Here is a 57,671-nt window from a genome sequence, read left to right as displayed (position 1 = left end):
CGCGCCGACGAGGGCGGCGACCTCCCGCTGGCGGCTCGTCAGGCCGAGCGCGTCGCGCACCGGCGCGCGCAGCCCGAGGAAACGGCGGATCGGCGCGAGCAGCGCAGCGGTGTCGCCGACGAAGGGCAGGTGCGAGCGGCCGGGCAGGACGACGAGCTCGGCGTCCAGGATGCCCGCGGCGAGCGCGACGCCCCCGGAGAGCGGCGCCGCGCGGTCGTGCTCGCGGTGCACGACGAGCGTCGGAGCCCGCACCCGGCCGAGGACGTCGGACACGTCGAGGCGGTAGCCGAGCGCGAGGAGCCCGACCGCGGTGTCGGCATCCGAACTGTCGCGCTGGTAGCGGCCGACCCGCGCGCGCAGCGCGGCGGAGGCATCCGGGGCGAAGACGTCGGTGAGCACGTCGGCGCCGAGCCCCCAGTGCGCCCCGACGAGCCCGAGGAGGTGCTCGCGGACGTCGGGCGGCGCGAGGTCGCCGCCGCGGACCCAGCCGCCGGAGAGGACGAGCCGGCGGACCCGCTCCGGATGCTCCGCCGCCCACGCGACCGCGACCGGCGCCCCGAGCGAGGAGCCGAAGAGATCGAACGGCTCGGGCCCGAGCAGCCCGGCGAGCGCGTCGAGCTGGCGCAGCTCTCCGTCAATCGACGGCGGATCGGGCAACGGGTCGGAGAGCCCGCAACCGGCGCGGTCGTAGCGCACCGAGCGGCATCCCTCGCCGAGCGCGAGCTGGAACGCGCGCTCCTCGGGGATCGACCAACCGGTTTCCAGGTGGCTGAGCCATCCGGACACGGACAAGAGCGCCCGCCCCCGCCCGACCTCCGCGTAGGCGAGGCCGACGCCATCCTCGGTGCGTACGCGCCCGAGCCGCTGACGCGTGGTGCCACGCGGCAGCGGCCCCGGCAGCGCGCTACTCGTCGGCGTCGGTGTACTCCCCTTGCGGCGCCCGCGAATCGACCTGCTCGCCCGTGTACGAGCCCTCGACGGCCTCGTCGGGGCCGACGCCCTCGGTCTCGGTGTACTGGCCCTCGACGCCGCGGAGCACGCCGGCCTCGTCGCCGGTCTGCGTGTACTCCCCCTCGATCTCGTCGGCATCCACGACGACCTCTTCGATCGTGAAATCGATCTCCTCGTCCGAGTCGCCCATGACCGTCCCCCTTCGTTCGCTTCCTGCACCCATGCTCGCACTGCGCGCCCACGGCCGGAAGAGGGCGGGCGCCCGCCGTGTCGGACGCGCTGGCTACGCTGTGCCCATGGCCCTGCTCGACCACCTCGGCATCACCGTCGACGACCTTCCCCGCGGCATCGCGCAGTTCGATCCCGTGCTCAGCGCGCTCGGCTACACCCGCGAGGACGCGGAGAACTCGGTCGCCTGGGATGCGGGCGACGAATCGCAGCTCATCCTCTTCCCGGCGCGCGAGGCCGGCACCGCACCGCACCGCCACGGTCGGGTCGGCTGGCAGCACCTCGCGTTCGCGGTCGGCTCCCGCGCCGACGTCGACCCCCTCCACGGCATCGCGATCGCCGCCGGCTGGTCGGCCGTGCGCGAGCCGAAGGTCTACCCGCGGTTCAACGAGCGCTACTACGCCTCGTTCGTCGAGGACGACAACGGCATCCGGCTCGAGTTCATGCACAACCCGCCGCGCGAGTCCGACTGAGCTCCGTCGTGGAGGTCGACGAGGGAGACGAGCCCCGCTTCCGCAGCCCGGACCCGTGTCCGAGGTGCGGCGACGTGCTCGACGGCGGGGTGCTCGTGGCCGACGGCAACGACCTCACGCTCACCCTCACGTGCCTGACGTGCGGCTACACGGCCCTCGTCGACCCGTTCGTCTGAGCCGGCTCAGGCGCCCTGCTCCGCTTTGGCCGCCCGCGCGGCCCGGGCCGCCTTCGTCGCCCGGATCACCGCGAGGACGATGCCGGCGAGGATGCCCGCCACGACGAGCCACGGCAGCATCGCGCCGAACGCCACGGCGAGCGCGCCGCCGAACGCGAGCAGTGCGGCCCACCCGCCCGCGAGCCCGTCGAGGAAGGTGGCGGCGGCTGCGACGGGGGCCGCCTCGACCGTCACGAGTTCGAGGGCGAGCGAGGAGTACTCGACCTGGTCGACGAGCACGTCGCGCTGCCGCGCGAGGCTGTCGAGCTCGGCCTGGCGCGTCGTGATCTCGGCTTCGATCTCGATGAGGTCGCGCGTCGTGCCGGCCTGGCCGAGCAGCGCGGTGAGCCGGTCGACGGACGCCTGGAGCGCGTCGACTCGGGCGCCGAGGTCGGCGCGCTGCGCGGTGACGTCGGCGGCGTCCAGCGAGAGGTCGTTCACCGACCCGAGCGCTCGGAGCTCGGTCAGCGTCGCCTCGAACGCGTCGGCCGGGATGCGGAGCACGAGTTCGGCGTACGCGTCGCGCGAGTCCGTGCCGGGCGTCTCCCGGCGGGACTCGACGCGCCCGCCGGCTTCCGTCACGATCCCGACCGCGGTCTCCGCGCCCGCGATCGGATCCTCGACCGTCACCGAGGCCCGGCCCGTGGTGACGACGCTGCGGTCGGCGACGGGGGCGCCCTCGGACTCGTCGGAGCCGACGGCCTCGGCGGGAAGGCCGGCGGAGCCCGCGGAGGCACCGGACTCGGCGTATCCGCCGGCCTCCGGCCCCACCGCATCCGAGGCGCCGCTCGCCGAGCAGCCGCTCAGGAGTCCGAGGAGGAGCACTGCGGCGACGGCCGTGGGAACGATGCGCGAGGTCATGCGGTCAGGCTAGGGCTGGCCCGTGCGGCCCGGAATACCGCGGGAGTCGCGGTCCCGTCACGATCGCATGCCGGTTCGGTTCCGATCCGCGGACGGCCTGCAAGATGCGGCGGCGTGCGCACACACGGGGCGTCGGCGACGCCTGGCCGCCGCCGCCCGCAGCGGCCATCGGCGGGCTAGGACGCCAGGCTCGACGCCGCCGTGCGGGCGGCCTCCTGCACCGACGCGCCCCAGCCGAGGCGCGCGGCACGCAGTGCCGCGTAGAGCTCCGCCGCGTCGGAGTGCCGGGCCACCGAACGGCCCGTGAGCTCCTCGATGCGGTGGAGCCGGTGGCCGACGGTGTTGCGGTGGCAGTGCAGCACGAGTGCCGCTTCGGAGGTCGAGCCGTTCGCCTGGAACCACACCTCGAGCGTGTCGAGCAGCAGGGCGGCATCCGGGGATGCGTCGAGGCCGCCGAGCACACGGCTCCGCAGTTCGTCGGCGCGGCGGGGGTCGGCGACGAGCAGGGCGTCCAGGGGCGCCGAGCCGTAGCGGTGGGCGCCGGCGGCCCCGCGCGGCAGGCACTCGAGCGCGAGACGGGCTTCGCCGAGCGCCGCGGCTGCCCCGGCGATCGCCGGAACGGCGGTCGAGACGCCGGCACGGGTCGTCGCGACGGCCGAGACCGCCTCGAACACGGCGGCGGCCTCGGCGGCGGTGCGGCACGCGACGACCCCGACCTCTTCGGCGCTCCACGTCGACCACGACGAGCCGAGGCCGCGCCGCCGCAGCTTCTCCTCGATGCCGGGCAGCGGGTCGGCGCCGGACCCGTCGAGCTCGGCGGTCACGACGACGAAGAGGCCGCGCTCGGCGAGGCCGAGGGTGCGCAGGATGCCCGCCGCCTCGCGGGTCGGGGTGTCGGCGTCGAGCAGCGCGAGCAGCAGGATGCTCCTCGAGTGCTGATCGCGGCGAGCGCGCTCGTCGGTGACCTCGCGGTACGCATCGGCGGCGACGCCGGAGAAGCGGTCGATGATGCCCCACACGTCGGAGGAGGCGCGGAGCAGTTCCTCGGAGCGGTGCTCGGCGGCGGCGCTCGCGACCATCTCGTCCCAGAGCGCGAGGCCCGCGAGCCGGTAGGCGTGCAGCAGGCTCGCCAGCGGGATGCCGTACTCGGCTTTGAGGCGGCCGGCGTCGCGAGCGGGTTCGAGTGCGACGCCGTCGCCGCTCATGCTGCGCAGCAGCGCCGCGATGTTGACGGCGACGATGCGGCGCAGGGCGCCCTCGGGGATGGCGGCCTCGACGTAGGCGTGCTCGCCGGCGAGGATCTGCGCGACCACGCGGTCGGCGAGCCGGTCGACCGAGACCAGCAGTCCGCGGAAGAGGCCGGCGGTGGACGGACGCGGCTCGGTCGGCGCCGCGACCACGTCGTCGTGGATCGTCATGCGGGGAAGGCTACACGAGTGCTCCCCGGCCGCATTGTGCGCCAGCACAATCTCGCCGGGCGAATCCGGGGCGCCCGCCCATAGGGGCGCGATCGACGATCACGCAGACTCCTTGCACGATCAAAGGAGATCCATGACCCTCGTCACCGCCGACTCGCCGTCCGCCGCCGCGGACCGGGCAGAGTTCCCCCGCTCCGAGCAGGTCGCCCTCGACGGCTGCCTCGACGCCCTCGCAGCCGGCGAGCGCCGCTGGGCCGCGATGCCGCTGCACGCCCGCGCCGCCCTCCTCGCGCGCACGCACGCGACGATCGCGGCGAATGCGACCGAATGGGCCGAGACCGCCGCCGATCTCAAGGGACTCGCCCCGGACTCCCCGCTCGTCGGCGAGGAGTGGATCTCGGGACCGTACCCGGCGCTGACCGGCTTCGGCCAGCTCGCGCACTCGCTCGACGCGCTCGCGAAGGGCGCCAGCCCGCTCGATGGCGCGAAGTTCGGCACCGCGCCGGGGCGCCGCACGACGGTGCAGGTGCTCCCGCACAACGCGTACGAGTCGATCCTGCTGCACGGCTTCGGCGCCGAGGTGTGGCTGACGCCCGGCACGGCCGCGTCCACCGCCCGCTCGCGGGCCGGGCTCGCGCAGCACCACCCGAGCCGCACCGGCGGCATCGCCCTCGTGCTCGGCGCGGGCAACATCACCTCGATCGCGCCGCTCGACGTCGCATACGAACTCGTCGCCCGCAACCGGGTCGTGCTGCTGAAGCTCAACCCGACGATGGACGGGATGGCCGGGGTCTTCACGAAGGCCCTCGCGCCGCTCATCGACGCCGGCGTGCTGCGCATCGTGCGCGGCGGCGCCGAGGCCGGCGCCTACCTCGTGCAGCACCCGCGGGTCGCCCACGTGCACATCACCGGCAGCGCGATCACCCACGACGCCATCGTCTACGGCTCCGGCGCCGAGGGTCGCGCCCGGAAGGCGGCGAACGCGCCGGTGCTCGACAAGCCGATCACGAGCGAGCTCGGCGGGGTCTCCCCCATCATCGTGGTGCCGGGCGACTGGTCGGCGGCGGACCTGCGATTCCAGGCCGAGCACGTCGCGACGATGCGCCTGCACAACGGCGGCTACAACTGCATCGCCGGGCAGGTCGTCATCCTCAGCTCCGACTGGAAGCTCAAGGACGCGTTCCTCGCCGAGCTGCGCTCCGCCGTCGACCGGGCGCCTGCCCGACCGGCGTGGTACCCCGGCAGCAACGCGCGGGCCGCGTCGGCCCTCGTCGCCTACCCGGATGCCGCCCGCCTCGGCCCGGACGGCTGCCGCGTGCTCGTCGAGGTCGGCGCCGGCGGTGATGCCGCACCGCTGCAGCGCACCGAGTACTTCGCTCCCGTGCTCGGCGTCGTCGAACTGCCCGGCACGGGCCGGACGTTCCTCGACACCGCGATCGAGGCATCCAATCGCGACCTCGTCGGCACCCTCGGCGCCAACGTCGTCATCGACCCGCGCACGAAGCGGTCGATGGGCCCGGGGTTCCGGGAGGCGATCGCCGAACTGCGCTACGGCACGATCGGCATCAACGCCTGGACGGGCGTCGGCTATCTCACGGCGACGGCGCCGTGGGGGGCATTCCCGGGGCACACCCTCGACGACATCCAGAGCGGCCGCGGCGTCGTGCACAACGCGCTGCTGCTCGACGCCACCGAACGCACCGTCGTGACCGGCCCGTTCCGTCCGTTCCCGCGCTCCTTCGCCGGCGGCGAGTTCGCCCTGTTCCCGAAGCCGCCGTGGTTCGTCACGGCGCGCAGCGCGGCCACGACCGGCCGCCGCCTCGCCGGCTTCGCCGCGAAGCCCGGCTGGCTGAAGATGCCCGCGGTGTTCGCCGCGGCGTTCCGCGCCTGATCCCTGCAGTCCGAGAGTCCCAACGAACACCCGTCAAAGGAGACGACCCATGCCCTTCACGAGCCCCCTTCCCGACGTCGAGATCCCCGACGTCAGCCTCTACGACCTCCTCTTCGCCGGCCTCGCCGACGACGACCTCGAGCGCACCGCCGTCGTCGACGGCGCGTCCGGCGCCGCGACGACCTACGGCGCGCTGCGCGCCCAGATCGACCTGGTCGCCGGCGCCCTCGCCGCCCGAGGCATCCGCCCCGGCGACGTCGTCGCCCTGCACTCGCCCAACGTGCCGGCCTTCGTGGCGGTCTTCCACGGCATCCTCCGTGCCGGCGCGACCGTCACGACTGTCGCCGCGCTCGCCACCGGTTCGGACATCGCCCGCCAGCTCCAGGACGCCGATGCCCGCTTCCTGTTCACCGTCTCGCCGCTGCTGCCGGCCGCCCTCGAGGGCGCGAGCGGCGTCGGCCTCGACGGCGAGCAGATCGTCGTCCTCGACGGCGCCGACGGCTACGCCTCGCTCCGCGACCTGCTCGGCGAGTCGCATCCGGCTCCCACGGTCGAGATCGACCCGTCGACGCACCTCGCGGTGCTGCCCTACTCGTCGGGGACGACCGGCCGGCCCAAGGGCGTCATGCTCACGCACCGCAACCTCGTCGCGAACGTCGTGCAGGTCGTCGACCACCTCGACGTCCAGCGCGAGGACAAGCTGCTCGCCGTGCTGCCCTTCTTCCACATCTACGGGATGACGGTGCTGCTGAACCTCGCGATGCTGCGCCGCGCGACCCTCGTCACGATGCCGCGCTTCGACCTGACCGAGTTCCTCCGCATCACGCAGGACGAGCGCTGCACGTACCTCTTCATCGCGCCGCCCATCGCGGTCGCGCTCGCGAAGCATCCGCTCGTCGACCAGTACGACCTCTCGAGCGTCCGGGCGATCCTCTCGGGCGCGGCGCCGCTCGACGGCGAGCTCGGCGCCGCCGTCGGCCGCCGCCTCGACTGCGTCATGCTGCAGGGCTACGGGATGACCGAGCTCAGCCCCGTCGCGCAGATCATCCCGTTCGCCGCGACCGGCATCCCGCTCTCGAGCGTCGGCGTGACCATCCCGAACGTCGTCTGCAAACTCGTCGACCCCGAGACCGGCGCGGAGATCGACTACCCGGACTCCGGCGTGAGCGCCCCCGGCGAACTGCTCGTCATGGGGCCGAACGTCATGGTCGGCTACCTCGGCAACCCGGGGGCCACTGCCGAGACGATCGACGCCGACGGCTGGCTGCACACGGGCGACATCGCCACGGTGAGCGCCGAGGGCTACGTCACCGTCATCGACCGGCTCAAGGAGCTCATCAAGTACAAGGGCTACCAGGTCGCGCCGGCCGAGCTCGAGGCGCTGCTGCTCACCCACCCCGGCATCGCGGACGCCGCCGTCATCGCCGGACGCGACGCCGAGGGCGAGGAAGTGCCGAAGGCCTTCGTCGTGCTGCAGGCGGGCGCCGAGCTCTCGGAAGCCGACGTCATGGCCTTCGTCGCCGAGCACGTCGCTCCGTACAAGAAGGTCCGACAGGTCGCGTTCCTCGACGTCGTCCCGAAGTCCGCGAGCGGCAAGATCCTCCGCAAGGACCTCCGCGCCGCCGAGGCGGTCAGCGCGTGAGCCGCGCGGATCGGGCGCTGGCGCCCCACGACTACGTCATCGTCGGCGCCGGCTCGGCGGGCGCTGCGCTCGCGGGCCGGCTGAGCGCCGACCCGTCCGTCAGCGTGCTGCTGCTCGAGGCCGGCCCCAAGGACTCCAAGACGGAGATCCGCATCCCGGCCGCGTTCTCGAAGCTCTTCCGCTCCGAGGTCGACTGGGACTACGACACCGAACCGCAGGAGCACCTCGGCGGACGTCGCGTCTTCTGGCCCCGCGGCAAGGTGCTCGGCGGCAGCTCGTCGATCAACGCGATGATGTGGGTGCGCGGCTTCCCCGAGGACTACGACGCCTGGGGCGAGGCGGCCGGTGCGGACTGGTCGTGGGCGGGACTGCGCCCCTACTTCCAGCGCGTCGAGCACGTCGCCGCCGACGTCGTGCGCGACAACGAGGACGAGACCGGCCGCGGCGGCGCGGTGCACGTCAACGAACCGCGCAGCCCCCGCTCGCACACCGCGACGTACCTGCAGGCGGCCGCGGAGGCCGGCCAGCGCGTCGTCCCGGCGAACGGGCGGGACCAGCGCGGCTTCAGCCGCACGACGCTCAGCCAGGAGAACGGCTCGCGCTTCAGCGCCGCCGACGCCTACCTCAAGCCGGCGCGGAAGCGGCCGAACCTCACGGTCGTCACGGGAGCCCAGGCGACCCGGGTGCGCTTCCAGGGCACTCAGGCCGTCGGCGTGGAGTACGTGCAGGGCGGGGTGACGAAGACCGCCCGCGCCCGGCGCGAGGTCGTGCTCTCCGGCGGCGCCGTGAACACGCCGCAGCTCCTCCTGCTCTCCGGCATCGGCGACCGCGAAAAGCTCGACGCCCTCGGCATCCCCGTGGTCGCCCACAGCCCCGAGGTCGGCAAGAACCTGCGCGACCACCTCATGGCGGTGCTCGCCGTCGAAGCGAAGGACGACACCCTCTTCGTCGCGGAGAAGCCGGGCGAGCTCGTGCAGTACCTCGCGCGCAAGCGCGGGATGCTGACCTCCAACGTCGGCGAGGCCTACGGGTTCATCTCGTCCGACCCCTCGATCGACGTGCCGGACGTCGAGCTCATCTTCGCGCCGGTCGCCTTCATCGGCGAAGGGCTCATCGCGCACGACGGGCACGCGCTGACCCTCGGTGCGATCCTGGTGCAGCCCGAGAGCACCGGCTCGATCTCGCTCGCGAGCGCCGATCCGCTCGAGAAGCCGATCATCGACCCGCGCTACCTGAGCGACCCCGAGGGCAAGGACCGCGCCGCACTCCTCGCCGGGCTCGGACTGTGCGAGGAGCTGCTCGTCACGCCTTCGCTCCGTGCCGCGACGACGGGTGCGTTCGTGCAGCCGGCCGGCGGCGAGGCGCTGACGCGCGCGGAGCGCGACGAGCGTGCGCTCGTCGACCACGCGCACACGCTCTACCACCCGGTCGGCACGGCCCGCATGGGCTCGGACGCCGGGTCCGTGGTCGACGAAGCGCTGCGGGTGCGTGGCGTGACCGGGCTCCGCGTCGCCGACGCGTCGATCATGCCGACGATCATCCGCGGGCACACGAACGCCCCCGCGATCGTCATCGGCGAGAAGGCCGCCGACCTGCTGCTCGGCGTCGGCGCGAAGCGGACCGCCGCGGTCGAGGCCCGGTGACCCGGTGCGGGCCGGCCATGCGCCGGCCCGCACCGGATCACGGCGAGGCGGACCGCGTCCTCGCCGATCGCGGCGGCGCCATGGCGTACGGTCGGAGCACGATGAGACGCGGTTCCAACCTGCCCGCGGTCGGCACGTACAACCAGACGCTCGTGCTCGACCTGATCCGGCGATCCTCCGCTGGCCTCAGCCGGAGCGAACTGGCCGAGCGCACGGGCCTGTCCGCCCAGACGCTCAGCAACGTCGCCCGCAAGCTCGTCGACGAGGGCATGGTCGTCGAGGGGGCGCCGGTCGTCTCCGGCAAAGGCAAACCGCCCACGCCGCTCCAGCTGAACCCGCAAGCGCGCTACGCCGTCGGCATCCACCTCGACCCGGCCGTCGACACCGTCGTGCTCGTGGACATGGGCGGGTCGGTCGTCGCGCACGCGGAGCACGCCCCGCGACCGGGCGCCGCCCCCGATCGGATGCTCGCGGAACTCGCGGCGCGGGTGAACGAATTGCTCGACCGCGCCGGCGTGCGTCGGGATCTGGTGCTCGGCATCGGCGTCGCGGTGCCGGGGCCGATCGACGCGGAGCGCGGCGCGATGCTCGAGCCGCCCCTGCTGCCCGCGTGGCACAACGTGCCGCTGCGCGACGGTCTCCAGGAGGCGACGTCGCTCGCCGTGATGGTCGAGAAGGACGTCGTCGCGGCCATGGTGGGCGAACTCTGGGTCGATGGGTCGCAGCAGCTCAGCGAAGCGATGTTCTTCTACTACGGCGCCGGCGTCGGCGTCGGTCTCGCCGTGGACGCGACCCCGGTGCGCGGTCGCACCGGCAACGCGGGCGACGTCGCCCACCTCGTCGTCGAACCCGGCGGACCGCTGTGCCACTGCGGCCAGCACGGCTGCCTCGGCGTCGCGGTCGCGCCCGAGCGCATCATGGCGGACGCCGGTCTGCCCGGCGCGACGAATCCGGCCGAGTGGCGGAGCGCGCTGGGCCGCCTCGCCCAGTCGGCGGTCGCCGGGGACACGGCGATCGCGGCCGTCTTCGAGCGCACCGCGGCCGCCCTCGCGCGGGCGATGGTGCTGATGAACAACCTCCTCGACGCGGACGTCGTCGTCATCGGCGGCCCCATGTGGAGCCGGATCGCACCGGCCCTCGAGCCGCACCTCGTGCGATCCCTAGCGGACAGCACGGAACTCACGACGACGCGCGGGATCACCCTGCTCGACACGCGGCTGCACACCGACGTGACCGCGATGGGCGCGGCCTGCCTGGTGCTCGACAGCGCCTTCACGGCGCGTCCGGCCGGCCTGATGATCACGCCTCGCTGATCCCGTTCGGATCGTTTCGAGCCAATCTCTTGACCTTTAAATCCATTTGATTTAGAAAAGGGGAGGCGCGGCGCCCACCGCGCGAACCACAGCAAAGGAGCTGCGAATGAAGAGATCACTGACGACGCTCGGCCTGATCGGCGTCGCCTCGCTCGCCCTCGGCCTCACCGGGTGCAGCACGGGCGACTCGGGCAGCGACGACGGCACCATCAAAGTCGCGTACCAGAAGACGTCCTCCTTCACGGCGATGGACGAGCTCATGCAGCAGGTCAAGAAGGAGTACGAGGCCGAGTACACCGACCGGACGGTCGAGCTCATCCCGATCGAGGCCGAGCAGGACCAGTACTTCACCAAACTCGCCCTCATGAACGGCTCGCCCGACACGGCGCCCGACGTCATCTACGAGGACACCTTCCAGATCCGCTCCGACGCCGGCGCCGGCTACCTCCAGCCCATCGACGACTACCTCACCGACTGGGACGGCTGGGACCTCTACGACGACGGCGCCAAGCAGGCCGGCCTCGGCGACGACGGCAAGACCTACGGCATCTCCCTCGGCACCGACACCCGTGGCCTGTACTACAACAAGCAGATCTTCGAAGCCGCCGGCCTGCCGACCGACTGGGCTCCCGAGAGCTGGGACGACATCCTCGACGCGGCGCGCACCATCAAGGCGAGCGACCCCGACGTCATCCCCTTCAACGCCTACGCGTCCAACGCGCTCGGCGAGGCTACCTCGATGCAGGGCTTCGAGATGCTGCTCTACGGCACCGACGACCAGCTCCTCGACACCGACACCAACAAGTGGGTGACCGGCTCGAAGGGCTTCCTCGACTCGCTCGCGTTCTACCAGACCCTCGCCGACGAAGAGCTCGGCCCGGACCCCGCCCAGGCGCTCGACGCCGGTTGGGGCTCGAAGGTCAGCACCGAGCTGCTTCCGCAGGGCGGGCTCGCCATCGCCCTCGACGGCTCCTGGCTGCCCAGCCAGTGGATCTCCGGCGAGAACGAGTGGCCCGAGTGGCAGGACACCATGGGCTTCGCGGCCATGCCGACCCAGGACGGCGGCGGCGACGGCTTCACCTCGATGTCCGGCGGTTGGACCCTCGCCCTCGGCGCCAACGCCGCCGACCCCGACGCCGCGTTCGACTTCATCGCCGCGGCGCTGACGCCGGAGAACGCCCTCCAGTACCACCAGGAAGCCGGCCAGATCGCCGTGCGCAGCGACGTCGCCGAGAACCAGGAGTACCTCGACTACAACCCGTCGTTCGAGTTCTTCTCCTCGCTCGTGCCGTACACGCACTTCCGCCCTGCCACGCCCGACTACTCGCAGATCTCCTCGAACATCCCTGTCGCGACCGAGTCGGTCTTCACCGGCCAGGCGGCGCCCGAGGACGCGCAGGCGCAGTACGATGAGGCGCTCGTCGGCATCGTCGGCGAGGAAAACACGCAGGCAGGCTGATCCGCACATGACCGCGCTCGCTCCGAGCGGCACGGTCGCGCGCGGCCGGGGGTCCGACCCCCGGCCGCGCCGCGGCAGCCGCACATTCACCCGCATCCTCCCGCTGCTGCCGGCGGTGCTCCTGCTGGCGGCCTTCATGCTCGGCCCCATCGTCTACTCGCTCTACGGGTCGCTGACGAACCGCACCCTGACGGGGCCCAACGCCGCGAACCCCGAGTTCATCGGCCTCGACAACTACACCGCGCTCTTCTCCTCGGCGGAGTTCTGGAACTCGCTGTGGCTGACGGTGCTCTTCATCCTCGCCTCGGCCGTCATCGGCCAGAACGTGCTCGGCATGGCACTCGCCGTGCTGCTGCGCTCCTCGGTCAAGCCGCTGCGCTCCCTCGTCGGCGGGCTCGTCGTGCTCGCGTGGGTGCTGCCCGAGATCGTCGCGGCGTTCGCCCTCTACGCGTTCTTCTCCACCGACGGCACGCTCAACGTGCTGCTCGGCTGGGTCGGGCTCGAGGGCACGAGTTGGCTCTACTACCTGCCGATGGCGACGGTCATCATCGCCAACATCTGGCGGGGCACCGCGTTCTCGATGATGGTCTACAACGCCGCCCTCGCCGAGGTGCCGCCGGAGCTGACGGAAGCCGCCACCATCGACGGCGCCGGCGCGTGGCAGCGCTTCACGCAGGTCACGCTGCCGGTCATCCGCCGCTCGATCTCGACGAACCTGCTGCTGACGACCCTGCAGACCCTCGGCGTCTTCACGCTCATCTGGGTGATGACCGGCGGCGGCCCCGGCACGCAGTCCTCGACGCTGCCCGTGCTCGCCTACCAGGAGGCCTTCAAGTTCGCGCAGGTCGGCTACGGCACCGCGATCGCCACCGTCACCCTCCTGATCGGGGCGATCTTCTCGATCGTCTACATCAGGATCCTCAAGCCGGAGGTGGACTGACCATGACCGACCGCACCTCGACGATCAGCATCGTCACCCAGCGCGAACGCGAGCGGCCGATCACCGTCGCCTCGCCCCGCAAGAGCTCCGCGAAGCTCGTCTCCTCGCTGATCCTGTCCGCCATCGGCATCCTGTTCCTCGTCCCGCTGCTCTGGATCGTCTTCTCGTCCTTCGACGAGAGCGCCACCGTGTCGATGTCGCTGCCCGAGCACTGGACGCTCGACAACTACGCGCAGGTCATGAACTGGGACCAGACGTGGCTGCCGCTGCTGAACTCCATCGCGATCTCCTTCGGCACCGCGCTCATCACCGTGGTCGTCGGCGTCCTCGCCGCCTACCCGCTGTCGCGGTACCGGATGCGGTTCCAGCGCTCGTTCATGTACGCGATCCTCTTCGGCACCGGCCTGCCCATCACCGCGATGATGGTGCCCGTCTACTCGCTGTTCGTCTCGCTCAAGCTGCTCGACTCGACCTGGGGCGTCATCCTCTTCATGGCCGCGACGTCGCTGCCGATGGCGATCTGGATGCTGAAGAACTTCATGGACTCGGTGCCGATCTCCCTCGAGGAAGCCGCGTGGGTCGACGGAGCGAACTCGATGCAGGCGCTCGGGCGCATCGTGCTGCCGCTCATGCGTCCGGGGCTCGGCGTCGTGTTCATCTTCGTGTTCACGACCGCGTGGGGGAACTTCTTCGTCCCGTTCGTGCTGCTGTTCTCGGCCGACAAGTTCCCGGCCGCCGTCTCGATCTTCAACTTCTTCGGGCAGTACGGCTCGATCGCGTACGGCCAACTGGCCGCGTACTCGGTGCTCTACGCGACGCCGATGGTCCTCCTCTACGTCCTGGTCCAGCGGCTGTCCGGCGGCGCATTCGCGCTCGCCGGTTCGGTCAAGGGCTGATCAGGCCGACGTTCCACTCCGAAAGGCAACTCTCCATGCACGACCGTTCCGCGCTCGCCGAACTCCGCGTCGACCGTTTCCTCCGGGAACGCCTCGAACGCAACGTCTACCGCGCCGCCGCCCCGCTCGGGCTCGAATACTGGGATGCCCCGGGCGAGCCCGTCCCCTTCGAGGAAGCCGCGGCCGGCGAGTATCGTCCGATCGCCGCCGGCGAACGCTGGGGCCGCCCATGGGGCACCACGTGGTTCCGCGTCGGCGGCGCCGTCCCGGCCGAATGGCTCGTCGACGGCGCACTGCCGCCGGGTACCCGCGCCGAGCTCGTCGTCGACCTCGGCTACACGAACGGGCAGCCGGGCTTCCAGTGCGAGGCGATGGTGTGGAGCCCGGCCGGGCACCCGATCCGCGGCATCGCCCCCCTGAACAACGCCGTCGCCGAGGCCGTGGCGGCGGACGGCACGATCGACGTGTTCATCGAGGGCGCCTCCAATCCCGATGTCGGCAGTCTCTTCACCTTCGACCCGACGCCCGTCGGCGACCGTGCGACCGCGGGGACCGAGGCGATCTACACGCTGCGGCACGTCGACGTGGCGCTGCGCGATCTCGAGGTCGCGGCGCTGCTCGCCGACACCCGGGCGCTGCGCGGGCTCGTCGGGCAATTGGATGCCGGGTCGCCGCGCCGCGCGGACCTCCTCGTCGCGCTCGAACGCATGATCGACGCGGTCGACCCGCACGACGTCGCCGGCACGGCGGCCGCCGGGCGTGCGGTGCTCGCCCCGCTGCTCGCGAGCCCGGCCGCGGCGAGCGCGCACACCCTGCACGCCGTCGGGCACGCGCACATCGACTCGGCCTGGCTGTGGCCCGTGCGCGAGACGGTGCGCAAGGTCGCCCGCACCTTCTCGAACGTGCTCTCGCTCATGGACGAGGACCCCGACTTCGTCTTCGCGGCCTCCTCGGCGCAGCAGTACGCGTGGATCAAGGCGACGTACCCGCACCTGTTCGAGCGCATCCGTGCCCGCGTCGCCGAGGGCCGCTTCGTCCCGGTCGGCAGCATGTGGGTCGAGTCCGACACGAACCTGCCGGGCAGCGAGGCGATGGCGCGACAGTTCGTCGCTGGCAAGGGCTTCTTCCTGCGCGAGTTCGGCCTCGACACCCCCGAGGTGTGGCTGCCCGACTCGTTCGGCTACACGGGCGCGCTCCCCCAGATCGCGAAGGCGGCGGGCGCCCGCTGGTTCCTCACGCAGAAGATCTCGTGGAACGAGACGAACCGGGTACCCCACCACACGTTCAGCTGGGAGGGCATCGACGGCACGCGCCTGTTCACGCACTTCCCGCCGGTCGACACCTACAACTCGGTGGTCTCGGCGGCCGAGCTCGCCCACGCCGAGCGCAACTACGCCGACAAGGGGCACGGCACCGTGTCGCTCCTGCCCTACGGCTTCGGCGACGGCGGCGGCGGCCCGACGCGGGAGATGACCCAGGCGGTCGCGCGCACTGCTTCCCTCGAGGGCTCGCCGCGGGTCGTGCACTCGACGCCACGGGACTTCTTCGAGACCGCCGAGGGCGAGTACGCCGATCCCGAGGTGTGGGTGGGCGAGCTCTACCTCGAGTTCCACCGCGGCACCTACACGAGCCAGCTCGCGACGAAGCAGGGAAACCGCCGCAGCGAGCACCTGCTGCGCGAGGCGGAGCTGTGGGCGGCCGCGGCGGCCGTGCGCACGGGCGCCGAGTACCCGGCCGAGCGGCTCGCCCGCGCGTGGGAGACGGTGCTGCTCCAGCAGTTCCACGACATCCTGCCCGGCTCGTCGATCGCCTGGGTCTACCAGGACGCCGAGCGCAACTACGCCGCGATCGCACGTGAGCTCGAGGACATCATCGCGACGAGCCTGCGGGCGCTCGCCGGCTCGGGCGAGGGGACGCTCCGGGTGAACGCCGCCCCGCACGAGCGCGACGGCATCCCGGCGCTCGGGGCGGCGGTCGCCGACGTCGCAGCGCTCACGACGCCCGAGCCGCTCGGCGACGGCTGGGTGCTCGACAACGGCGTCGTGCGGGTGGTCGTGGATGCCCGCGGCCTCGTGACCTCCGCCGTCGACGTCGTCTCGGGGCGCGAGGCGGTCGCGCCCGGGGAGGCCGCGGGTCTGCTGCAGCTGCACCGGGACACCCCGACGCAGTGGGATGCCTGGGACGTGGACGTCACCTACCGCGACACGGTCACCGATCTGGTCGAGGCGGACTCGGTGGGCGTCGACGGCGATGCGATCGTCGTGGTGCGCTCGTTCGGGGCGTCGAGGGTCGTCGAGCGGCTCGCGCTGCCGGCCGGATCGCGGGTACTCGAGTTCGGGTTCGACCTCGACTGGCACGAGACGCAGAAGCTGCTGAAGCTCGCCTTCCCGATCGACGTGCACACCGACTCGGCCGTCTCCGAGATCCAGTTCGGCCACATCGAGCGAAAGACCCACACGAACACGTCCTGGGACGCCGCGCGCTTCGAGACGGTCGCGCACCGCTGGATCCGCGTCGCGGAGCCCGATTTCGGCGTCGCCGTCGTCAACGACTCCACGTACGGGCACGACGTCACCCGGCGGGCCCGGGCAACCGGCGGCGGCACGGTCAGCACCGTGCGCCTCTCCCTCATCCGCGCGGCGCTCTTCCCGGACCCCACCCAGGACCAGGGCGAGCACTCGCTCCGGGTGGGCCTCGCGATCGGCGCCGACGTCGTCGACGCGGTCGCGGAGGGCTACCGCTGCAACCTGCCCGTCCGCGTGATCGAGGGGGCGGCCGTCGCCGAGATCGCGCCGCTGGTGCGGGTGGACGCGCCCGGCGTCGTCGTCGAGGCCGTCAAACTCGCCGAAGACGGCAGCGGCGACGTCGTCGTCCGGCTCTACGAGGCGCTCGGCGTCCGCACGTCGGCCACGGTCGCGGCCGGCTTCGAAGCGCGGGGCATCGAGGAGACCGACCTGCTCGAGCGCGAGGTCGAGCGGACTGCGCTCGCCGAGACGTACGTCGACGCCGGTTCGGCGAGCGCGCAGTTGAGCCTGCGTCCCTTCCAGATCGTGACGCTGCGCTTCGCGCGCTGATCCTCGCGGCCGGATCGCCCAGAACCGAGGATGCCGTGCCCAGCCGGGCACGGCATCCGCTGTCGGTGCTCCACGGCTCCGGCTGAGCAGCGCCAGTGTGGAGGACCCAGGAATCGCACCTGGCGAGGCGACTTGAATCCGCATCCCCCGTGCAGGAGAACCTATCCCGACGAAACGCGAACCGGCAAGCAGGGCCTGAGAGAACCTCGACACCCGCGCCTCCCATGGTGTCGAATGTGGAAATGGAGCGCGCTCAGCCACTCACCGCCGACGACATCCGATCCGCCTTCCTCGAACTCATGGTCGAACGCGGCCACGTCGTCATCCCACGGGCGCCGCTCGTGCCGCACGACGATCCGACGACGCTCTTCACGGGCAGCGGGATGCAGCCGCTGCTGCCATACCTGCTCGGCGCCGAGCATCCGGCGGGTCGCCGACTCGCCGACAGTCAGACCTGCCTGCGCGTACAGGACATCGACGAGGTCGGCGACAACCGCCACACGACGTTCTTCGAGATGCTCGGCAACTGGAGCCTCGGCGACTACTTCAAGCAGGAGCAGATCCCCCAGGTGTGGGAGTTCCTCACCGGGCGGGTCGGGCTCGATCCGCACCGCATCTACGTCTCGTGCTTCAGCGGGGATCCCGAGCACGGAATCCCGAAGGACGAGGAGTCGGCGGCGATCTGGACCGGGCTCTTCGCCGCGGCCGGTGCGACGACCGACCAGGTCGATCTCGGCACCGAGGAGCACGCGGCGGCGGTCGGCACAGGCGGGGCCCGCATCGCCTTCTACAGCAAGAAGAACTGGTGGTGCCGCGGCGGCAAGGCCGAGGACATGCCGATCGGCGAACCCGGCGGCCCCGACACGGAGATGTTCTACCTCTTCCCGCAGATCGCGCACGACCCGGCGTTCGGCGAGCACTGCCACCAGAACTGCGATTGCGGGCGCTTCATCGAGCTCGGCAACTCGGTCTTCATGGAGTACCGGCGCGCCGCCGACGGCTTCGAGCCGCTCCCCCGCCGCAACGTCGACTACGGCGGCGGCCTCGCCCGCATCGCTGCCGCGGCGATGGACACGCCAGACGTCTTCCGCATCAGCCTGCTGCGGCCGATCATCGAACGCCTCGAGGAGCTCTCGGGCAGGTCCTACGACGACGAGCAGCGCGCGATGCGGGTGATCGCCGACCACCTGCGCGGGGCGACGTTCCTCGCCGTCGACGGCGTGAAACCGAGCAACAAGGCGCAGGGCTACGTGATGCGCCGGCTCGTGCGCCGGGCCATCCGCTTCGCGTTCGACCTCGGGCTCGAGGAGAACTTCTTCCCGCAGATCATCCCGACGATCGCGAGCATCTACGAGGCGCACTTCCCACAGGTCGCCGAGCACGCGGAATACGTCGAGCGGGTGCTCGTCAAGGAGGAGCAGTCGTTCCGGCGGACGCTCCGCAAGGGACTCAAGCAGCTCACGGGGTTCCGCGGCAGCGGCATGACGGGGGTCGAGCTCTTCGTCCTCTCCGACACGTTCGGGTTCCCCCTGGAACTGGCCGTGGAGGAGGCCCAGAGCCAGGGCATCGAGCTCAGCCCGGACTGGCAGGCGCAGTTCGACGAGCAGCTGGAACTCCAGCGCGCCCGTTCGCGCGGGGCCACGACGCTGCACGTCTGAGCGCGTCGCCGCGACACGCACCACCGTCGCCGTCGCCGTCGCCGTCGCCGTCGCCGTCAGGATGCCCGAGCAGGCCGATCAGGCGAGCGCTGCCTCCGACGGCGCGACGACGTGCAGCGCATCGACGAGGGGCGCGAGCTCGGGCCGTGCCGCCGCCTCCCCGAGCACCCGCTCGAGCGTCTCGTCGTGGATGGGGCGTGCCCGTTCGTAGAGCTCACGGCCCGCGGGCGTCAACTCGGTGTAGATGCCGCGACGGTCGTCGGCGCAGAGCACACGGGTGAGCAGGCCTCGGTCCTCCAGCCGCGTCACGAGCCGCGTCGTCGCGCTCGCGCTCAGCGCGGTCGCCCCGGCGAGCTGCTGCATGCGCATATGCCAGCCGTCCTGACGGTCGAGCGCGTCGAGCACGGTGTATTCCACCACGGAAAGCCCGACCGCCTCCCCGAGGCGGCGCTCGAGCGTCGACTCGATCAGCCCGTGCAGGGCGGCAAGGGTGCGCCACCCGCGTGCGCGCACCTCGACGGCGTCGTCGGCGATCCCCATGGCCAGCCTCTCCTCAGATTACTTGCTTGCGCGGACTATTTGCGTGTGCAACGATATGTCCCGCACTCGCAATATCCCGCGTCTGCAACTACCCCACTAAGGTAACAGGGAGCACCACCATGCCTCCAGGATTGATCGCCCTTGCGCTCGGCGCCTTCGGGATCGGACTGACCGAGTTCGTCATCATGGGACTCCTCCCCGAGGTCGCGAGCGACTTCGCCGTCTCGGAGACCACCGCCGGCTGGCTGATCTCCGGCTACGCGCTCAGCGTCGTCATCGGCGCGCTCGGACTGACCGCCGCCACCACCCGGCTCCCCCGCAAACCCGTGCTGCTCGGTCTCGTCGTGCTCTTCATCGTCGGCAACGTGCTCACCGCGCTCGCCGAGGACTACGGGGTCGCCATGCTCGGCCGGATCATCGCCGCACTCTGCCACGGCGCGTTCTTCGGCATCGGCTCCGTCGTCGCCGCGAGCCTCGTCGCACCGGCGCAGCAGGCCCGGGCCATCGCGATCATGTTCACCGGCCTCACCGCCGCGAACGTCTTCGGCGTGCCGTTCGGGACCTTCCTCGGCCAGCAGTTCGGATGGCGCTCGACCTTCTGGGCGATCTCGGCGATCGGCGTGCTCGCGTTCATCGGCATCGCACTGCTGGTCCCGAAGCTCCCCGCACCCGAGCACCGGGTGCGCCTGCGGAGCGAACTCCGAGCCTTCCGCTCCGGCCAGGTCTGGCTCTCCCTCACCGTCACCGTGCTCGCCTACGGCGGGATGTTCGGCGCCTTCACGTACATCGCCTACACGCTCACCGAGGTCGGCGGCTTCGCGCCCGGCGCCGTGCCGTGGTTGCTCGTGCTCTTCGGCGCGGGACTCGTGCTCGGCAACTTCCTCGGCGGCCGACTCGCCGACCGCTCCGTCGATGCGACCCTCCTCTGGTTCGTCTCCGCACTCATCGTCGTGCTCGCGCTCTTCGCACTGCTCGCTGCATCGCAGCCCGCCACGATCGTCGCGCTGTTCCTCATGGGCGGGTTCGGTTTCGGAACCGTGCCCGGTCTGCAGAGCCGGATCATGACCTACGCCGGCGACGCGCCGACGCTCGCATCCGGCGCCAACATCGGCGCGTTCAACGTGGGCAACGCCCTCGGCGCCTGGGCCGGCGGACTCGGTATCGCCGCCGGCCTCGGCTACACCTCGCCCATCTGGATCGGCGCCGTCATCACGGCGAGCGCGGTCGTCGTCCTGGCCGTCGCCGCCGCACGGGCACGGCGCTCCCCCGCAGCGGCGCCCGCCGAGGATGTCGCCCTCGCAGCGACCTCCGCACCGACCCGCTGACCCCTCCCACCACCCGCATCGCCATGCAGCACGAAGGAAGCAACTCGATGAACACCACCGCCGCCACCGTTCCGACGATCACCCTGAACAACGGCGTCACGATCCCCCAGCTCGGCTTCGGCGTCTTCCAGGTGCCGGACGCTGCGACGACGGACGCAGTCGCCGCGGCCCTCCAGTCGGGCTACCGCAGTATCGACACCGCCGCGATCTACGGCAATGAAGCGGGCGTCGGAGAGGCGCTGGCCGAGTCCGGCCTCGCCCGCGACGAGGTGTTCGTCACCTCGAAGGTCTGGAACAGCGAGCACGGGTACGACCGCACCCTGCGGGCGTTCGACGCGAGCCTTGCGGCGCTCGGCCTCGAGTCGCTCGACCTCTACCTCATCCACTGGCCGGCTCCGGGTCGCGGGCTCTACCTCGACACCTGGCGTGCGCTCGAACGGCTGCACGCCGATGGGCGGGTGCGGGCGATCGGCGTCTCGAACTTCGAGCCGGAGCACCTCGAACGCCTCGTCGACGCGGGTTCGGTCGTACCCGCCGTGAACCAGGTCGAGCTGCACCCGGCGCTGCAGAACCGCGATGTCGTCGCGGCGAACGAGCGCTACGGCATCGCCACCGAAGCGTGGAGCCCGCTCGCCCAAGGCGCGGTGCTCGGCGACCCCGTGATCTCGGCGATCGCCGCCACCCATGGGAAGACGCCCGCACAGGTCGTGCTGCGCTGGCACCTGCAGCAGGGCCGGATCGTCATCCCCAAGTCCGTGACGCCGCGCCGCATCGCCGAGAACCTGGCGGTCTTCGACTTCGCACTCGGCGAAGCCGATCTTCTCGCGATCGACGCCCTCGAGCGCGACGGCCGCACGGGCCCGCATCCGATGGAGTTCCACGGCTGAGCGCTCTCGCTGCGCTCCGCCGATCGCCGATCGCCGGAGCGCGGCGCGGGCGACTCAGCCCTCGGCGAGGAAGCCGATCGCCGCGGTCCGGAACTCGCGGGAGACCGGTGCGTTGAAGTGGTGGCGGCCCGGCAGTTCGAGGAAGCGACTGCCGGGCGTCGCCTCGGCGAGCCGACGCGAGCGCTCGAGGATCGCATCCTCGCTGCCGGTCGCGAACAGCACGGGCTGCGTCGGCGGGTTCGCGGTGTCCGGGTCTGCGTCGCCGATCCGCATCCCCTCGGCGAGGCAGATGAGCGCGCCGAGGTCGTTGCCGGGCACGCGAGCGGTCAGCATCACGTAGTTGTTCGTGACCGTGTCCTCGACGGGCGTGCCGTCCTTGAGGAACGCCCGGGCCTGCTCGGTCTGCAGTCGCGCGAGCGGGCGGCCGTCGGGGATGCCGCCGAGCACTGCCCGGTCGATGCGCTCGGGATGGGCGACGGCGACCTGCCAGCCCACCCGGGCGCCCAGCGAGTACCCGATGTAGTGGACGCGTTCGAGCAGGTAGTCGTCGAGGACGGTGACGATGTCCTCGACGAACAGATCCATGACGTAGGCCCGATCGTGGTACGGCTTGTCGCTCGCGCCGTGCCCGCGCTGATCGATCGCCATCACCCGGTAGCCGGCCCGCAGGAGGTCGCGCACCCACCCCGTGATCACCCAATTGTCCCGTGCGCTCGACGCGAAGCCATGCACGAGCAGCACGGTCTCGGCCTCCTCGTCGCCCCACGTGTACGTCGCGATGCGACGACCGTTGGTGCTCATGACGTACAGGGGCGCGGGCATGTCGGTCATGCCGGGGATGTCGGGGCTCACATCGAAATCATGCCCTCCCGTGCGGCGACGGGGGTACCGAGGCAGGATGCCGCGTGGGCATCGAACCCGACGAGACGCGACGGGCACCGCGCCGTCCGCGAACGGCACCCGTCGCCTCGAGCCCGCAGATCGTCCATGCGGAGCATCCGTCCGCCCATCCCGGTCCGGAGGTGCGGCGGCTAGCGTCGGGACGGTGCGTGCTCACCTGCCCGATCGACTGGCCATCACCCTGTGGGATTTCTCCTGGTACACGCGTGCGGGAACCGGCGAGCCCTACGCCGATCTGGATCTGGCGATGCGCGAAGCGGTCGATCGCGGCTACAACGCGGTCCGGATCTGCGCCGCCCCGATGCACCTCGCGGCGTCCGGGGACGGAGCGCTGCCGCCGCGGCTCGGCATCTCGGGCCTCGGAGCCCGCGACGGCGGCTTCTACGGCGACGCCACACGGTGGTACGACGTGCGCGGCGGCTTCGCGATCGACCTGCGCGACCGGCTGCTCCGGCTCTTCGACGCGGCGGCTCGGCACGAGGTGGTCGTCATCCTCTCCTCCTGGGAGTACCAGCAGTCGGCGGCCTTCGCCGCCGATCCGGACTGGTGGCGCTACCTCGCCGGGGTGCCCCACGACGAACGCCTGCACGCGCTCGCGGACGCGACCGGCGACCTGCTCGATGCGCTCGAAGCGGCCGGGCACCTCGAACGCGTGGCATTCGTCGAACTGCACAACGAGGTCGACTTCTCCGGAACCCCGAGTGCGGCCGAGGCCGTCGACGACGCCCTCGAAGCGCTCACCCTCCGGCATCCGACGGTCCCGGCGACGGTGAGCTACGGCAAGCCGCCCCATCTCGATCTCGCCGGGCTCCCGTCGCGCCTCGCGGTCGGCCAGTTCCACGTCTACGCCTACGGGGTGCTGGAAGCGCTGCAGGATCGGATCGACGTCCGCGAGACCGGCTCCGCCGGCTTCCCGAACTCGGAACTGCGTGCGCTGCTGCGCGAGGACGCGCCGTCGTTCGCCGAGTACGGGCGGCCCGAGGCCTGGCGGCTCGAGGCGACCGTGATCACCGACCAGATGCTGTACACGTACGACTGCATCGATCCGCGACGGTGGGATCTCTGGCTCTACGACCACTACGGCGACTACCGCGAACTCATGCACCGCGAGATCCGCTCGCGCGTCCAGGCGATCGGGGCGTGGTCCCGCCGTCGCGACGTGCCGTTCGTGATCGGCGAGGGCTGGGTCGGCTACACGCCCCTCCATGCGCGGTTCGAGGACGGCCCGGTCGGCACCGACCTCGCCGAGACCGGCCTGAGGGCGGCGGCCGCGGAGGGCGCCTGGGGGGCGGTGCCGACGTCGAACGCAGCACCCCACCACCCGATGTGGGCGGACACGGCCTGGCAGCGCCGCGCGAACGCGATCATCCTCGGCCGGGCGTGACGGCCCCCTCGGGCTGCTATCCCTTCCGCTGCGCCCGGTACCGGCTCGGGCTCGTGCCGTGGGTCCGGCTGAAGAGCCGCGAGAAGTAGAGCGGGTCCTGGTAGCCGGTCGCGATCGCGATCTCCGCGATGCCGAGGGTGCTCCCGTCCAGCAGTTGCCGAGCCCGCGACATCCGGAGCCCGGTCTGGTAGGCCAGCACTCCCCCGCCGGTGGCGGCGCGGAACAGCGCGCCCAGGTGCGAGGAGGACACGCCGACCATCGCCGCGAGCTCGGGCACTTTCACCGCACCGTCGACGCGCTCCTCGAGGTAGGACATCGCCCGCTCGAGCGGGTCGCCGCGTTCGGGCGTCGCACGGTCCACGGCGATCTGGGTCAGCAGCTTCCACGCGTTCCCGGCTGCCGCGAGCAGCCGCACGGGCGAGGTCGAGCGCTCCATCGACGTGATGATCTCGTCGATCAGCGCGACGATCCGTTCGACGCCGCGCAACTGGAGCACCGGCCGCTCGGCACTCGCGCCGGCTGCGGCGAGCAGTTCGTCGACGTCCGATCCGCGCAGGTGGCACCACCAGATCGTCCAGGGCGACGTGTCGGAGGAGGCGTAGCGGTGCGGAACGCCGCTCGGGATGACGACCGCCGACCCGGCGCCGACCCCGGCACGGACCCCCGCGACCTCGACCCAGCCCGCGCCGCTCGTGCAGACGATGACGATCGCCTCGTCCGCGCCGTTCGGGCGGGCGCGCTCGTGATGGCGTGCTTCCGGGAAGAGCCCGGCGTCGGTGACGACGAGCCGTCGGGTCACGGGGCGGGCGAGCGCCTCCTGCACGAGCGGCCGCGGCACGATGCAGACGCGCTCGTTCGCGAACCCCTCGGCGAGTTTCATCCGGATATCGTGCCACGGGTCGACCGCAGTAACCCGGGGAGCCGACCGGATCGGTACGGCCGAGCTCATGCCCGCCAGATCGCGGAGCGCACGAGCACGACGCCGTCGAGGGAGGCCGTCGCGGCGGCACCCGCCCGCAACCGGTCCGCGGCCGCCGGAGCCAGCCAGACCGGGCTCTCACGGGCGATCGGGGTGATGCGGATGACCGCTCGGTCCGCGACGGCCCCGTCGAGGGCGTCGAGGTCGATGCGCCAGACGGTGCCGTCCCAGAACCGGTCGGCCACCACGACGTCGTCCACGAGGAGTTCGGCGACGTCGCCCGCCCACACGACTTCGAGGGTGCGCCGGAGCCCGTCGACCGGAGCCCCGAGATCCCCGAGCCGCCAGGTGGCGCCGATGCCGGCTCGCCATGCCGTGTCCGGTGCGGAGGGACGCCCCGCGAACGTGCCGTAGCCCGCCGACGGCTCACCCGCGTCGCGGGTCTGCAGGATCGCCACGTCGTCGCGGCCCGTGCCCGTCGCCTCCGCGGCGAGGTCGAGAGGCATCCACGCCCCCCGCCATTCCGAGACCGCCGGGAGCGACGCCGATCGCACGCCGAGGCGGTCGCCGTCGCTCCAGATCGGCGAGGCGGACCGGAGCAGCCGGCGATGCGGACGCTCGAGGACCCAGACCCGCTCGGCGTCCTCGTGGCCGACGACGAGGAGCGTGCCGCGCGCGTCGCCGCGGACGAGTTCCACGAGGCCGCCCGTCTCGCCGTCGACGACGAACGCGCCGTCGAGCCCGAGTTCGGCGCCGACGACGTCGACCCCCGGATCGACCGCGAACCGCACGTCATCGACCGAGTCGGCGACGAGCACCAGGGTGTCCTCGCCCAGCACCGTGAGGGCGCTGGCGCTGGCCCACAGCAGCTCGACGCCGCCGACGTCGAGGCCGAAGGGCCAACGCGCCACGACGCCGGGCCGGATGTCGAGGCCGGCGCCGCCGATGGTCCGCTCGCCGCCGGGGAGCTCGAGGCGGAATCGGACCCCGTGCCGCGGCGGCAGCGGCACGTGCGGCTGGTGCCAGTTGACGAAGACGAACCCGCGGCGGCCGTCGCTGCGGAGGGCCCACCGGAGGGTCGTGGCATCCTCGGGTCCGCTCGGCGACGCATCCGGGAAGCTCGCCGGCATCCCGGCGAGCTCGGCCCCGAACGCGGCGATGAAGGCGTGCTGGCGTCGCAGGGCCGAGTGGCTCGGACCGAGATCGCCGGCGGCGCCGATCGCCGCGTGGAAGTCGTAGTCGAAGACGGGCAGGTCGTTGGGATACCCCGTCTCGTGCGACTCCTGCATCGGGCCGCGGTCGGCGGGGTTCGTGCCGCCCGCGTACATGTAGTAGCCCTGCCACGCGGAACCGCTGCCGAGCTTCGCATTCGCCACGGCCGCGATGTCCGCTCCTGCCGGCACGACCCGACGATGGTACGGCGTCGCCATGCCGCCGCCGAGTTCGCACGTGGCCGGGGGGAACCGGTCGTCCCGCTCCTTGACCGCGACGTCCGTGATGTCGACGCCGCGGACGTCGGCGCCGACGCCGGGGTCGTCCCACTGGTCGCTGAAGAAGAAGTGCTGGCGGAACGTCGCGTCCCACGGGGCGTCGGCGTCGACCCAGAAGCCGTCGCCGTAGCCGGAGTACAGCGGGAAGAGCTCTGCTCCGGGCAGTTCCGCACCGCCCCATGCGGTCGCGGTGTACAGCGGCGCCGTCATGCCGAGCTCGCGGGCCATGCCCTTCAGCGTGGCGAGGTGCTGCGGCTGGTCGTAGAGCTCGTTCTCGATCTGGATGCCGATGATCGGGCCGTCGGGACCGCACAGCGGTGCGATCTCGGCCGAGAGGCGGGCGAACCAGTCCGCGACGAGCTCGAGATAGCCCGGATCGTCGGTGCGATGGGCCACCGGCGCGGCCTGCACCCAGTCGGGGAACCCGCCGTTGCGCGCCTCCCCATGGCACCAGGGGCCGATCCGCAGGATCAGCTCGAGCTCGAGCTCCGCGCACAGCCGGATGAACTCGGCGACGTCGAGCCGGCCGTCGAACCGGGCTTCGCCCGGCTGCGGCTGGTGGTGGAGCCAGAACACGTAGGTCGCGACGACGTCGATGCCGCCCGAGCGCATGAGCTGGAGCCGCTCGCGCCAGCGCTCCCGCGGAACCCGCGAATAGTGCAGTTCGCCGGAGACCGGGATCCAGGGGCGACCGTTGCGCACGAGGGAGCGGGAGGTCAGGGCCAGTCCGGGTCGGGCGTCGATCTCGTTCGCCATCGCCGGCGGAGACGGCGGCGCTCCCCACGGCGTGTGCCGGAGCGTGAGCGGCGCCCTGCGCGGCGAGGCGGCGCTCACGCGCGCACCTCCGCCCGCTCGGCCGAGAGGGCGCGTCCGCGGGAAGCAGCCTCGCGCAGCTCCGCGGCCGCGGCGGTACGACCTCGCGCGTCGTCGACGGCGAACAGCAGCGTCTCGGGCAGCGACGTCGCGAAGTAGTCCGGTGTCGGGTAGGCATCCTCGAGCGCGAGCGCCGAGGCATCCAGCGCGGCCCACACCGCGTCGGCCTCCGGGTACTCCCCCAGCCGGAGGTGCGCCGCGCCGATCCAGAAGTCGTCGGGCCGGGCCGGTCGCGGTGCGACGGCCAGCGGGCCGCCCGCGTCGCGCGCGGCCCGCCAGCGCGCTTCCGCGGATTCCACGGCGCCGGTGGCAAGGTGCGCGTCGCCGGCGAGCACCAGCAGTTCCGCAGCGGGGTCGGCCGGATGACGGCCCTCGCCGAGATTCTCCGGCACGTCGACGGCGGCCTCCAGCAGCGCGGCGGCGGCCGCCGGATCGACGTCGAGCAGGCGGCGCGCGGTCACGAGCGTGGCGCGGTCGAAGGCGGCGATCACCAGACCCTCACCTCCTTCGAAGGGCTGGAACCGACGCGAAGCGAGGATCGCGCGGGCCTCCTCGACCCGGTCGACGTCGAGCAGGAGCCCGAGCACGGCGATCGTCAGGTCGTCGCGACGGAAGACGTCGACGCCGGAGGATTCGATCGCGGCCAGGCGCGCCGCGCCGTCGATCCCGCGCAGCCGTGCGAGCTGGTCGCGCTCGTAGACGAGGCGGGCGCTCGGCACCGGGCCGTCGGCGCGGAACGCCTGCGCCAGGAAGCCGTCGGCGAGGTCCAGGTCTCCGCCGGTGTTCGCGACTGCGACCGCCGCATTGCGGAGCACCACCGGGTCGTCGCTGCCGCCGAGCACGGCTGCGACGAGGACGTCCCGCGCTTCCTCGTGGCGGCGGACGCCGAGGAGGAGACTGCCCAGCAGCCCGAGCGCCACGGTGTCGGGCTCGCCGGCCGTCTCGCCCGCGGCGATCGCCGCCGTCAGCGCATCGAGGTCGTCGAGCCCGGCGGGGAACGCCAGGTCGCGGTTCGCGCGACGTGCCGCCTCCCGCGCCTCGACGGCTTCCGCCGCGCGGCCGGCGCGATCGAGGACGAGCGCGCGGGTGTAGCCGGCGACCGGGCCCGTGTTGCCGAAGACCGTCGGCCCGGCGAGCTCCGAGCGCGCGGCCCACTCGAGGGACGACTCGACTTCGCCGTGCCGGGCGAAGTCCTGGGCGATCGTCAGGGCGGTGCGCGGGTCGCGCAGTCCGAGGTCGCCGGCGAGGGCCGCGAGGAACGGGTCGAGGGGGTCGGCGGCGCGCGCCGCGTCGAGCACGCTCGCGGCGGCCTCGGCGGCACCGAGGCGCCGTCGCGCGAGCACCAGGGCGGCGATCGCGGTCGTGTTGGCCGCATCGAGCTCGACCGCCCGGGCCGCGGCGGCCTCCGCCTGCTCGTTCCGGCCCAGCCGCAGCAGCACCCGGGCCAGCCCGAGTCGGGCGGCGACGGCGAAGGCGCCGTCCCACCCGGCCTTGGCGAAGGAACGGGCCGCCTCCTCGAGATCGCCGAGCCGCTCGAGGACGAGTCCGCGACGGTAGTGCAGCTCGCCGGTTCGCGGGTTCAGGTTCCGTCGCGTCAGCCGTCGGGCGGCATCCTCGACGTGGCCGAGGGCGTCATCATAGCTGCCCCGGACCAACGCCAGTTCGGCGAGGGCCAGGTGGGCCCGCGAGTCATCCGGATCGAGTTCGAGCGCCCGGCGCAGATAGGGCTCGGCGGCACGGGTCGGGTGGCGGTACTGCACGAGGTGCTGCGCGGTGAGCAGCAGTTCGTCGATCGAGTCGAGGCTCGCGGCGGCCGGAGGCTCGGTCGCCGCCCACGGCTCGCCGTCGATCGGGGCGTGGCGCCGCCAGGTCACGAGCTCCCGGCCGCCCTCGTGCACGGTGACGACGAGGTCGTCCCGCGTGGTGCCGGGCGGGACCGCGGCGCTGAGCGAATAGGGCGACCCGGGCTCCGCCCGGAACTGCGCGCGCGCCACGATCCGACCCTCGAGTTCCACGACCGCCTCCGCGTCCACCGGGCGGGAGGGCGCGATGCCCACGACGACGTCCGTACCGTCGACGCGCACGCTGAGCGCGGCGTCGCGCGAGGCCTGGTGGATGACGCCGACGTCCTGGATCGGGTACCAGAACTGGCTGAACGACCGGGTCTCGCCGGGCAGGAGGTAGCTGAAGTCGGGCTGGTTGTCGGTGAAGACCCCGGCCATGAGCTCGACGTAGGGGCCGTCGCCGTCGGTGAGCTGCCGGTCCCAGGCGTGGCCGATGGGCCCGTTGCCCCACGTCCACTGCTTCTTCCCGGGTGCGATGTCGCGATCCGCCCAGTGCACGAATCCCGCCCCCGCGCGGTGGTCGTAGCCGCCGAAGAACTCGTCGGCCGTCTCGGTGACCATGTACGAGGTCGGCACCGGGATGTGCGAATACACGTCGAGGCGATCGGCATCCGCGTCGTGCGCCGCCAGTTCCGGATAGTCGACCCCGTAGTACGGGCGGTCGGCGCGCGGGAAGGCGGTGATCGCGCGGCGCGCGTGATCGGCGACGTAGCGGACGTCCGTCGGGAAGAACGACTGGTACTCCTCGTGGACGGCCGCGGCGACGTTGGCCCACCAGAGGAACGTCTGGGGCTCGTCGGTGCGATTGAAGAGCTTCGCCTCGACCTCGATGGTCGACGAGTCGGGCCGCAGACGGACCCCGTGCGTGCCCCGCATGCGCTGCAGCGGGTCGAGATCGCTGTGCCAGACGGTCGCGCTGCCGTCGTCGCCGCGTTCGACGTGCACGTCCACCGGCAGATACGTGCCCGGTCGGTGATGCTGGGGCCAGTTGAACTCGACGCCGCCCGAGATCCACGGCCCGCCGAGACCGACGAGCGCCGGCTTGATCACGTTGTTGCGGTAGAAGAAGTCGTAGTCGCGGGTCTTGTCGTAGCCGATGTGGATCCGCCCGCCGATCTCCGGCAGGAGCATGAGCCGCACCCACCGGTTCTCCAGGTGGATCGCCTTCCAGGTGCGCCGCACCGGCTCGGTCTCGATGCGGTCGACGAACGGGAGCGGGTAGACGCGGCCGTCCGAGCCCTGGTAGACGCGGTGGTCGAAGAACATCGGGAACCGGTCCGGGGCACCGGGCTCGTAGGTGTCGATCTCGACGTCCTCCTCCCAGCAGGCGACTCCGCCGTCGTCGAGGAGCGCCTGCTCGGCGGGGGGCGGAGCGGGGAGTCGGATGTGGGAGGTTCGGTCGCTCATGTCTCTCAAGCTAGTTCGGCACCGAGAACGGCAGACAGGCCGATCGGTGGACGTGCATGGATGAATCGCTCCGGCGCGTTGCCGGTGGAATCAGGATTGCGGGCGGCGGTATGGACGCATTCGATCGCAGGTCAGGACTTGACGCTTCCGGCCGACAGGCCGGCGCGCCAGAAGCGCTGGAGGCTGAGGAACGCCACCACGAGCGGGATCACCGAGATCAGCGAGCCCGTGATGACGACGTTGTAGTTCGCCTCGCGCGTGGCCGTGTACCAGTTGTAGAGGCCGAGCGTGACCGGGTAGAGCGACTGATCGGTGAGCATGATGAGCGGCAGGAAGAAGTTGTTCCAGATGGACACGAACGTGAACAGGAACACCGTCACGAGCGCCGGCGACATGAGCCGCAGTCCGATGGTGAAGAAGATCCGCAGCTCCCCGGCGCCGTCCAGGCGCGCCGCCTCGATCAGCTCGTCGGGCACGCTCGCAGCCGCGTAGACCCGGCCGAGGTAGACGGCGAACGGGTTGACCAGAGCGGGGATGATGACCGCCCAGACGGAGTTCACGAGCCCGATCTGCGAGAACATCAGGTACAGCGGCACCGTCAGCAGCGCCGCCGGGAGCAGGAGCCCGCCGAGGATCGTGCCGAAGAGCAGGCCGCGCCCGCGGAACTCGTACTTCGCGATCGCGTAGCCGCATGCGACGCCGAGGAGCGTCGCGAGGATGCCGCCCACCCCGGCGTAGAGCACCGAGTTCAGCAGCCAGCGGCTGAAGAGCCCGTTCTGCCGGGTGAAGACGTCCACGACGTTGTCGATCAGGCTCAGATCCGAGAACCAGAAGCCGTTCGAGTTGAACAGGGCGGTGTTGCTCTTCGTGGAGGAGACGATCAGCCACCAGATCGGGATGAGGAAGTAGACGGCCGCGAGAGTCAGCGCGCCCAGCGTCGCGATGGCGGCGCCGCGGCTCACGGTGAGCTCGGGTTCGGCGTCGTCGCGCCGGCGCCGCTGACGCCGCGCCCCCTCGTCGACGGCGGCCTTCGGGGGAAGTGTTGCGGTCACGCGTCGCTCCTCATGGCGATCCGGTAGTAGACGATCGAGATGAGCCCCGCGACGATGGCGAGCAGCACCGAGACCGCCGAGGCGTACCCGAAGTCGTTCTTCACGAAGGCCGCGCCCATGGCGAGCATCGTCGGCACGTAGCTGCTGCTCACGGCGTCGGCGATGACGTGCATCACCTGGGGCTCGTTGAAGAGCTGCAACGTGCCGATGATCGAGTTGACGCCGGTCAGCACCAGGGCGGGCCGCACCTGCGGCACCTTGATCGACCAGGCGATGCGCCATTCGGACGCGCCGTCGAGGCGGGCCGCCTCGAACTGGTCGCGCGGGATCGCCTGCAGCGAGGACAGGATGATCAAGAGGTTGTAGCCCATGAACACCCAGGTGGTGATGTTCGCCATCGACCACAGCACGACGTTCGGGCCGAGGAAGTCGAGGTCGATGCCCATCGAATCGCCCCAGGCCACGAACGGACTGAGCGCCGGCGAGTACAGGTACGCCCAGAGCACCGCGGCGATCACGCCGGGCACCGCGTACGGGAGGAAGTAGAGCACCCGGTACACGCTCACCCAGCGTGCGGCGGCGGAGTCGAGCAGCAGCGCCAGGAGCAGGGCGCCGCCGAGCATGACGGGAACCTGGACGATCCCGAAGAGCAGGATGCGCCCGAGGGCCGCCCAGAATTCGGTATCGCCGAGGGCCTTCGCGTAGTTGGCCGCTCCCACGAACACCTGTTCCGGCTCGCCGAAGCCGAGGCCGCTGGATTGGGTCGCGAACAGGCTCTGGACCACCGAGTAGATGATCGGGGCGACGTAGACGAACACGAACAGCGCCATGAAGGGCACGGTGAACATAAGGATCGCGCCGCGGAAGCGCGTCGGCCTGCGCCGCAGGGCGGGTCGGAGTTCCGAACCCGCCCTGCGGTCGATCAGCGGTGCTGCGGTCATCGATCAGTCCGCGGGGATGGCCGAGATCCCTCGGTCTTCCATGTCGCTGAGCGTCGAGTCCTGGAGCGAGCCCATGAGGTCGGGCAGCGTCGACGATCCCGTGGCGACCTTCGAGAGCCCGTCGGTCAGGGCGGTGTCGGTCGACGAGTAGGTCGGGCCCCACGCCCAGGACGTGTTGACGTTCTGCGCGGATTCCTTGAAGACCTCGTTGAGGTTCTGCCCGCCGAAGAAGTCGTCGGCCTGGTTGACGACGTCGTAGTCGAGGGCCTCGGTCGCCGCGGGGTACAGGCCGCCGCCGTCGGAGGCGGCCAGGATGTCGAGGCTCTCCTCCGACGAGTTCAGCCAGGTCGCGAACTCGACCGCCTGCTCGGGGTGCTCGCAGCCCTTCAGCACGGCCACGGCGGAGCCGCCGGAGTTCGCGGTGTCCGTGGAGTCGCCGTCCGTAGGCATCGGGGCGACGCGCCAGGCGCCGGCGGTGTCGCCGACGTTCGCGGTGATGAGCGCGGTGTTCCACGCGGCGCCGATCATGGAGAGGTACTTGCCGCTGGCCAGCTCGCTGTAGAAGCCGGGGTCCCAGCGCTTCGTCGTGGCGATGGCGCCGGAGTCGAGCAGGCCCTGCCAGTACTCGGCGGACTCGAGGCTCGCGGCGTCATCGATGCCGACCTTCCAGCTGTCGCCGTCGATCGAGAACCAGGAGGCGCCGCGCTGCCAGGCGTAGGCGGCGACCGTACTCGAGTCGTCGGTCGCGAGGTAGCTGAGGGTGACCTCGGGGTCGGCGGCGTGCACCTGCTCGGCCGCTGCGGCGAAGTCGTCCCAGGTCGCCGGGACGTCGATGCCGTACTGCTCGAAGAGGTCCGCGCGGTAGTAGAGCGCGACCGGGCCGGTGTCCTGCGGGATCGCGTAGGTCTTGCCGCCCGGGCTGACCTGCGACCACGTCCAGTCGAGGAACGTGTCCGCGACGTCGGCCGTCTCGTCCGTGACGTCCAGCAGCATGCCGTCGGCGACGAAGCTCGGGACCTGGTCGTAGGTCAGCTGCGCGAGGCAGCCCGCGTTGCCGGCCTGGACGGACGAGCGGATCTTCGGATACGCCTCCTGCCCGTTGGCGACCGGCGAGTACTCGACCTGGATGTCCGGGTGGGCCTCGTTCCAGATGGCGACGGCCTCGTCGGCCTTCGGAACCCAGCCCATGTAGCCGAGCGTCACCGAACCGGAGTCCGAGCCGCCGCTCGCGCTGCTGCAGCCGGCGAGCATCGTGACGACCGCTCCGGCCGCGACGATTCCGGCGAGGATCTTTCGTTGTTTCACTGTGATCGTCCTTACGTCCTTGTAGTGATCGCCTCTTGGGGGCGCGAGCAAAACTAACTCGCCGGGCCCGGGCGCCCACAGGACGGAAGCGGACGGAGCATGGACGATTCGACGGGATGGTGGAATCAGCGCTGCGCCGGGTGCAGTTCGAGCGCGAACCGCCAGCGTCGTTCCGCCGACGCTGCGAGCGTCCACGAGGACGACGTCCGACGGTCGGATCCGGTGTTGGTGGGCTCGAGGCCGACCACCGGCCCCGGACCGAACTCGCCGGTATCCCAGTAGAGCCCGAGCCACGGGATCTCGCTCGGACGCCAGCGCATCTCGGCGCGTGGGCCGTCCGCGTGCACGAGGTCGACCCCCTCCGCCGCAGGGACGAACGCCTTGACGCCGGAACGCGGGGTCGACGCCCAGCGCGCGGGCATCCGTTGCAGGTCGGTTCCGGCCGGATACTCCACGTACCAGCGTCCGCCCCCGACCGGCGTTGCGATCGTCCCGTCGTCGGCGGCGAACAGGGCATGCGCCGCCCAGAGGAACGTCGACGGCGCGGTCCCCATGTTCCGCGCGACGTAGGAGGCCCCGAGCCGCCGCCCCTGCACGCTCAACGTGCGCTCGAGCTCGATGCCGGCCGACGACGACGTCGCCGCGAGCACCGCCGTCGACCGGGTCGCTCGCCGGATCTCCCACTCGACGTCCCAGAGGTCGCCGTGGTCGGGCTCGCCGCCGATCGTCGGCAGCGCCTCGTCCCACCCTCCCGCGCCCTCATCCCCGTAGCGCGCGCCTGGTCGGGCGTCGGACGACGGGGCGAGCCACTCCCGGTCGGTGCGGATGCTCGTGACCCGGCCGCCGCGGGACGCATCCACCTCGACCTGCAACTGCGCGCTCTCGAGTCGGATCATGCACGGCACCCGTTTCCTGGACGCCGCGCCCCTGCGGCACGGCCAACCGGCAGGTTACGACGGTGGACGACGAGCGCGTCCTGGACGAAACCACTGCCGTGCTGGACGATCGCGCGCATCTGACCCGCGCATCGATGGCAGTCTGATCGCATGTCGAGCCCCTCCTCCCACGCACTGCTGCGGGCCTCCGCCGCGCAGCGAGGCGTCGGCGCGCTCTTCGTGGCGAACGCGCTCGTGTTCGCCACGATCGTGACCCGGTATCCCGAACTGAAGGATGCCTTCGGGCTCAGCGATCTGGCCTTCGGGCTCATGGTCGCCTGCGGTCCCGTCGGTTCGATCCTCGGCAGCGTGCTCGCCGGGCGGCTGGTCGCACGAGCGGGAGCCGTCCCCGTCGCCGTCACGTCGTCCGTGGTGCTCGGCGCACTCCTCGCACTCGCCGGCTTCGCCGGGGGGCCGGTGCTGCTCGGGGTCATCCTCTTCGCCGTGGGCTTCGCCGACGCGACCGGCGACGTCGGCAACAACGCGCACGGGCTCGAGGTGCAGCGCCGCCTCGACCGCTCCATCATCAACGGTCTGCACGGCGCCTGGAGCGCGGGCGCGATCGCCGGCGGTCTCCTGGGGCTGCTCGCGCTGCAGTCCGGCCTGCCGATCGGCCTCCACTTCCTGATCCTCGGGGTGCTCATCGTGGCCGGCACGCTCGTCGCATCCAGGTCGCTCGCCCTTCCCGGGGCGGCGGCCGCGCAACCCGCGGCCGGCGGCGGAGCCGGCCGCAGCATCGGTGCGATGCTGGTCGCCTCGTGCGGCATCGCCGTGATCGGCGCCTTCCTCGAAGACCTCGGGTCCACCTGGGGCGGCGTCTACGTCACGGCGGAGGCCGGGGCGGATCTCGCGGCGTCCGCCGCCCCGTTCGTCGCGATGATGGCGGCGTTGACCCTCGGACGCTTCGCGTCCGACCGGCTCGTGGATCGCATCGGCGCCGTCGCCACCGTCCGGGTCGGATCGGTCGTCGCCCTCGCCGGCATGCTCCTGCTCGTCCACGCGCCCGCGCAGCCCGCGGTCATCCTCGGTTTCGGCCTGGTCGGGCTCGGCATCGCGCCGATGATCCCCCTCGCCATGGATGCCGCGGATCGCGTTCCCGGCCTCGGCCCCGGCACGGGGCTGGCCGTCGCGGCGACGATCATGCGGATCGGGTTCCTCGCGTCGCCCCTCCTCGTCGGCGCCGTCGCGGAAGCCGGCGGGCTTCGCCTGGCGCTGCTGTGCTGCCTCGCCGTCCCGATCGTGTCGCTGTTCCTCGCCGGCCTGCTCCGACCGGTCCGGCCCCGGACGGCCGACCTCGCCTGACACCCCAGCGGTCGACCACGGTCGCGGGCACGGCCGTGCCGGTCACCGGTACGACGGACGGTCCCGGTCGGGAGTTCAGTCGCGGACGCGGCGCAGCATCCACACGAAGTAGGGCGCGCCGACGAGGGCGATCATGAGCCCGGCCGGCAGCTGCGACGGGGCGATCACCGTGCGCCCCAGCGTGTCCGCGACGAGCACGAGCAGCGCGCCGAGCACGGCGGCGACGGGGATCACGCGCCCGTGCCGGGCGCCGACGAGGCTGCGGGCGAGATGCGGCGCCACGAGCCCGACGAAGCCCACCGTCCCGACGGCGACGACGGCCACCGAGGCGAGCACGGCGGCGAGGGCGAGGATGCCGAGGCGCGTCCGGTCGGTCTCGACGCCGAGGATGCGCGGGGTGTCCTCGTCGATCGCGAGCAGGTCGAGCCGGTGGCGCATCCCGCCGAGCACCGGCAGCGCGACGAGCAGCACGATCGCGACCGGGACCACGTCGGCGAGCGAACGCCCGTACGTCGTCCCCGAGAGCCACGTCAGGATGCGCGGGGTCTCCCACGGATCCGAGCGCAGCAGCAGGAACGCGGTCACCGCGGTGAGCGCGTAGCTCGTCCCGATGCCGACGAGCACGAAGCGGTCGGGCCGCAGGCCGCCGCGCCAGGCGAGCGCGGTGATGAGGGCGAACGTGATGAGGCCCGCGGCGACCGCGGCCGCGATGAGCGCCGGGCGTCCGCCGCCGAGCGTCGTCGTCACGAAGACGGCGCCGAGCCCCGCGCCCGCGGTGATGCCGAGCAGGCTCGGCTCAGCCAGGGGGTTGCGCACGGTGCCCTGCACCGCCACGCCGGCGAGCGCGAGCGCCGCGCCGGCGAGCACGGCCGCCGCGATCCGGGCCGCGCGTTCGTCGAGGGCCCGGGCGACGAGGTCCGGCGCGCTCCCCTGCACCCAGAGCGCGATGTCGCCGAGCTGGAGCCAGAGGCTGCCGGCCAGCAGCGCGACCAGGATCGCGACGACGAGCAGCAGCACGGAGGCGGTGAGCACGACGACGAAGCGCCGGTGGGTGCGCAGGGTGGAGTGGGCGGCCTTGACGGCGCGTGCCGCACCGGCGTCGGGCAGACGCAGGGCGAGCAGCACGATCACGAGGCCGCCGAGCATCGCGGTCGGGATGCCGGTGGGGATGGCGGTCGCGGCCCCGGCGCCGAGGATCGCGCGCAGCGCGACGTCGGCGATCAGGATGAGGGCGGCGCCGAGCAGTCCCGACGCGGGTAGGAGGAACACGTGCCGGCGGAGCGCCGGGACCCGATGGGCGATGAGGCGCGCGAGCACCGGGGCGCCGAGCCCGACGAACGCGATCGGACCGGCGAGCGTGACCGAGGTGCTGGTCAGGAGCACGGCCGCCAGCACGGCGATCCCCCGGGTCGCGCGCACGGGCACGCCGAGCGTCGCGGCGGCGTCCTCGCCGAGGCCGAGCACGTCGAGGCGACGGGACATCAGGAGGGCGACGAGCAGGACGGCCACGATCATCGGCATCGCCCGGGCCGACGCGTCGAGGTTCAGCTGCGAGAGCGAACCGCTGCCCCAGGCGAAGAGCCCGGTGGTGTTCTCCTTGAAGAGGATGAGGAGCGCGGCGGTGCCGGCGTCGAGCGCCATGGCGATCGCCGAGCCGGCGAGGATCAGCCGAGTGGTGGCGGTGCCCGCGGCGCGTCCGGTGAGGCCGAGCACGAGCGCGGCCGCGAGGAGGCCGCCGACGAACGCGACGCCGCTCGAGGCCCAGAGGGGCACGCTCAGGCCGAACGCCGCGACCGCCGTGAGCGCGAAGTAGGCTCCCGCGGTCACGGCGAGGGTGTCGGGGGCGGCGAGCGAGTTGCGCGTGATGGATTGCAGGAGGGCGCCGGCGACGCCGAGCGCGAATCCGACGGCGATGCCGGCGAGCAGTCGCGGCAGCCGGGACCCCGTGAAGATGTCGCCGACGGACACGCCGCCGACGCCGACGTCGGTTCCGCCGAGCCAGCGGAGCAGGTCGAGGCCGCCGATCCCCGACGTGCCCTGGGTGAGGTGCGACAGCCCGACGGCGACGACGATCGCGGCGAGGGCGACGAGGACGCCGATCCCTCCGAGGGTCCGGCCCCGTGCAGCGGGTGCCGCGGCACCGGCCGGGCCCTCGAGTGCGAGGGTCCGGCCGGTGCGCGGCACGGTGGTACGAGCGGTCACGTGCCGACGATGACCTCGACGAACGCGTCGATGGCCTGCTCGCCCGAGCGCGGGCCTCCGGCACCCCACACGCCAGGGGGGAACGCGAAGGCACGACCCTCCTGCACGGCCGGGAGGGAGGTCCAGATGGTGCTCTTCTCCAGCTCGGTGACGTAGCTGTCGGGCAGCCCGTCGTCGGAGTACACGAGGTTCGCGTCGCCGACGGCCGTCAGACCCTCGAGGTCGGTCTGCGCGAGGCCGTAGGCGGGGTCGACGCCGCCGCTGCCGTAGGACTCGTCGACTTCGTCGGTCCACGCGCCCGTCAGTCCGAGTTCCTCGCCGAGCTCGGTGAAGAGCGCGCCCGTCCCGTAGGGACGGATGACGACGTTGCCGCTCTCGATCCAGCCGTCGAAGAAGACGAAGTCGGTCGTCGCGAGGTCGGCGTCGGCGACCTGCTCCTTGGCCTCGGCCAGGTGCGCGTCGAACTCGGCGAGCACCGCGTCGGCGCGCTCGGTGCGGCCGGTGGCCTCGGCGATCAGGGAGAAGACCTGCTTCATGTTGTCGATCTGCCCGCTCGCATCGGCGCCGATCGTCGCGAGCACCGGCACATCGCGCTCCTCGAGCTGCTGCAGCAGTTCGTCGTCGGCGCTGTAGGCCTCGATGACGATGAGGTCGGGGTCGGTGGCGTAGAGGGCGTCGAGGTCGGGCGTGCCCCGCTCGCCGACGTCGACGACGCTCTCCGGCAGGGTCTCGGCGCTGACGTATGTCGCGTAGTCGGCGGTCGAGGCGGCGCCGACGGGCGTGACGCAGAGCGTGAGGAGGTCCTCGGTCTGCTGCCATTCGAGCACGACGACCCGCTCGGCGGGCTCGTCGAGCTCGACCGTGCGGCCGAGGCTGTCGGTCAGGGAGACGGGCCCCGTCGAGGTCGTCGTCGTGTCGGCGGCGCAGCTCTTCGAGCTCACGGCGGCCTCGGCGTCCCCGGTCGTGGCGACGTCGGTCGTGCCGCAGCCGGTCAGCGCGAGCGCGGCGATGCCGACGGTCGCGGCGGCCGCGAGCAGGCGTGGTCGATTCATGGTGGTCCTCTCGGGAGGGGGCGGTTCGGGAAGCGGGGGTGGTTCGGGTGGATGCCGGGTCAGGACGCGGCGGCGCTCGCGGCGTGCTGCCGCGCGCCGTGGCGACCGATCGGGTCGATGCGCAGGCGGCCGGTGCGCGGGTCGAGGTCGACCTCCACGCGCAGCTCGTAGGCGGCGCCGATGTGCTCGGCGGTCAGCACGTCGACGGGCGCGCCGGCGGCGAGGATGCGTCCGGACTGCATCAGCAGCACCTCGTCCGCGATCCGGGCGGCGTGGTCGAGGTCGTGGAGGACGACGCCGACCGCGGCGCCGTAGTCGTCGGCGAGGTCGCGGATGAGGTCGAGCGTCTCGATCTGGTAGCGCAGGTCGAGGTGGTTGGTGGGCTCGTCGAGCAGCACGACGCCGGTCTCCTGGGCGAGGCAGGCGGCGAGCCAGACGCGTTGGAGCTCTCCGCCGGAGAGTTCGCCGGCGGCGCGCTCGGCCATCCCGTGCACGCCCGTCGCGCGCAGGGCGCGGTCGACGGCGAGGCGATCGGCCTCGCTCGGGCCGGCGAATCGACGACGGTACGGATGCCGCCCGAAGGCGACGACCTCACGCACGCTCAGCCCCGACGGCGCGAGCCGCGACTGGGCGAAGAGCGTCACCTGCTGCGCGAACTCGCGGGCGCTCAGCGCCGCCGCGGGGCGCGCGTCCTCGCCCGCTCCCCCGTGCAGGTCGACGCGGCCGCCGTCGATCCGGTGCAGCCGGGCCAGTCCGCGCAGCAGCGTCGATTTGCCGGAGCCGTTCGGACCGACGAGCGCGCTCACGCGTCCCGGGACGATCTCGATGTCGACCCCGTCGACGACGACGCGCGAACCGAAGCCGAGCACGAGGGACTCGCCGGCCAGTCCGGTCGTACCCGTGCGCTGCCCGGCCGCGGCGGTGGCGACGGGCTGGGCCGGCGGACGGGCGATGCTCATGCGGGGATCCTGATTCGGAGGGGAGATTGGGGGGCGGCATCCCCATGCCGAGGCGATCGGGGCGAAGCCGGATCGCGGGAAGTAAGGGCTGCCTTGCCTAATGAGAATACGTCGCCGCCCTGCGCGTCCACAATCGTCGTCCGGCGACATCCGATACGGAGTTTCGGACACGCGCTTCGTTGCCGAGCTACGGCTCGAGGCGATCGGACGCCGCCTCCCGGGCATCGACGTAGGCGCCGGGCGTCGCCCCCATGACGCGCTTGAACGAGGCGATGAATGTGCTCGACTGCGCGTACCCCAGCAGGTCCGACACCTCGTGCACCGCCAGGCCCTCCGACAGCAGCGACACCGCGTGGTGCACCCGCAGCACCTGGCGCCACTGCAGGAACGAGAGTCCTGTGCGGGCGCGGAAGAGGCGGGAGACGGTGCGCTCGCTCGCTCCGACGAGGCCCGCCCACTCCGGCAGCGCCCGCGGATCGGCCGGGTCCTCGAGCAGCGCCGCGACGATGGGCGCGATGCGCTCGTCCGGCGGGACCTGGAGTGCGAGCTGCCGATCGGACGGCCCGAGGACGTCGAAGACGACGGCCTCGGCGCGGAGGCGTTCCGCCGCCGAGAGGTCGAGACGTTCCAGATGCCGCAGCAGCGAGCCGAGCAGCGGGGTGATCTCGATCGCGACGGGATCCGGGAAGCCGAGCGGCGAGCGATCCGGGTCGAAGAGCGCGTCGCACAGGGCGGTGCGCGCGGTGGTCCGACCGGAGTGGAGCATCCCCGCGGGGATCCAGAGCCCGTGCCCCTCCGGCACGGTCACGACCGAGTCCGCGAGCCGCACGGTCATGGTGCCGCCGCGCACCCAGACGAGCTCGTGCAGCGGGTGGGAGTGCGGCTCGAACTCCAGCGGCACCCGCACGTACGCGCTCTCGGAGTAGATCGCGAACGGCTCCGCGATCCGCTCGGGCACGTGCACGCCCTCGAGGACCACCGTGTCGGCCTCGCGGCGCCAGGCGCCGCGGGGCACCGGCGCAGGCGAGTCATCCACCCCTCGATTCTAGGAAGCTCTCCGAGACGGCCCCCCTAGACTCGGCGGGTGGATCGAGCCCGGCAGCTGCGCGACAGGATCGTCGAACGAGTGGATGCGACGGGTTTCGGCGCACACGGCCTGCACGTCCGCATCGGCGACGACATCGCCGAGCACCGCTGGTCGCCCGACGAACGCCGGGACGTCCAGTCCGTCGCGAAAGCCCTCACGGTGCTCGCCGCCGGATGCGCCGCCGACGAGGACCTCGTCGACCTCGACGCACCGGTGGCGCAGTACCTCCCCGCGGTGCCCCTCGGCGCCGGCGTCGAACAGGTGACGCTCCGCCATCTCCTCACGATGACGAGCGGCGTCGACCTGCCCTGGTCGGAGACGCTCCTGACCGACTGGCCCGACCTCGCGCTCGAGTTCCTCGGGCGCCCCAGCTCCGGCCGCACCTTCCAGTACTCCAACGCGAGCTCGTACACCGCGATGTTCGTGCTCTCGGAAGTCGTCGGCGACGTCGGCGCGTACCTCGAGCCCCGCATCCTGACGCCCCTCGGCATCCACGGAACCGAGTGGGAGCGCTGCCCCAACGGCCGGATCGCGGCGGGCGGCGGCATCGCGATGCGCACCGAGGAGCTGGCGCGGCTCGGCCTGCTGATCCGGGACCGCGGGCGATGGAAGGGCGAGCCGCTCGTCTCGGCGCACTGGATCGACGGGATGCACACGGACTGGGTGCCCGCCGGCGACGGCGACGGATACGAGCGCTACGCCCTCGCCGGCTGGGACGGCCCGGGCGACGGCTGGCGCCTGCACGGCGCCTACGGCCAGCTGCTGCTCTTCGCCGCCGACGGGGTCGTGACGATCACCGCCGACGACCACTTCGGGGCCGACGCAGTCGCAGCCTGGGCCATCGCGGAGCTCGCGACGAGCTGACCACTCCGCCGGCGGCGGGGATCGCGGTCGTCGCGAGCACCCCCGGCTCTCGCGCGACGCCGGGATCGGCGCCCGGAGTCAGTCCGCCTCGGGCGGGGCGAACTCCATCGCGAAGTCGACGAGTGCCTGGCGATGGGCCGTGGGGTCGGCGATCACGAGGCCCACGAGCATCCGGAGCTCGGCCCTGGTGTCGCCGTCGAGCTCGACGCCCTCGACCGCCTCGAGGCAGAAGGCGACGTCGGACTGGAGGTCGTACTCCTCGTCGTCGGCCGTCATCTCGGGGTCGAAGAACAGCGCGGCGAGCGCGGCCCGGCTGAGCAGGTCGTCGAACTCGTCCTGAGGTGTCGTCATCGTGCTCTCCTATCGCCGAATGCGTGCGAGACCAGACTGCCCTGTCCGGCGGGTCCCGGTGAACGCAGCGAGTCGAGCGGTTCACGCGCGCTGATGCACGCGGACGCTTCGGATGGCGGCGTGTGCTCGAGGTGGGTGCAGTGTCGAGCCGCGAACGGCGAGCCCGGTGCCCACGTCGGAGTCCGGCAGAGCGGCACGGTAGTCGTCCTCCGCGGTGCCCTATCGTCGGTCGGGCGTCACCTCGCCCTCGGGGACCGCGTAGCGCCACCGGCCGGCGCCGAGTTCGGCCTCGGTGCCGTCGGGAAGGCGGAGGGTCGCCGTCGTGTTCGACGGGATGTCCACCTCGAACGCCGTCCCGTCGCCGTAGATCCGCCAAGCGGAGCGCACCGTGCCGTACTGGCTCGTGTACGTCGCCGACGCCGAGGTGAGCGAGCCGCCCGGAACCGGGGCGATCTCGAACCGGTTCTCGCCGGCCACCCGGATGCCCGCGACGGTGTCGAACAGCCACTGGCACACGGCGCCCGGCGAGTAGTGGTTGCGGCTCTCCTCGCCCTCCCAGTCCTCCCAGACCGTGGTGGCGCCGGCCTCGACCTCTGCGAGCCAGCTCGGGGATCTCGGGTTCTCGAGCATCGCATAGGCGACGTCCGCCCGGCCGGCCTCGGAGAGCACCGGCAGCACGAACGGCGTCGACAGGAACCCGGTGCCGATGCGGTGCCCGCGGGACTCGACGGCTGTGACGAGTCGCTCGGCGACCCGGGCCCGTTCGTCCTCTTCCAGCAGTCCCAGGGCGAGGGGCCGGACGAGCTTGGCCTGCCGGTCGGTGTCGATGCTGCCGTCCACGACGAACATCCGGCGGTAGGCCTGTTTGGCGCCGTCGGCGTACTCGGTGTAGCGGGCCGCGTCGGCCGGCTCGCCGAGGAAGGCGGCGATCTCCGCCAGGTGGGCCATCGTGGCGTGCAGGTACGCCGTGGCCTCCTCGGTGCGCGGCGTCTTGCCGCGGACGTCGTCACGGAACTCCTCGGGCTCCAGCCACTCCCCCAGGTGCATGCCCTTCTCGTACACGAACCGGTCGAGCGGGTCGGCGGCGGCCGCCTTGCGGTCCTTGCGGCCGGTGCGGCCGATCAGGTACTCGCCGTAGGCGCGCATCATCGGGTAGCACTCGCGGAGCAGGTCGTCGTCCCCGTACCGCTTCCAGAACCGGTACGGCACGAGCACGAGGGCGTCGGCCCAGCCGACCGACCCGCCGGTCGCGTCGTACATCATCGCCACGCCGTTGTAGGGCACCACGGCGGGGGCCACGCCCTTCCGGTTCTGCGCGTCGCGGAGGTCGCGCAGCCACTTGCGGGTGAACGCGGCGACGTCCATGAAGGAGGCCGCGGTGTCGAAGAAGACCTGCATGTCGCCGGTCCAGCCGAGCCGCTCGCGCGTCGGGCAGTCGGTGGGCACGTCGAGGAAGTTGCCCTTCATCGACCATCGGGTGTTCGAGACGAGCTGGTTGACGCCGGGGTGGGAGCACTCGAAGTCCCCCGTCTGCTCCAGGTCGGAGTAGACCGCGATCGCACGGAAGTCGGCCGGATCGATGTCCAGGTCGGTCTCCACGAGCGCGTACCGGAACCCGAAGACGGCGAACCTCGTGCGGTACTCGTTGACGCCGTCGGCGCAGATGTACTCGACCTCCTGCTTCGGGGTCGGCTGCAGCTCGCCGCGGATGCGCTGCTCCTGCTGCGTCATCAGGAGCAGCTCGCTCACGCGTCCGAACTCACGGACGGGCTTGCGCAGTTGGAAGTTCGCCTGCGTGAACTCGCCCTCCTCGTCGAGGATCTCCCCCATCCGCAGGCGGATCCGCTGCCCGGCCCGCGCGGTGACGGTGAAGCCGACGAAACCGGCGAGGTTCTGACCGAAGTCGAGCACGCGGGCGCCGCTCGGCGTCGTCAGCAGCGTCGGCGAGAACTCCTCGTGCGTGCGCGGGACGACATTGTCGGAGGCGGTCGGCACGACGTCGGGCGCGGCCGCGCGCGCTGCCCGCCCGCCGTAGGTCGGCGTCATCCGGGCGTCCACGATCTCGCCGTCCTGGAGGTCGGCGAAGCGGATCGGGCCGTCGCAGCTCCACGCGAACGAGTCATCCGTGCCGATGGTCTCGCGCCGGCCGTCGGCGTACGTCATCTCGAGCTGCGCGAGCACCGACGAGCGCCGGCCGAAGACGTTGGTCTGCCCGTACGCGCCGAGCGAGCCGCGGAACCAGCCGTCGGCCAGGCGCAGCTCGAGGGTGTTCTCGGAGCCGAGCAGGTCGGCGACGTCGAACGCGTGGTACTGGATGCGACGGCGGTAGTCGGTGCTGCCGGGCGCGAGCTCGATGTCGCCGACGCGATGGCCGTTCAGTTGGGCGTCGAAGACACCGCGCGCCGTGGCGTACAGGCGGGCGCGCACGACGTCGCCGTCCACGGCGAACGTCCGCCGGAAGTGATCGACCGGGCGTCGCTCGTGCTTCCGGGGCCGGTAGTCGCCGGTGATCCAGCCGGACGACCAATCCGAGGCATCGAGCAGCCCGACCTCGAACCACGAGGAGGCCGGCTCGCCCGGGACGTCGTGCTCGTCCCAGACACGTACCGCCCACTCGACGCGATCGCGGCTGCCCAGCACTGCACCCTCCCACGCGACGTGCGTCATCCTCGAGGAGACGATCTTGCCGGAGTCCCAGACCGGTTCGCCGGCGCGCGTGGCGGTGATCCGGTAGGCGGTCTGCGTCGTGCCGCCATCGCAGTTCCAGGACAGGCCGGGCGCGGCGGTGCCGAGACCGAGGGGCCGGTCCAGGTACTCGGTGCGCAGTCGGACGGCTTTCACGGCAGCTCCATTCGGCGGGGCTCAGGCGTCGTCATCGGGGCTCCATTCGTCGAGCCTCGATGCCGGACGCGACCGCGACAGCGGGTGCGGACGCGTGGTCGGGCGTGCTCATGTTTCGACTCCTTTGTCGTCGAGAGAGCGATCTCACCAAAACGTAGTGAACTGCTACTTCTCGACCATTGAACCGAGATCGACACGCGGCGTCGAGGCGGGAGGCGACTCAAACATGTACCCAACTGCAACTTTGGCGTAACGTATGGCCATGACTCGAAGCACCCGCGGACAGTACGCGAAAAGCGCCCGACGGCGTGCCGTGATCGCGGGCGCCGCGCTCGACCTGATCGCGGAGTCCGGGCACGTCGACCTCTCCCTGGCGAAGGTCGCTGCGGCCGCCGGAGTGAGCGAACGAGCGCTGTTCTACCACTTCCCGACGAGGGAGCACGTCCTGGTCGCCGCACTCGAACTCGCGGACCAGCGGATGGCCGACGATCTCGGCAGCCGCGACGACAGCGATCTCGGCGACGTCAACGACGTCGTGGCCCGCCTCGCGCGGCGGAGTCCCGAGATGCTCTGGAGGACCCGCCTCACCGTCTACCTGAACGCCCGGGCGCAGGAGGTCGAGCATCCGGCCCACGAGTACTTCCTCCGACACAACAGCGCCGCGATCAGCTCCTTCGCCAACATGCTCCGACACCGCCAGCACCGCGGGCTCGCCCACCCCGACCTCGAACCGGAGTCGGTAGCCCGCCGACTCGTCGCCGTCTGGGACGGCCTGCAGTCGCAGTGGCTCGTCGACCCGTCATTCGATCTCGCCGCGGAGATCAACGCGGCGTTCCGCCAACTCAGCGGCCAGAACCTGATGGAGGCGAAGAGCGCCTTCGAGCAGGCACTCGCCTGACGTCTCGACCGCCCCGTCAACCGGCTCGCCTGCGGACTCCGCAGCGCCGCATTCCAGCAGGGGCATCCAACACCGGGCGATTCGCCGCACCGAGCGGCCGGCCGAGGCCGTCGCCTCGATCGGCTCCGAGTGCGGCCTCTCCGAGCGAGCCCGTGGCGGTCAGATGTTCTCGCCGTCGAGGTAACGCTGGATGGTCGGCCCGATCTGTTCGACCAGTTCGGCATGCGTCATCGCGGCGATCGGTGGGAGCTTGATCACATAGCGGGCGACTGCGACGCCGAGCATCTGGGTACCGGCGAGCGCGACGCGTCGCATTCGTTCGCCGTCCGGGTCGGTGATGCCGGACTGCTCGCGGATTCGCCCGCCGAGCACGTCGAAGAGCATGCCGACCGCCTGCTCCGACGTGGTTGCCGACCGGATGAGGGCCATGAGCACCGGCCGGGTCTCGGGTTCCTCCCACATCCGCAAGTAGGCGTCGACGATCCGGTTGCCGGCCGTCGCGGGGTCGCCCTGGAGGTGCTCGGCGATGCGGGCGGGGATGACCGTGCGGTCGGCCATGGTCGCGGCGAACAGGCCGTCCTTGTCGCCGAAGAAGTGGCGGATGAGCGCGGGGTCGACACCGGCGGCGGTCGCGATCGCGCGTACGGAGGCGCCGTCGTAGCCGCGGGCGGCGAACAGGTCCCGCGCGGCGTCGAGGATCGCGTCGCGCGTTCCGCTGTCGCCCGCGCGTCGGCCCGTCGGTCGCTTCGCTCGCGGTGCGAGGTTCGGTTGCTCGGCCACGGGAGCAATCGTAGCCCCGCCGGGTGAGGAATTCCCCACCCGTAGAGTTATGGCGTACGATAACTCCGCGCGTGGGGAGTTCCCCATGCGTGGAGGTGCGTCCTAGGCTGGCCGCACCAGGTGAGCGATCCGATTGGAAGCTGTGATGAGTGCTGGCGAAGCCGTCATCGACGTGCGGGGGCTGACGAAGTCCTACGGCAAGTTCAAAGCCCTGCAGGGGTTGGATCTCCACGTCGAGCGGGGACAGGTCCACGGCTTCCTCGGCCCGAACGGCGCCGGGAAGTCGACGACGATCCGGGTACTGCTCGGCCTGCTCAAGGGCGACGGCGGCTCGGCGCAGGTGCTCGGGCACGACCCGTGGAAGCACGTCGTCGACCTGCACCGCCGTCTCGCGTACGTGCCGGGTGACGTGTCCCTGTGGCCGGGGATGACCGGCGGCGAGGCGATCGACCTGCTCGGCTCGCTGCGCGGCGGGCTCGACGAGCGCCGGCGTGCCGACCTCATCGAGCGCTTCGAACTCGATCCGAGCAAGCGCGGCCGGCAGTACTCGAAGGGCAATCGTCAGAAGGTCGCCATCGTCGCGGCGCTGTCGTCGAACGTCGAGCTGTTGATTCTGGATGAACCGACGAGCGGCCTCGACCCCCTCATGGAGAACGTCTTCCAGGAGGTCATCGGCGAGGCGAAGGCGAACGGCGCCACCGTGCTGCTCTCGAGCCATATCCTCTCCGAAGTCGAGTCCCTCGCCGATCGGCTCTCGATCATCCGCGAGGGCGCCGTCGTGCAGACCGGTACTCTCGCCGATCTGCAGCAGGGCAGCCGCAGCACCATCCACGCGACGCTGTCCGCTCCGGTGCCGCAGTCCGCACTCGAGGGGCTGAGCGACATCCACGTCGACGGCGACCGGCTCCGGGCGACGGTCGATTCCGCCGAGGTCGGCGCCGCCATGACCCGGCTCGCGCCGCTCGGCATCACCGCGCTCACGGTCGAGCCGCCCTCGCTGGAGTCCCTGTTCCTGCGTCTCTACGAGACCGATTCGACCGACCGGGCGGCCTCCTGATGGCGGGCGCGACCGCGATCGCCGGCACGCCACCGCTGCTCCGGGCGGAGGTCAAGCAGGACGGTCGGCTCCTCGTTCCGTGGGCTCTGCTGACCACGCTGCTCTCGGCGTCCTCGATGATCTACCCGCTGGTGTTCCCGAGCGACCAGGACAAGGCCGCCTTCGCCGCCGCAGTCGGTGCGAACCCGGCGATGGCGATCATCTTCGGTCCTGCGTACGACCTCAGCACCGCCGACGGCTTCAACGCTTGGCGGGCGCTCTCCCTCGGCGGCCTGCTCGCGGCGCTCGGCGTGATCTTCGCCGTCACCCGTGCGACCCGCGCCCAAGAGGACTCCGGCCAGGCCGAACTCCTCGCCTCCGGCGTGATGGGACGAGCGAGCAGGCTGGCGGCCGCCGTCTGGATGTGCCTCGTGTTCTCGATCGTGCTCGGACTCGTCACGGGACTCGTGACCGTCGCGTTCGGCGGCGGCTGGAACGCGTCGATGCTCATCGCCGCGACGATGAGCGCGACCGCCTGGATGTTCACCGGCGTCGCCGCGGTCACCGCCCAGCTCGGCTCCGACGCCCGCACCGCGAACTCCCTCGCCGTCGGAACGCTCGGCGTGCTCTTCATCGCCCGCGGCGTCGCCTACGCACTGGAGGCGCCCGACTGGGCGATCTGGATCAACCCGCTCGCCTGGATGACCGAGACCAAGCCGGCCGTCGATGACAACTGGTGGCCGCTCCTGCTCGCCGCAGCGCTCACCCTCGTGCTGCTCGCAGTCGCGTTCGTGCTGCAAGCCCGCCGCGAGTTCGGTGCGGGCGCGATCGCTCCCCGTCCCGGCCCGGCCCGCGGATCGGCACGATCCACCTGGCGTCTCGCGCTGCGCATCAACCGAGGTCCGCTGCTGACGTGGACGATCGCCTTCATCGGCCTGGGATTCGTGTTCGGCTACCTCGCGACGTCGGTGAACGACATCCTCGGCGGCGACGCGGCGCTGCAACAGGCGCTCGCCTCCGGGGCCGCGGACTCCGCCGGGCTCGTCAGTGCATTCCTCGTGACGATCCTCAGCCTCGTCGGCATCCTCGCCTCCATCCCGGGCGTGCAGACCATGCTGAAGGTGCGCACGGAAGAACTCGAAGACCGGGTCGAACCGCTCATCGCCACCGCGACCGCCCGTGCCCGCTACTTCGCGAGCAACGTCGTGATCGCCCTCGCCGCACCCGCCGTCTACGTCCTCATCGCCGGCCTCCTGATCGCCGCGCTGACGGCATCGGCCGATATCGGTGTCGAGTTCGGCGACGCGTTCCTGCAGGCCGTGGCGACCGTCCCGGCCGTGTGGACCGTGATCGCCATCGCCGTCGCCGTCATCGGCGCACGGCCCCAGGTGGTCCTGGCGTCCTGGATCGGCGTGCTCGCCTCATTCGGCCTCACGATCCTCGGCCCCACCTTCAACCTCTGGGACTGGGTGCTGGCGATCAGCCCGTTCTGGCACGTGCCCGGCGTCACCGACCCGGACGCGGACTGGTGGGGCCTGGTCTGGATCAGCCTCGTCACCGTGCTGTTCCTCGCCATCGGCTTCGCCGGGTTCCGCCGACGCGACCTCGCGCGCACCTGAGCGCCCATCGGGTCGCGACGGCACCGCTCCACCGAGGAACGAGGGAGCCGTCAGCCCGCGCATCTCAGCGGGGCGTGAAGGTTCCGCGGAGTTCGCCGGGCACAGCGCCAGAAGTGCTGGTGCCGACAGAACGACCCCGCATGCGCACCTCGCTCGCGAACCGAGGAGAAGCACGGATGGTTTTCGAGGGAAGGATCGACTTCGTCAACTGCAAAAGTCCCGGAAACCCTTAGGTTTCCGGGACTTGACCAATGTCACCAATTCGTTCTTCACGCCCTCTACGCGTGGAGGTGCGCTTGCGGACGGGGCACTTCACAATTCTGAACAGCGGCCTCACATCGCTCTCCAGGAGCGATCACCTCGATCAGTCTCGATGGAGCTCGTAGTATTCCGGAACCGATTCGGGATCGCCGACATCGGCACGGAGCTGAACCTCGCCGTGCCGATTGATCACCTCGAAGTAGAACCAACCCGTATCTTCGTCAGGGGAGAACCAGACGAGAGGCGTTCCCCAACTGTTGCGTTCCTCCATGATTCCGCCGATCTGCCACGAGCCCGCGCCGTCGCCCAATGGACCATCGAGGGTGGCTGGCGGGTAGGAGAACGGTCGCAAGACTGCTTCCGGCATTTGTGTCGCGGTGAACGTCCCATCTGCATCCAATGTGAGCACCGCCCCGTCCCCATCGATCCATTCACCCACAAGCTGCTCAGCAGTCGGCATCGGTGGTCGGAACACACACCCAGACGTCCCGAGCAGCAGCCCAATCGCAGCGATGGTTCCGATCATGGCCCGCACCCTGAGCGCCATCAGAATGTCACCTGCTCCGACCAAGAGGTCGTCTGGCTCGTCGGAGACATCGGACCGGAGTCGCCCGCGAGCGAGTTCTGCCACGCCTCGACACTCTCGTAACCGGGGATCATGCCGTAGTACGGCAGATGCAACGCGGAAGCCAGGCTCGAGGTATTGGTAGCGGTGAACATGAGGGTCGCGGTGTGCCCCCGAATATCCATCGCCCGCACCGTGCCAGCATACGATCCGACGTAAGTCATTGCGAGGTTCTCTAGGCACAGACTGACTCCATCCGCGCCTCCCAGGCTCAACGACATGGGGACAGAGTTGGATTTCCCGGCCGCGAGGCTCGCCAGCATGGTGCTTCGAGCAGCAGTGACGGTGCGATGCTTGCTGAAAAGCGTCGTGAACGGATCGCGGTCATGGAAATTCTGCACACGCGGGCCGCTTCCAGAGAGCCACTGCAAACCTCAAAAGTCCCGGAAACCCTTGAGTTTCCGGGACTTTTCGGTCGGGCTGACAGGATTTGAACCTGCGACCCCTTGACCCCCAGTCAAGTGCGCTACCAAGCTGCGCCACAGCCCGTGGCTGGCCCCGCTTCGCTCTCGCGCCGCGGTTGCAACTTGTCCATCATAGCGGACCGGGACGCGTGGTTCGAACACGGCCGCGCAGCCCGGGCGCGTCCCTGAGTCGGGCTCGGGAACGGGCATCCGGTCGTCGCACGAGCGATGGGTGCCGCCCGACCGGCGGGCCGGACGGCACCCTCGCACGAGCCCGTCAGCCCGCGAGGCCTCGCTGCCATTCGACGAGGTCGGCGATCTTCGCGCGCAACGTCTCGTCGTCGAACCCGTACCCGAGCACGGCCGCCTTCTGGAGCGACTTGATCGCACCGGCGGTGTCCCCCGCGTCGGCGGCGAGTTCTGCGGCGTCGAGTTGGCCTGCGACCTTCGCGACGAGCGCCGCGTGCAGGCGCTCGGCGGCCTTGCGGAGCGCCGCTCCCGCGGTGGGGTTCTTCCGCTCGACCTTGACGATGCCCGCCTCGACCTTGTCGGAGAGCCCGACGCCGGCCAGCACCGCGTCCACCTCGGCGAAGGTCACGCAGTCGCCGCCGCCGCTCGTGAGACCCGCGGTCCATTCGATGCCGCCCAGGATGTGCTGGAGGAACACCGGGTCGGTCCACGAGGCATCCGTGTGCCCCGCGCCCTCGTACCAGGAGCGCCCGCCCTCGAAGTTCTGGCACCAGGACAGCGGGTGGTCCTCGCCCATCGTGCCGCCGGTGTACGTCGACTCGTCGAGGGTGAGGAGCACGTGGACGTCCTCGCGCGGGTTGGTCGTGTAGTTGTACCACTCGTCGAAGCGCACCCACTCGGCCGGCAGCCCCTGCGTGGAGGGATGCGACGGGTTCTCGACGCGCATCGTCGCGGTCTGCTGCGCCGGGTGATTGCGGAACCGCGCACCGCCGCCGGTGAGTTCGCTGTACCAGGGCACCGTGTGCAGGGTGTCGGTCGCGGCGTGCAGGCCGACGTAGCCGCCGCCCCCGCGGATGTAGCCCTGGAAGGCGGCGACCTCGGTGTCGTCGAGCAGGCGCGGGCGGGCGGGGTCGAGGTTGTTGGTGCCGTCGACGGGCGACGCGAAGATGATCGTCGCGTACTTCGCCAGATCGCCGGCGGTCGTGAACGGACTGCTCGGCAGGGTGAGCGCCGGCTGGCCGGGCGAGTTGCCCTGCGGCGGGTCCCAGACGTCGACGTCGAAGCCGTGCTCGGCGCCGAGTGCGATGACGGCGTTCGTCGTTTCGTCGATGTGCGAGTGCCGGAACCCGAGCGTCTCGCCGACGACGAGCACCCGGTAGCGCTCGTCGTCATCGGCGTGGGCGGGTGACGCGACGAGGCCGAGCGACAGAGCGACGCCGACGGCACCGGGCCCGGCGATGAGGCGTTGGAAACGTCGTTGCATGAGTGAGAACTCCCCCTTGAGTCGACTGCTGCGAATGCCGCCCGGGGATATGTTTGCCCGCGCGACATATTTCCTGTGCACAAGCTATGACAAGTCTGTGGACGCCGCAACACTGGTCGAGCAACTTCACGACGGATGCCGCGCACCATCTCGCCTCGCAGGCTGGGAACTCCCGCAGTGCCCCCGCCGAAGCCTGGTCCGGGCGCTGGCGCCGGGTGAAGACTGTCACCGAGGCTCGCCGGGGGCGGGCCGTCGAAGCCGAGGGGGAACCACATGGCCCAGACCATCGCCGAACAGCTCGTCGCCCAACTCGTGGATGCGGGGGTGCGGCACATCTACGGGATCGTGGGCGACAGCCTGAACCCCGTCGTGGATGCCGTGCGCAAGACCGGCGGGTCGGCCAAGGGCGGCATCGACTGGGTGCACGTCCGCCACGAGGAGGCTGCGGCGTTCATGGCGGCGGCCGAGGCGCAGCTCACCGGCGAGCTCGCGGTGTGCGCCGGCAGTTGCGGCCCCGGCAACCTGCACCTCATCAACGGCCTCTACGATGCGCAGCGCTCGGGGGCGCCGGTGCTCGCCATCGCGAGCCACATCCCGAGCCCCGAGATCGGCACAGGCTACTTCCAGGAGACGCATCCGGACCGCCTGTTCGTCGAGTGCTCGGTGTACTGCGAGCTCATCCAGTCGCCCGCGCAGGCGCCTCGGGTCGTCAACGCCGCCATGCGGCACGCGATCGCCGATCGCGGCGTCGGCGTCATCGTGCTGTCCGGGGATGTCGCGGAACTGCCGTCGTCGGCCGCCTTCCCGGCGCTCGTGCGCACCGCCGCCCCCGTGCTGGTCCCGGATGACGGCGACGTAGAACGCCTCGCCGCCGCGATCGATGCCGCCAAGACCGTCGCGATCTTCGCCGGCGCCGGCGTCGAGGGCGCCCACGACGAGGTCGTGGCCTTCGCCGATCTGCTCGGCGCGCCGATCGGACATACGCTGCGCGGCAAGCAGTGGATCCAGTACGACAACCCGTTCGACGTCGGGATGACCGGACTGCTCGGCTACGGCGCCGCCCACGCGGGCATCCACGACGCCGATCTGCTGCTCCTGATCGGCACCGACTTCCCCTACGAGCAGTTCCTGCCCGACCCGTCGAAGGTCGTCATCGCCCAGATCGACCGCAACGCGGCGAACCTCGGCAAGCGCGTCAGCGTGGCGCATCCGGTGCACGGCGACGTGCGCGCGACGCTCGCCCGGCTGACCGAGCTCGTCCAACCCAAGCCCGACCGGGCCTTCCTCGATCGGATGCTGAAGAAGCACGAGAAGCTCCTCGGCTCCGTGGTCGGACAGTACACCGACGTCGACACGACGGTCCCGATCCATCCGGAGTTCGCGATCACCGTCATCGACGACCTGCTCGCGGACGACGCGATCGTCACCGCCGACACGGGCATGGGCAACGTCTGGCAGGCCCGGTACGTCACTCCGGGGCCGGATCGGCGCATCATCGGTTCGCTCATCCACGGCTCGATGGCGAACGCACTCCCCCAGGCGCTCGGCGCCCAGTACGCGTACCCGGGCCGCCAGGTCGTGTCGATCTCCGGCGATGGCGGGCTCTCGATGCTGCTCGGCGAACTGATCACGGCGGTGGCCTACGACCTGCCGGTGAAGGTGATGGTCTTCAACAACTCGACGCTCGGCCTCGTCAAGCTCGAGATGCTCGTCGACGGCTTCCCCGACTTCGGCGTCGACGTGCCGTCGGTCGACTACGCGGGCGCCGCCGCCGCGCTCGGCTTCCATGCCGTGCGCGTCGACGACCCGAAGCAACTCGAGGATGCCGTGCGCGCCGCGTTCGCGCATCCTGGCCCGGCGCTCGTCGACATCGTCACGGACCCCCGCGCCCTCTCGTTGCCGCCGGCGATCACGAGCGGGCAGGTGAAGGGCTTCGCCCTCGCGATGTCGAAGGTCGTGCTGCACGGCGGCGCGGCCGAGGCCGTCGCGATGGCCCGCTCGAACCTCCGCCACCTCCGGGGGCTCTGAGCGACGGCCCGGGCCGTCAGCGGGGCGACTCGGCGCTGCGGAGCGCCGCGACCGCCGCGAGGAAGCCGTCGGGGTCGTCGACCCACAGCCGCACCGAGTCGATCGTCTGCGCACCGCCCTTCGGCGGTCGGCCGGGCAGCCGCACGTCGAGGGGCCCGGCGAGCTCGATGCGGAGGTTCGTCTCGTCCTGCATCCGGTACGCGAGCGTGCGCGTGCCGTCGTCGGCGACGACGATGCACGGCGTCTTCGGCTCGTCGATGCGTCGCTCGCGGCGGACGTCGGCGATGTCGGACCACGCGAGCGGCACGTCGACCTCGATGCCGTGGCGCACCCGGATACCCGCCGGCCCCACGGCGATCGGCCGCATCAGGTAGGCGGCGAGCAGCCCGAGCATCCACGTCAGCCCCCAGATGCCGAGCACGAGCAGCGTGATGCGCACGACGGGCCAGCGGTGCACGATGAGGTCGAAGATCGGGATCTCGATCGCCGAGAGCACGATGAAGATCACCAGGATCGTCTGCACGGGCCGGTGATAGCCGAACCCGCGGGCTCCGGCGGGCAGGTCGGGGCGGCGGCCGATCCACCGGCCGAGGCTCGTGTAGATCCGCAGTTCCATGCGGACGGCTCGGAGCGCGAACGCGCTGAGACGCGCGAGACCGGATGGCTCGGGCTGCGGGGCGGGCGGGCTCATGCGCTCGCCTCGCGGACGGCGGCGCGCGCCGCCTCGTCGGCGAGCACGAGGGTCTCGAGCCGGTCGGCGATCGCGGCGACGCCGCGCTCGAGGGCATCCCGGTCGGATTCGGGCACGGCCGCGAGGAGCGCGGCGGAGAGTTCGGCGTGGTCGACGCGCATCCGCTCCATCTGCTCGGACGCGACCGCCGTGAGTTCGACGAGGTAGGCACGGCGATCGGTCGGGTGCGGTGCGCGCCGCACGTACCCGGCGGCCTCGAGCGCATCCACGAGGCCGGTGACGTTGCGCGGGCTCGTCTCGAGCGCGTCGGCGAGGTCGTGCTGGGCCGACGGCCCGCGATGCGCGAGCACCCACAGCACCCGCACCCGAGCCGTCGTGAGCGGCGTGCCGGCGAATGCGTTCGCGAGGTCGCGCTGGAAGAGCTCGCTGATCTGCAGCAGCCGGTCGAGCACGGTGACATCCATATCGTGAAGGTACTGCACTATTCGCGCACTTCACGAATCCGCGTGGACGCCCGGGCGGGCGCACCTCCCCGCATCAGGCCGGTCCGGGAATGACCCGTCGTCGCGATAGCTTGGCTTCATCGTGACTGATCTGCCCGCCGTGGGGTTCCGCTCGGAACGCGGCCCCGTCCTCATCGCCCTCATGCTCGCCACGGCGCTCATCGCCATCGACGCGACGATCCTCGCCACCGCCGTCCCGAGCGTCGTCGGCGAACTCGGCGAGTTCGACCAGTTCCCCTGGCTCTTCTCGGTCTACCTGCTCGCCCAGGCGGTGTCGGTGCCGATCTACTCGAAGCTCTCCGACACCATCGGGCGCAAGCCGATCATCCTCATCGGCGTCGGCCTCTTCCTCGTCGGCTCGATCCTCTGCGGGCTCGCGTGGAACATGACCTCGCTCATCGTCTTCCGTGTGGTCCAAGGCCTCGGTGCGGGCGCCGTCGCGCCCATGAGCATGACGATCATCGGCGATCTCTACACCGTCGCCGAGCGTGCCCGGGTGCAGGGCTACATCGCGAGCGTGTGGGCGATCTCCTCCGTGCTCGGCCCGGCGCTCGGCGGCATCTTCAGCCAGCTGGATGCCTGGCGCTGGATCTTCTTCATCAACATCCCGCTCTGCCTCATCGCGGGCTGGGCGCTCATCCGTTCGTTCCACGAGCGCATCGAGCGCCGCCGCCACCGCATCGACTACCTCGGGGCGGGCCTCCTGACGGTCGCCCTCACCGCGCTCATCCTCGGCCTGCTCGAGGGCGGCAACGCCTGGGCGTGGGACTCGGTGCCGAGCATCGCGTGCTTCGGCATCGGGCTGCTGGCGTTCCTCGCGTTCGCGTTCGTCGAGCGCCGTGCGGCCGAACCCGTCATCGACGTGTCGATCCTGAAGCGCCGCCTGATCCTGACCACGACGCTCGGCGCGCTCATGGTCGGCGCGCTGCTCACCGGCGTCACGAGCTTCGTGCCGACCTACCTCGAGAACTCGATCGGCGTGATCCCGCTGCTCTCCGGCCTCGCGGTCGCGGCGCTCACGCTCGGCTGGCCGCTCGCGACCTCGATCGCCGGCCGGCTCTTCCTCCGCTTCGGCTTCCGCACGACGGTCATGATCGGCTCGTCGATCGCGGTGCTCGGCGCGCTCGGGCTCATCGCCGTCGGACCGTACCCCAACCCGTGGCTCATCGCGGCCGTCTCGTTCGTCATCGGCTTCGGCCTCGGCTGGGTCGCCGCCCCCTCGCTCATCGCCGCCCAGTCGAGCGTCGACTGGGCCGAACGCGGCGTCGTGACCGGCGCGAACGCGTTCGCCCGCTCGGCGGGCTCGGCCGTCGGCGTCGCCGTCTACGGCGCGATCTCGAACAACATCATCTCGGCGGGCGCGGGCGAGCACGACCCGGCCACGATCATCCAGGCCACGACGGGCGTCTTCATCGCCGTCGCCGTGACCGCCGTGCTCATGCTGCTGGCCGGCAGCGCGATGCCGCGCGACGGCCGCCGCGAGCGCGACACCGCTCCCGCACCGGCCGGCGAGCCCGCCTGACCCACGGCGACGATTCCGCGAAGCGTGCCGTCGCACGGCAGGATTGAGGCGCGACGGCAGGCGGATGCACGGCGCCTCCATAGGCTGCTGAGAGGTTCGCTCCGTAGCGTCGCACCCGACCGCACCACCGATGAGGAGTACCCCTTCGTGTCCGACACCACTGCACCCGCCCGCCGCTCGATCAACTTCGCCCTGCTGGGCCTCTGGGTCGTCTCGGCCGGGCTCATCGGCGGAGGCTTCTGGTTCCTCTCGTCCTCGAACGCCGCGTTCGCCGACTTCATGACCAACGGCGGCACCGACTACCTCGAGTACGTCTCGCTCCAGTCGAACTCGACGCTCGGCGGCTTCCTCGTGCTCGCCGGCATCGTCGGCGTGCTGGTCGCCCTCGCCGTGCACGCCCGCAACCACTCGGCTGCGGCCCTCGCGGCCCCCGCCGCGGTCGTCGGGCCCGAGCTCGAGGACGACCTCGACGACGAGTTCGAGACGACCGAGACGCCCGCCGACGAGGCGACCGCCGCTCCGGCCGAGACCCCCGCGTCCGACGAGGCTGCTCCGGCGACCGAGACCGAGACGGTCCCCGCCGCCCGCTGAGCGGAGCATCCGGAACGCCGAACGGCGGCCCGCCCCCTCGGGGGGGCGGGCCGCCGTTCTCGCGTCTGCGGACCGAGGCGTTACTTGCGGCGGTCGCGCTTCTCGCGCACGCGCGTGTTCACGACGATAGGCGAGCCC

The 57,671-nt window shown here is 71.5% G+C and carries 46 protein-coding genes and 1 tRNA gene (1 of these 47 running past the window's edge); 21 read left to right on the top strand and 26 right to left on the bottom strand.

The window, feature by feature from the left end; genetic code table 11:
* Together GB864_RS00235 and GB864_RS00230 are read right to left on the bottom strand one after the other, a co-directional pair.
* Positions 1-786, bottom strand: partial view of an alpha/beta fold hydrolase gene (locus GB864_RS00235; RefSeq protein ID WP_336603826.1) — the 5' portion only. The gene continues 165 nt to the left of window position 1, outside the view; the window shows 786 of its 951 coding nt (coding positions 1-786); the start codon lies at positions 784-786; the stop codon falls past the left edge of the window.
* 118 nt (positions 787-904) lie between these two features.
* A complete protein-coding gene (locus GB864_RS00230; protein WP_160422265.1) occupies positions 905-1,141 on the bottom strand; it encodes a hypothetical protein in 237 nt (78 codons plus the stop codon).
* 106 nt (positions 1,142-1,247) lie between these two features.
* Between GB864_RS00230 and GB864_RS00225 the strand changes: the two genes are divergently transcribed.
* Positions 1,248-1,652, top strand: a complete 405-nt coding sequence (locus GB864_RS00225) for a VOC family protein (protein ID WP_160422264.1) — start codon at positions 1,248-1,250, stop codon at positions 1,650-1,652.
* A 182-nt stretch (positions 1,653-1,834) separates the two neighbouring features.
* Here the strand turns inward: GB864_RS00225 and GB864_RS00220 are convergent, their stop codons facing one another.
* Both GB864_RS00220 and GB864_RS00215 read right to left on the bottom strand, forming a co-directional pair.
* Positions 1,835-2,728: a DUF4349 domain-containing protein gene (locus GB864_RS00220; RefSeq protein WP_160422263.1), complete on the bottom strand. Its 894-nt coding sequence runs from the start codon at positions 2,726-2,728 to the stop codon at positions 1,835-1,837.
* A 176-nt stretch (positions 2,729-2,904) separates the two neighbouring features.
* Positions 2,905-4,146 carry a PucR family transcriptional regulator gene (locus GB864_RS00215; protein WP_160422262.1) on the bottom strand — a complete coding sequence of 414 codons (1,242 nt, stop codon included), beginning with the start codon at positions 4,144-4,146 and terminating at the stop codon, positions 2,905-2,907.
* A gap of 133 nt (positions 4,147-4,279) precedes the next feature.
* Here GB864_RS00215 and GB864_RS00210 point away from each other — a divergent pair, with 133 nt between their 5' ends.
* The 9 genes from GB864_RS00210 (at position 4,280) to GB864_RS00170 (ending at position 18,662) form a co-directional block, all read left to right on the top strand.
* Positions 4,280-6,037, top strand: a complete 1,758-nt coding sequence (locus GB864_RS00210) for an aldehyde dehydrogenase family protein (protein WP_160422261.1) — start codon at positions 4,280-4,282, stop codon at positions 6,035-6,037.
* A 49-nt stretch (positions 6,038-6,086) separates the two neighbouring features.
* Positions 6,087-7,679 (top strand): AMP-binding protein, encoded by a 1,593-nt coding sequence (locus GB864_RS00205; protein WP_160422260.1) that lies wholly within the window; start codon positions 6,087-6,089, stop codon positions 7,677-7,679.
* Positions 7,676-9,322 carry a GMC family oxidoreductase gene (locus GB864_RS00200; RefSeq protein ID WP_336603822.1) on the top strand — a complete coding sequence of 549 codons (1,647 nt, stop codon included), beginning with the start codon at positions 7,676-7,678 and terminating at the stop codon, positions 9,320-9,322. Before GB864_RS00205 ends, GB864_RS00200 begins: the two co-directional genes overlap by 4 nt.
* 101 nt (positions 9,323-9,423) lie before the next feature.
* Positions 9,424-10,635 carry an ROK family transcriptional regulator gene (locus GB864_RS00195; protein WP_160422259.1) on the top strand — a complete coding sequence of 404 codons (1,212 nt, stop codon included), beginning with the start codon at positions 9,424-9,426 and terminating at the stop codon, positions 10,633-10,635.
* A 106-nt stretch (positions 10,636-10,741) separates the two neighbouring features.
* A complete protein-coding gene (locus tag GB864_RS00190) occupies positions 10,742-12,094 on the top strand; it encodes an extracellular solute-binding protein (RefSeq protein WP_160422258.1) in 1,353 nt (450 codons plus the stop codon).
* Between the two features lie 7 nt (positions 12,095-12,101).
* The gene (locus tag GB864_RS00185) at positions 12,102-13,034 is read left to right on the top strand and encodes a carbohydrate ABC transporter permease (protein ID WP_160422257.1); all 933 of its coding nucleotides are present in this window, start codon (positions 12,102-12,104) and stop codon (positions 13,032-13,034) included.
* Positions 13,035-13,036: 2 nt separating this feature from the next.
* A complete protein-coding gene (locus tag GB864_RS00180; protein WP_160422256.1) occupies positions 13,037-13,930 on the top strand; it encodes a carbohydrate ABC transporter permease in 894 nt (297 codons plus the stop codon).
* Positions 13,931-13,965: 35 nt separating this feature from the next.
* Positions 13,966-17,004: an alpha-mannosidase gene (locus tag GB864_RS00175; RefSeq protein ID WP_160422255.1), complete on the top strand. Its 3,039-nt coding sequence runs from the start codon at positions 13,966-13,968 to the stop codon at positions 17,002-17,004.
* Between the two features lie 242 nt (positions 17,005-17,246).
* Positions 17,247-18,662, top strand: a complete 1,416-nt coding sequence (locus GB864_RS00170; protein WP_160422254.1) for an alanine--tRNA ligase-related protein — start codon at positions 17,247-17,249, stop codon at positions 18,660-18,662.
* A gap of 78 nt (positions 18,663-18,740) precedes the next feature.
* Here GB864_RS00170 and GB864_RS00165 read toward each other — a convergent pair whose 3' ends face one another.
* The gene (locus GB864_RS00165; RefSeq protein ID WP_160422253.1) at positions 18,741-19,202 is read right to left on the bottom strand and encodes a MarR family winged helix-turn-helix transcriptional regulator; all 462 of its coding nucleotides are present in this window, start codon (positions 19,200-19,202) and stop codon (positions 18,741-18,743) included.
* A gap of 119 nt (positions 19,203-19,321) precedes the next feature.
* Between GB864_RS00165 and GB864_RS00160 the strand changes: the two genes are divergently transcribed.
* A complete protein-coding gene (locus tag GB864_RS00160; protein WP_160422252.1) occupies positions 19,322-20,527 on the top strand; it encodes an MFS transporter in 1,206 nt (401 codons plus the stop codon).
* Positions 20,528-20,574: 47 nt separating this feature from the next.
* The gene (locus GB864_RS00155; RefSeq protein WP_160422251.1) at positions 20,575-21,414 is read left to right on the top strand and encodes an aldo/keto reductase; all 840 of its coding nucleotides are present in this window, start codon (positions 20,575-20,577) and stop codon (positions 21,412-21,414) included.
* A 54-nt stretch (positions 21,415-21,468) separates the two neighbouring features.
* Here GB864_RS00155 and GB864_RS00150 read toward each other — a convergent pair whose 3' ends face one another.
* The gene (locus tag GB864_RS00150; RefSeq protein ID WP_160422250.1) at positions 21,469-22,266 is read right to left on the bottom strand and encodes an alpha/beta fold hydrolase; all 798 of its coding nucleotides are present in this window, start codon (positions 22,264-22,266) and stop codon (positions 21,469-21,471) included.
* A gap of 193 nt (positions 22,267-22,459) precedes the next feature.
* Between GB864_RS00150 and GB864_RS00145 the strand changes: the two genes are divergently transcribed.
* Complete coding sequence (locus GB864_RS00145) at positions 22,460-23,698, top strand: cellulase-like family protein (protein WP_336603821.1); 1,239 nt, start codon at positions 22,460-22,462, stop codon at positions 23,696-23,698.
* 16 nt (positions 23,699-23,714) lie between these two features.
* Here the strand turns inward: GB864_RS00145 and GB864_RS00140 are convergent, their stop codons facing one another.
* From GB864_RS00140 to GB864_RS00110, 7 genes are all read right to left on the bottom strand, one after another.
* Entirely contained in the window at positions 23,715-24,578 is an 864-nt protein-coding gene (locus GB864_RS00140) for an AraC family transcriptional regulator (RefSeq protein WP_160422248.1), read from the bottom strand.
* A gap of 65 nt (positions 24,579-24,643) precedes the next feature.
* Positions 24,644-26,863, bottom strand: coding sequence for a beta-galactosidase (locus GB864_RS00135; RefSeq protein ID WP_160422247.1), 2,220 nt, complete (start codon positions 26,861-26,863; stop codon positions 24,644-24,646).
* Positions 26,864-26,937: 74 nt separating this feature from the next.
* Positions 26,938-30,231 carry a DUF5107 domain-containing protein gene (locus tag GB864_RS00130; protein WP_160422246.1) on the bottom strand — a complete coding sequence of 1,098 codons (3,294 nt, stop codon included), beginning with the start codon at positions 30,229-30,231 and terminating at the stop codon, positions 26,938-26,940.
* Positions 30,232-30,362: 131 nt separating this feature from the next.
* The gene (locus tag GB864_RS18285) at positions 30,363-31,283 is read right to left on the bottom strand and encodes an ABC transporter permease subunit (protein WP_202106872.1); all 921 of its coding nucleotides are present in this window, start codon (positions 31,281-31,283) and stop codon (positions 30,363-30,365) included.
* Positions 31,280-32,224 carry a carbohydrate ABC transporter permease gene (locus GB864_RS00120; protein WP_160422245.1) on the bottom strand — a complete coding sequence of 315 codons (945 nt, stop codon included), beginning with the start codon at positions 32,222-32,224 and terminating at the stop codon, positions 31,280-31,282. The genes GB864_RS18285 and GB864_RS00120 overlap by 4 nt, the downstream gene beginning before the upstream one ends.
* Positions 32,225-32,227: 3 nt before the next feature.
* Positions 32,228-33,529: an extracellular solute-binding protein gene (locus tag GB864_RS00115; RefSeq protein ID WP_160422244.1), complete on the bottom strand. Its 1,302-nt coding sequence runs from the start codon at positions 33,527-33,529 to the stop codon at positions 32,228-32,230.
* A 125-nt stretch (positions 33,530-33,654) separates the two neighbouring features.
* Positions 33,655-34,425 (bottom strand): aldose epimerase family protein, encoded by a 771-nt coding sequence (locus tag GB864_RS00110; protein WP_160422243.1) that lies wholly within the window; start codon positions 34,423-34,425, stop codon positions 33,655-33,657.
* Positions 34,426-34,575: 150 nt separating this feature from the next.
* Here GB864_RS00110 and GB864_RS00105 point away from each other — a divergent pair, with 150 nt between their 5' ends.
* A complete protein-coding gene (locus tag GB864_RS00105; protein ID WP_160422242.1) occupies positions 34,576-35,766 on the top strand; it encodes an MFS transporter in 1,191 nt (396 codons plus the stop codon).
* Between the two features lie 75 nt (positions 35,767-35,841).
* On the opposite strand, the gene GB864_RS00100 is transcribed toward GB864_RS00105, so the two are convergent.
* The 4 genes from GB864_RS00100 to GB864_RS00085 form a co-directional block, all read right to left on the bottom strand.
* Positions 35,842-37,968: a Fe(3+)-hydroxamate ABC transporter permease FhuB gene (locus GB864_RS00100; RefSeq protein ID WP_160422241.1), complete on the bottom strand. Its 2,127-nt coding sequence runs from the start codon at positions 37,966-37,968 to the stop codon at positions 35,842-35,844.
* Positions 37,965-39,020: an iron-siderophore ABC transporter substrate-binding protein gene (locus tag GB864_RS00095; protein ID WP_160422240.1), complete on the bottom strand. Its 1,056-nt coding sequence runs from the start codon at positions 39,018-39,020 to the stop codon at positions 37,965-37,967. The genes GB864_RS00100 and GB864_RS00095 overlap by 4 nt, the downstream gene beginning before the upstream one ends.
* A 59-nt stretch (positions 39,021-39,079) precedes the next feature.
* Positions 39,080-39,979: an ABC transporter ATP-binding protein gene (locus tag GB864_RS00090; protein ID WP_160422239.1), complete on the bottom strand. Its 900-nt coding sequence runs from the start codon at positions 39,977-39,979 to the stop codon at positions 39,080-39,082.
* Positions 39,980-40,166: 187 nt separating this feature from the next.
* Complete coding sequence (locus GB864_RS00085; RefSeq protein ID WP_336603820.1) at positions 40,167-41,015, bottom strand: helix-turn-helix transcriptional regulator; 849 nt, start codon at positions 41,013-41,015, stop codon at positions 40,167-40,169.
* 48 nt (positions 41,016-41,063) lie between these two features.
* Here GB864_RS00085 and GB864_RS00080 point away from each other — a divergent pair, with 48 nt between their 5' ends.
* A complete protein-coding gene (locus GB864_RS00080; RefSeq protein WP_160422238.1) occupies positions 41,064-41,930 on the top strand; it encodes a serine hydrolase in 867 nt (288 codons plus the stop codon).
* Positions 41,931-42,008: 78 nt separating this feature from the next.
* Here the strand turns inward: GB864_RS00080 and GB864_RS00075 are convergent, their stop codons facing one another.
* Both GB864_RS00075 and GB864_RS00070 read right to left on the bottom strand, forming a co-directional pair.
* Positions 42,009-42,281, bottom strand: a complete 273-nt coding sequence (locus GB864_RS00075) for a hypothetical protein (RefSeq protein WP_160422237.1) — start codon at positions 42,279-42,281, stop codon at positions 42,009-42,011.
* Positions 42,282-42,500: 219 nt separating this feature from the next.
* A complete protein-coding gene (locus tag GB864_RS00070) occupies positions 42,501-45,122 on the bottom strand; it encodes a family 78 glycoside hydrolase catalytic domain (protein WP_160422236.1) in 2,622 nt (873 codons plus the stop codon).
* Positions 45,123-45,384: 262 nt separating this feature from the next.
* Between GB864_RS00070 and GB864_RS00065 the strand changes: the two genes are divergently transcribed.
* Positions 45,385-46,020 (top strand): TetR/AcrR family transcriptional regulator, encoded by a 636-nt coding sequence (locus GB864_RS00065; protein ID WP_160422235.1) that lies wholly within the window; start codon positions 45,385-45,387, stop codon positions 46,018-46,020.
* A gap of 159 nt (positions 46,021-46,179) precedes the next feature.
* On the opposite strand, the gene GB864_RS18705 is transcribed toward GB864_RS00065, so the two are convergent.
* Entirely contained in the window at positions 46,180-46,800 is a 621-nt protein-coding gene (locus tag GB864_RS18705) for a TetR/AcrR family transcriptional regulator (protein ID WP_336603819.1), read from the bottom strand.
* Positions 46,801-46,945: 145 nt separating this feature from the next.
* Here GB864_RS18705 and GB864_RS00055 point away from each other — a divergent pair, with 145 nt between their 5' ends.
* Both GB864_RS00055 and GB864_RS00050 read left to right on the top strand, forming a co-directional pair.
* Positions 46,946-47,857 carry an ABC transporter ATP-binding protein gene (locus GB864_RS00055; RefSeq protein WP_160422233.1) on the top strand — a complete coding sequence of 304 codons (912 nt, stop codon included), beginning with the start codon at positions 46,946-46,948 and terminating at the stop codon, positions 47,855-47,857.
* Positions 47,857-49,455, top strand: coding sequence for an ABC transporter permease (locus GB864_RS00050; RefSeq protein WP_160422232.1), 1,599 nt, complete (start codon positions 47,857-47,859; stop codon positions 49,453-49,455). Before GB864_RS00055 ends, GB864_RS00050 begins: the two co-directional genes overlap by 1 nt.
* Before the next feature lie 364 nt (positions 49,456-49,819).
* Here the strand turns inward: GB864_RS00050 and GB864_RS00045 are convergent, their stop codons facing one another.
* The 4 genes from GB864_RS00045 to GB864_RS00030 form a co-directional block, all read right to left on the bottom strand.
* Complete coding sequence (locus GB864_RS00045; protein WP_160422231.1) at positions 49,820-50,242, bottom strand: hypothetical protein; 423 nt, start codon at positions 50,240-50,242, stop codon at positions 49,820-49,822.
* A gap of 20 nt (positions 50,243-50,262) precedes the next feature.
* Positions 50,263-50,682, bottom strand: a complete 420-nt coding sequence (locus GB864_RS00040; RefSeq protein ID WP_160422230.1) for a hypothetical protein — start codon at positions 50,680-50,682, stop codon at positions 50,263-50,265.
* A gap of 74 nt (positions 50,683-50,756) precedes the next feature.
* Positions 50,757-50,830, bottom strand: a tRNA-Pro gene (locus GB864_RS00035).
* 192 nt (positions 50,831-51,022) lie between these two features.
* On the bottom strand, positions 51,023-52,198 hold the full coding sequence (locus GB864_RS00030; protein WP_160422229.1) for a ThuA domain-containing protein: 1,176 nt from the start codon (positions 52,196-52,198) through the stop codon (positions 51,023-51,025).
* Positions 52,199-52,471: 273 nt separating this feature from the next.
* On the opposite strand from GB864_RS00030, the gene GB864_RS00025 reads away from it, so the two are divergent.
* Complete coding sequence (locus tag GB864_RS00025) at positions 52,472-54,226, top strand: pyruvate dehydrogenase (RefSeq protein ID WP_160422228.1); 1,755 nt, start codon at positions 52,472-52,474, stop codon at positions 54,224-54,226.
* A gap of 16 nt (positions 54,227-54,242) precedes the next feature.
* On the opposite strand, the gene GB864_RS00020 is transcribed toward GB864_RS00025, so the two are convergent.
* Positions 54,243-54,917, bottom strand: a complete 675-nt coding sequence (locus GB864_RS00020) for a hypothetical protein (RefSeq protein ID WP_160422227.1) — start codon at positions 54,915-54,917, stop codon at positions 54,243-54,245.
* On the bottom strand, positions 54,914-55,381 hold the full coding sequence (locus GB864_RS00015) for a MarR family winged helix-turn-helix transcriptional regulator (protein WP_160422226.1): 468 nt from the start codon (positions 55,379-55,381) through the stop codon (positions 54,914-54,916). The genes GB864_RS00020 and GB864_RS00015 overlap by 4 nt, the downstream gene beginning before the upstream one ends.
* A gap of 121 nt (positions 55,382-55,502) precedes the next feature.
* Between GB864_RS00015 and GB864_RS00010 the strand changes: the two genes are divergently transcribed.
* On the top strand, positions 55,503-56,942 hold the full coding sequence (locus GB864_RS00010) for an MFS transporter (protein WP_473808258.1): 1,440 nt from the start codon (positions 55,503-55,505) through the stop codon (positions 56,940-56,942).
* A 147-nt stretch (positions 56,943-57,089) separates the two neighbouring features.
* Positions 57,090-57,533 carry a hypothetical protein gene (locus GB864_RS00005; protein WP_160422225.1) on the top strand — a complete coding sequence of 148 codons (444 nt, stop codon included), beginning with the start codon at positions 57,090-57,092 and terminating at the stop codon, positions 57,531-57,533.
* Positions 57,534-57,671: the final 138 nt, after the last annotated feature.

The organism is Agromyces seonyuensis, assembly GCF_009789225.1.
GTDB classification, from domain to species: Bacteria; Actinomycetota; Actinomycetes; order Actinomycetales; family Microbacteriaceae; genus Agromyces; species Agromyces seonyuensis.
This window is presented reverse-complemented; position numbering and strand designations above follow the sequence as displayed.

What these genes read in the sequence shown, in the direction of transcription:
- GB864_RS00230 (WP_160422265.1), bottom strand. Translation starts at nt 1,141, where the DNA reads ATGGGCGACTCGGACGAGGAGATCGATTTCACGATCGAAGAGGTCGTC.
- GB864_RS00225 (WP_160422264.1), top strand. Translation starts at nt 1,248, where the DNA reads ATGGCCCTGCTCGACCACCTCGGCATCACCGTCGACGACCTTCCCCGC.
- GB864_RS00220 (WP_160422263.1), bottom strand. Translation starts at nt 2,728, where the DNA reads ATGACCTCGCGCATCGTTCCCACGGCCGTCGCCGCAGTGCTCCTCCTC.
- GB864_RS00215 (WP_160422262.1), bottom strand. Translation starts at nt 4,146, where the DNA reads ATGACGATCCACGACGACGTGGTCGCGGCGCCGACCGAGCCGCGTCCG.
- GB864_RS00210 (WP_160422261.1), top strand. Translation starts at nt 4,280, where the DNA reads ATGACCCTCGTCACCGCCGACTCGCCGTCCGCCGCCGCGGACCGGGCA.
- GB864_RS00205 (WP_160422260.1), top strand. Translation starts at nt 6,087, where the DNA reads ATGCCCTTCACGAGCCCCCTTCCCGACGTCGAGATCCCCGACGTCAGC.
- GB864_RS00195 (WP_160422259.1), top strand. Translation starts at nt 9,424, where the DNA reads ATGAGACGCGGTTCCAACCTGCCCGCGGTCGGCACGTACAACCAGACG.
- GB864_RS00190 (WP_160422258.1), top strand. Translation starts at nt 10,742, where the DNA reads ATGAAGAGATCACTGACGACGCTCGGCCTGATCGGCGTCGCCTCGCTC.
- GB864_RS00185 (WP_160422257.1), top strand. Translation starts at nt 12,102, where the DNA reads ATGACCGCGCTCGCTCCGAGCGGCACGGTCGCGCGCGGCCGGGGGTCC.
- GB864_RS00180 (WP_160422256.1), top strand. Translation starts at nt 13,037, where the DNA reads ATGACCGACCGCACCTCGACGATCAGCATCGTCACCCAGCGCGAACGC.
- GB864_RS00175 (WP_160422255.1), top strand. Translation starts at nt 13,966, where the DNA reads ATGCACGACCGTTCCGCGCTCGCCGAACTCCGCGTCGACCGTTTCCTC.
- GB864_RS00170 (WP_160422254.1), top strand. Translation starts at nt 17,247, where the DNA reads ATGGAGCGCGCTCAGCCACTCACCGCCGACGACATCCGATCCGCCTTC.
- GB864_RS00165 (WP_160422253.1), bottom strand. Translation starts at nt 19,202, where the DNA reads ATGGGGATCGCCGACGACGCCGTCGAGGTGCGCGCACGCGGGTGGCGC.
- GB864_RS00160 (WP_160422252.1), top strand. Translation starts at nt 19,322, where the DNA reads ATGCCTCCAGGATTGATCGCCCTTGCGCTCGGCGCCTTCGGGATCGGA.
- GB864_RS00155 (WP_160422251.1), top strand. Translation starts at nt 20,575, where the DNA reads ATGAACACCACCGCCGCCACCGTTCCGACGATCACCCTGAACAACGGC.
- GB864_RS00140 (WP_160422248.1), bottom strand. Translation starts at nt 24,578, where the DNA reads ATGAAACTCGCCGAGGGGTTCGCGAACGAGCGCGTCTGCATCGTGCCG.
- GB864_RS00135 (WP_160422247.1), bottom strand. Translation starts at nt 26,863, where the DNA reads ATGGCGAACGAGATCGACGCCCGACCCGGACTGGCCCTGACCTCCCGC.
- GB864_RS00130 (WP_160422246.1), bottom strand. Translation starts at nt 30,231, where the DNA reads ATGAGCGACCGAACCTCCCACATCCGACTCCCCGCTCCGCCCCCCGCC.
- GB864_RS00120 (WP_160422245.1), bottom strand. Translation starts at nt 32,224, where the DNA reads ATGACCGCAGCACCGCTGATCGACCGCAGGGCGGGTTCGGAACTCCGA.
- GB864_RS00110 (WP_160422243.1), bottom strand. Translation starts at nt 34,425, where the DNA reads ATGATCCGACTCGAGAGCGCGCAGTTGCAGGTCGAGGTGGATGCGTCC.
- GB864_RS00105 (WP_160422242.1), top strand. Translation starts at nt 34,576, where the DNA reads ATGTCGAGCCCCTCCTCCCACGCACTGCTGCGGGCCTCCGCCGCGCAG.
- GB864_RS00095 (WP_160422240.1), bottom strand. Translation starts at nt 39,020, where the DNA reads ATGAATCGACCACGCCTGCTCGCGGCCGCCGCGACCGTCGGCATCGCC.
- GB864_RS00090 (WP_160422239.1), bottom strand. Translation starts at nt 39,979, where the DNA reads ATGAGCATCGCCCGTCCGCCGGCCCAGCCCGTCGCCACCGCCGCGGCC.
- GB864_RS00075 (WP_160422237.1), bottom strand. Translation starts at nt 42,281, where the DNA reads ATGACGACACCTCAGGACGAGTTCGACGACCTGCTCAGCCGGGCCGCG.
- GB864_RS00065 (WP_160422235.1), top strand. Translation starts at nt 45,385, where the DNA reads ATGACTCGAAGCACCCGCGGACAGTACGCGAAAAGCGCCCGACGGCGT.
- GB864_RS00055 (WP_160422233.1), top strand. Translation starts at nt 46,946, where the DNA reads ATGAGTGCTGGCGAAGCCGTCATCGACGTGCGGGGGCTGACGAAGTCC.
- GB864_RS00050 (WP_160422232.1), top strand. Translation starts at nt 47,857, where the DNA reads ATGGCGGGCGCGACCGCGATCGCCGGCACGCCACCGCTGCTCCGGGCG.
- GB864_RS00045 (WP_160422231.1), bottom strand. Translation starts at nt 50,242, where the DNA reads ATGATCGGAACCATCGCTGCGATTGGGCTGCTGCTCGGGACGTCTGGG.
- GB864_RS00030 (WP_160422229.1), bottom strand. Translation starts at nt 52,198, where the DNA reads ATGCAACGACGTTTCCAACGCCTCATCGCCGGGCCCGGTGCCGTCGGC.
- GB864_RS00025 (WP_160422228.1), top strand. Translation starts at nt 52,472, where the DNA reads ATGGCCCAGACCATCGCCGAACAGCTCGTCGCCCAACTCGTGGATGCG.
- GB864_RS00020 (WP_160422227.1), bottom strand. Translation starts at nt 54,917, where the DNA reads ATGAGCCCGCCCGCCCCGCAGCCCGAGCCATCCGGTCTCGCGCGTCTC.
- GB864_RS00015 (WP_160422226.1), bottom strand. Translation starts at nt 55,381, where the DNA reads ATGGATGTCACCGTGCTCGACCGGCTGCTGCAGATCAGCGAGCTCTTC.